This is a genomic window from Helicobacter cetorum MIT 99-5656 (assembly GCF_000259275.1).
GTDB classification, from domain to species: Bacteria; Campylobacterota; Campylobacteria; order Campylobacterales; family Helicobacteraceae; genus Helicobacter; species Helicobacter cetorum.
The window spans coordinates 979238-1036908 of sequence record NC_017735.1; the positions used below are offsets into that span (position 1 = coordinate 979238).

The 57671-nt window shown below is 35.5% G+C and carries 48 protein-coding genes and 1 pseudogene (2 of these 49 running past the window's edge); 23 read left to right on the forward strand and 26 right to left on the reverse strand.

What is annotated here, in order from left to right:
• The 3 genes in view from HCD_RS04725 to HCD_RS04735 are tightly spaced (at most 2 nt apart) and all read right to left on the reverse strand, a layout consistent with a single transcriptional unit that may run on beyond the window.
• A protein-coding gene (locus HCD_RS04725) for a type II methylase (RefSeq protein ID WP_014659449.1) crosses the window boundary here: on the reverse strand, positions 1-696 show its 5' portion. Its footprint begins 207 nt before the window's first position; 696 of the gene's 903 nt are visible here — the first part of the coding sequence; the start codon lies at positions 694-696; the stop codon falls past the left edge of the window.
• 2 nt (positions 697-698) lie between these two features.
• A complete protein-coding gene (locus HCD_RS04730; protein ID WP_014659450.1) occupies positions 699-902 on the reverse strand; it encodes a hypothetical protein in 204 nt (67 codons plus the stop codon).
• Positions 902-1774, reverse strand: coding sequence for a class 1 fructose-bisphosphatase (locus HCD_RS04735; protein ID WP_014659451.1), 873 nt, complete (start codon positions 1772-1774; stop codon positions 902-904). Before HCD_RS04735 ends, HCD_RS04730 begins: the two co-directional genes overlap by 1 nt.
• 70 nt (positions 1775-1844) lie before the next feature.
• Here HCD_RS04735 and rpe point away from each other — a divergent pair, with 70 nt between their 5' ends.
• Together rpe and HCD_RS04745 are read left to right on the forward strand one after the other, a co-directional pair.
• Positions 1845-2498: a ribulose-phosphate 3-epimerase gene (gene rpe, locus HCD_RS04740; protein WP_014659452.1), complete on the forward strand. Its 654-nt coding sequence runs from the start codon at positions 1845-1847 to the stop codon at positions 2496-2498.
• Entirely contained in the window at positions 2476-3363 is an 888-nt protein-coding gene (locus HCD_RS04745) for a 3'-5' exonuclease (RefSeq protein WP_014659453.1), read from the forward strand. The genes rpe and HCD_RS04745 overlap by 23 nt, the downstream gene beginning before the upstream one ends.
• Positions 3364-3381: 18 nt before the next feature.
• Here HCD_RS04745 and HCD_RS04750 read toward each other — a convergent pair whose 3' ends face one another.
• The 4 genes from HCD_RS04750 to HCD_RS04765 are packed head-to-tail and all read right to left on the reverse strand — an operon-like array spanning position 3382 to position 7456.
• Positions 3382-3678, reverse strand: coding sequence for a hypothetical protein (locus HCD_RS04750; RefSeq protein ID WP_014659454.1), 297 nt, complete (start codon positions 3676-3678; stop codon positions 3382-3384).
• A gap of 22 nt (positions 3679-3700) precedes the next feature.
• Complete coding sequence (locus HCD_RS04755) at positions 3701-5014, reverse strand: NFACT family protein (RefSeq protein ID WP_014659455.1); 1314 nt, start codon at positions 5012-5014, stop codon at positions 3701-3703.
• Entirely contained in the window at positions 5011-6585 is a 1575-nt protein-coding gene (locus HCD_RS04760) for a DNA repair protein RecN (RefSeq protein WP_014659456.1), read from the reverse strand. The genes HCD_RS04755 and HCD_RS04760 overlap by 4 nt, the downstream gene beginning before the upstream one ends.
• A gap of 25 nt (positions 6586-6610) precedes the next feature.
• Positions 6611-7456 carry an NAD(+)/NADH kinase gene (locus HCD_RS04765; protein WP_014659457.1) on the reverse strand — a complete coding sequence of 282 codons (846 nt, stop codon included), beginning with the start codon at positions 7454-7456 and terminating at the stop codon, positions 6611-6613.
• A 171-nt stretch (positions 7457-7627) separates the two neighbouring features.
• Between HCD_RS04765 and HCD_RS04770 the strand changes: the two genes are divergently transcribed.
• Complete coding sequence (locus HCD_RS04770; protein ID WP_014659458.1) at positions 7628-8503, forward strand: outer membrane protein; 876 nt, start codon at positions 7628-7630, stop codon at positions 8501-8503.
• 10 nt (positions 8504-8513) lie between these two features.
• Here HCD_RS04770 and HCD_RS04775 read toward each other — a convergent pair whose 3' ends face one another.
• The 4 genes from HCD_RS04775 to HCD_RS04790 all read right to left on the reverse strand — a co-directional run bounded on the left by HCD_RS04775 (position 8514) and on the right by HCD_RS04790 (position 14989).
• Complete coding sequence (locus HCD_RS04775) at positions 8514-10190, reverse strand: DUF262 domain-containing protein (protein WP_014659459.1); 1677 nt, start codon at positions 10188-10190, stop codon at positions 8514-8516.
• 167 nt (positions 10191-10357) lie between these two features.
• Positions 10358-12289, reverse strand: a complete 1932-nt coding sequence (locus HCD_RS04780; RefSeq protein ID WP_144005846.1) for a methyl-accepting chemotaxis protein — start codon at positions 12287-12289, stop codon at positions 10358-10360.
• A gap of 141 nt (positions 12290-12430) precedes the next feature.
• The gene (locus HCD_RS04785) at positions 12431-13528 is read right to left on the reverse strand and encodes an NAD(P)-dependent alcohol dehydrogenase (protein WP_014659461.1); all 1098 of its coding nucleotides are present in this window, start codon (positions 13526-13528) and stop codon (positions 12431-12433) included.
• 309 nt (positions 13529-13837) lie between these two features.
• Positions 13838-14989: an alanine dehydrogenase gene (locus HCD_RS04790; protein ID WP_014659462.1), complete on the reverse strand. Its 1152-nt coding sequence runs from the start codon at positions 14987-14989 to the stop codon at positions 13838-13840.
• 203 nt (positions 14990-15192) lie between these two features.
• On the opposite strand from HCD_RS04790, the gene HCD_RS04795 reads away from it, so the two are divergent.
• Both HCD_RS04795 and rocF read left to right on the forward strand, forming a co-directional pair.
• On the forward strand, positions 15193-16626 hold the full coding sequence (locus HCD_RS04795) for an amino acid permease (RefSeq protein WP_014659463.1): 1434 nt from the start codon (positions 15193-15195) through the stop codon (positions 16624-16626).
• Between the two features lie 16 nt (positions 16627-16642).
• Positions 16643-17569: an arginase gene (rocF, locus tag HCD_RS04800; protein ID WP_014659464.1), complete on the forward strand. Its 927-nt coding sequence runs from the start codon at positions 16643-16645 to the stop codon at positions 17567-17569.
• A 621-nt stretch (positions 17570-18190) separates the two neighbouring features.
• Here rocF and sabA read toward each other — a convergent pair.
• On the reverse strand, positions 18191-20059 hold the full coding sequence (sabA, locus tag HCD_RS09745) for a Hop family adhesin SabA/HopD (RefSeq protein WP_014659465.1): 1869 nt from the start codon (positions 20057-20059) through the stop codon (positions 18191-18193).
• Between the two features lie 185 nt (positions 20060-20244).
• Here sabA and HCD_RS04810 point away from each other — a divergent pair, with 185 nt between their 5' ends.
• Positions 20245-21513 carry a malic enzyme-like NAD(P)-binding protein gene (locus HCD_RS04810; protein WP_014659466.1) on the forward strand — a complete coding sequence of 423 codons (1269 nt, stop codon included), beginning with the start codon at positions 20245-20247 and terminating at the stop codon, positions 21511-21513.
• Between the two features lie 258 nt (positions 21514-21771).
• On the opposite strand, the gene HCD_RS04815 is transcribed toward HCD_RS04810, so the two are convergent.
• The 6 genes from HCD_RS04815 to HCD_RS04840 all read right to left on the reverse strand — a co-directional run bounded on the left by HCD_RS04815 (position 21772) and on the right by HCD_RS04840 (position 32182).
• Positions 21772-24480 carry a type I restriction endonuclease subunit R gene (locus HCD_RS04815; RefSeq protein ID WP_014659467.1) on the reverse strand — a complete coding sequence of 903 codons (2709 nt, stop codon included), beginning with the start codon at positions 24478-24480 and terminating at the stop codon, positions 21772-21774.
• 81 nt (positions 24481-24561) lie between these two features.
• Complete coding sequence (locus tag HCD_RS08765; RefSeq protein WP_014659468.1) at positions 24562-25905, reverse strand: restriction endonuclease subunit S; 1344 nt, start codon at positions 25903-25905, stop codon at positions 24562-24564.
• Positions 25905-28049: a class I SAM-dependent DNA methyltransferase gene (locus HCD_RS04825; RefSeq protein ID WP_014659469.1), complete on the reverse strand. Its 2145-nt coding sequence runs from the start codon at positions 28047-28049 to the stop codon at positions 25905-25907. Before HCD_RS04825 ends, HCD_RS08765 begins: the two co-directional genes overlap by 1 nt.
• Before the next feature lie 61 nt (positions 28050-28110).
• Entirely contained in the window at positions 28111-28938 is an 828-nt protein-coding gene (locus HCD_RS04830; protein ID WP_014659470.1) for a prephenate dehydrogenase, read from the reverse strand.
• 10 nt (positions 28939-28948) lie between these two features.
• Positions 28949-31486 carry an endopeptidase La gene (lon, locus tag HCD_RS04835; RefSeq protein ID WP_411269447.1) on the reverse strand — a complete coding sequence of 846 codons (2538 nt, stop codon included), beginning with the start codon at positions 31484-31486 and terminating at the stop codon, positions 28949-28951.
• Between the two features lie 39 nt (positions 31487-31525).
• A complete protein-coding gene (locus tag HCD_RS04840; protein ID WP_041594908.1) occupies positions 31526-32182 on the reverse strand; it encodes an outer membrane protein assembly factor BamD in 657 nt (218 codons plus the stop codon).
• 193 nt (positions 32183-32375) lie between these two features.
• On the opposite strand from HCD_RS04840, the gene fliW reads away from it, so the two are divergent.
• From fliW to HCD_RS04875, 7 genes and pseudogenes are all read left to right on the forward strand, one after another.
• Positions 32376-32786 carry a flagellar assembly protein FliW gene (gene fliW, locus HCD_RS04845; RefSeq protein ID WP_041594827.1) on the forward strand — a complete coding sequence of 137 codons (411 nt, stop codon included), beginning with the start codon at positions 32376-32378 and terminating at the stop codon, positions 32784-32786.
• A 171-nt stretch (positions 32787-32957) separates the two neighbouring features.
• Positions 32958-33437, forward strand: a complete 480-nt coding sequence (gene fabZ, locus HCD_RS04850; protein ID WP_014659474.1) for a 3-hydroxyacyl-ACP dehydratase FabZ — start codon at positions 32958-32960, stop codon at positions 33435-33437.
• Positions 33438-33440: 3 nt separating this feature from the next.
• Positions 33441-34259, forward strand: coding sequence for an acyl-ACP--UDP-N-acetylglucosamine O-acyltransferase (gene lpxA, locus HCD_RS04855; protein ID WP_014659475.1), 819 nt, complete (start codon positions 33441-33443; stop codon positions 34257-34259).
• A gap of 1 nt (position 34260) precedes the next feature.
• Positions 34261-35580 carry an ATP-dependent protease ATP-binding subunit ClpX gene (clpX, locus tag HCD_RS04860; RefSeq protein ID WP_014659476.1) on the forward strand — a complete coding sequence of 440 codons (1320 nt, stop codon included), beginning with the start codon at positions 34261-34263 and terminating at the stop codon, positions 35578-35580.
• Positions 35581-35621: 41 nt separating this feature from the next.
• Positions 35622-36665 carry a rod shape-determining protein gene (locus HCD_RS04865; RefSeq protein ID WP_014659477.1) on the forward strand — a complete coding sequence of 348 codons (1044 nt, stop codon included), beginning with the start codon at positions 35622-35624 and terminating at the stop codon, positions 36663-36665.
• Between the two features lie 5 nt (positions 36666-36670).
• Positions 36671-37423 (forward strand): rod shape-determining protein MreC, encoded by a 753-nt coding sequence (mreC, locus tag HCD_RS04870; protein WP_014659478.1) that lies wholly within the window; start codon positions 36671-36673, stop codon positions 37421-37423.
• A 1-nt stretch (position 37424) separates the two neighbouring features.
• Positions 37425-41187: pseudogene (locus tag HCD_RS04875) on the forward strand (DUF7149 domain-containing protein).
• A gap of 462 nt (positions 41188-41649) precedes the next feature.
• Here the strand turns inward: HCD_RS04875 and HCD_RS04880 are convergent.
• From HCD_RS04880 to dnaJ, 3 genes are read right to left on the reverse strand one after another with little or no spacing between them, the layout of a single operon-like run.
• The gene (locus HCD_RS04880; protein WP_014659479.1) at positions 41650-41997 is read right to left on the reverse strand and encodes a branched-chain amino acid transporter permease; all 348 of its coding nucleotides are present in this window, start codon (positions 41995-41997) and stop codon (positions 41650-41652) included.
• Positions 41991-42677, reverse strand: coding sequence for an azaleucine resistance protein AzlC (gene azlC, locus HCD_RS04885; RefSeq protein WP_014659480.1), 687 nt, complete (start codon positions 42675-42677; stop codon positions 41991-41993). Before azlC ends, HCD_RS04880 begins: the two co-directional genes overlap by 7 nt.
• Positions 42678-42686: 9 nt before the next feature.
• Positions 42687-43793 (reverse strand): molecular chaperone DnaJ, encoded by a 1107-nt coding sequence (dnaJ, locus tag HCD_RS04890; protein WP_014659481.1) that lies wholly within the window; start codon positions 43791-43793, stop codon positions 42687-42689.
• Between the two features lie 180 nt (positions 43794-43973).
• Here dnaJ and HCD_RS04895 point away from each other — a divergent pair, with 180 nt between their 5' ends.
• Positions 43974-45050, forward strand: a complete 1077-nt coding sequence (locus HCD_RS04895; RefSeq protein WP_041594909.1) for a hypothetical protein — start codon at positions 43974-43976, stop codon at positions 45048-45050.
• Positions 45051-45415: 365 nt separating this feature from the next.
• Here the strand turns inward: HCD_RS04895 and mnmA are convergent, their stop codons facing one another.
• Positions 45416-46444: a tRNA 2-thiouridine(34) synthase MnmA gene (gene mnmA, locus HCD_RS04900; protein ID WP_014659483.1), complete on the reverse strand. Its 1029-nt coding sequence runs from the start codon at positions 46442-46444 to the stop codon at positions 45416-45418.
• Between the two features lie 192 nt (positions 46445-46636).
• On the opposite strand from mnmA, the gene HCD_RS04905 reads away from it, so the two are divergent.
• A complete protein-coding gene (locus HCD_RS04905) occupies positions 46637-47398 on the forward strand; it encodes a J domain-containing protein (protein ID WP_014659484.1) in 762 nt (253 codons plus the stop codon).
• Here the strand turns inward: HCD_RS04905 and nadD are convergent.
• Entirely contained in the window at positions 47395-47901 is a 507-nt protein-coding gene (gene nadD / locus HCD_RS04910) for a nicotinate (nicotinamide) nucleotide adenylyltransferase (RefSeq protein WP_014659485.1), read from the reverse strand. The two genes, HCD_RS04905 and nadD, sit on opposite strands and share 4 nt — an antisense overlap.
• Before the next feature lie 9 nt (positions 47902-47910).
• The gene (nikR, locus tag HCD_RS04915) at positions 47911-48357 is read right to left on the reverse strand and encodes a nickel-responsive transcriptional regulator NikR (protein ID WP_014659486.1); all 447 of its coding nucleotides are present in this window, start codon (positions 48355-48357) and stop codon (positions 47911-47913) included.
• A gap of 194 nt (positions 48358-48551) precedes the next feature.
• Between nikR and HCD_RS09125 the strand changes: the two genes are divergently transcribed.
• The 4 genes from HCD_RS09125 to HCD_RS04930 are packed head-to-tail and all read left to right on the forward strand — an operon-like array spanning position 48552 to position 50299.
• The gene (locus HCD_RS09125; RefSeq protein ID WP_162097469.1) at positions 48552-48743 is read left to right on the forward strand and encodes a hypothetical protein; all 192 of its coding nucleotides are present in this window, start codon (positions 48552-48554) and stop codon (positions 48741-48743) included.
• Positions 48713-49153 (forward strand): TonB-system energizer ExbB, encoded by a 441-nt coding sequence (gene exbB, locus HCD_RS04920; protein ID WP_014659487.1) that lies wholly within the window; start codon positions 48713-48715, stop codon positions 49151-49153. The genes HCD_RS09125 and exbB overlap by 31 nt, the downstream gene beginning before the upstream one ends.
• Positions 49150-49539 (forward strand): TonB system transport protein ExbD, encoded by a 390-nt coding sequence (exbD, locus tag HCD_RS04925; RefSeq protein ID WP_014659488.1) that lies wholly within the window; start codon positions 49150-49152, stop codon positions 49537-49539. The genes exbB and exbD overlap by 4 nt, the downstream gene beginning before the upstream one ends.
• A complete protein-coding gene (locus tag HCD_RS04930; protein ID WP_014659489.1) occupies positions 49505-50299 on the forward strand; it encodes an energy transducer TonB family protein in 795 nt (264 codons plus the stop codon). Before exbD ends, HCD_RS04930 begins: the two co-directional genes overlap by 35 nt.
• A 2089-nt stretch (positions 50300-52388) precedes the next feature.
• Here HCD_RS04930 and HCD_RS04945 read toward each other — a convergent pair.
• On the reverse strand, positions 52389-52580 hold the full coding sequence (locus HCD_RS04945; protein ID WP_014659492.1) for a hypothetical protein: 192 nt from the start codon (positions 52578-52580) through the stop codon (positions 52389-52391).
• An 872-nt stretch (positions 52581-53452) separates the two neighbouring features.
• Here HCD_RS04945 and HCD_RS04950 point away from each other — a divergent pair.
• Positions 53453-54301: a biotin synthase gene (locus HCD_RS04950; RefSeq protein ID WP_014659493.1), complete on the forward strand. Its 849-nt coding sequence runs from the start codon at positions 53453-53455 to the stop codon at positions 54299-54301.
• Complete coding sequence (locus HCD_RS04955; RefSeq protein WP_014659494.1) at positions 54301-55194, forward strand: YihY family inner membrane protein; 894 nt, start codon at positions 54301-54303, stop codon at positions 55192-55194. The genes HCD_RS04950 and HCD_RS04955 overlap by 1 nt, the downstream gene beginning before the upstream one ends.
• Here HCD_RS04955 and HCD_RS04960 read toward each other — a convergent pair.
• Positions 55162-55860, reverse strand: coding sequence for an outer membrane beta-barrel protein (locus HCD_RS04960; protein ID WP_014659495.1), 699 nt, complete (start codon positions 55858-55860; stop codon positions 55162-55164). The genes HCD_RS04955 and HCD_RS04960 overlap by 33 nt on opposite strands.
• Before the next feature lie 130 nt (positions 55861-55990).
• Here HCD_RS04960 and HCD_RS04965 point away from each other — a divergent pair, with 130 nt between their 5' ends.
• Positions 55991-57124, forward strand: coding sequence for an ABC transporter permease (locus tag HCD_RS04965; protein ID WP_014659496.1), 1134 nt, complete (start codon positions 55991-55993; stop codon positions 57122-57124).
• Positions 57125-57140: 16 nt separating this feature from the next.
• Positions 57141-57671: the 5' portion of an ABC transporter ATP-binding protein gene (locus HCD_RS04970; RefSeq protein WP_014659497.1), read on the forward strand. It continues 243 nt past the right edge of the window; 531 of the gene's 774 nt are visible here — the first part of the coding sequence; its start codon is at positions 57141-57143; its stop codon lies off the right edge, out of view.

Here is a 57671-nt window from a genome sequence, read left to right on the forward strand (position 1 = left end):
AAAGCCCTGTCTCACAACCGCAAAATCCCATTGATACTCTTCTTTGTTGAAATACTTAAGGGTGTTTGGCGTGTTATTGTGGATATAGGTTATAAAGTCATTATGGCGGATTTTTGGAGGGTTATAAATGCGTTCATCTTTAAGATTTAAGGCAGTATTTTTATGCATATAGACTTGAAAAACGCATTTCACATCATAGGGACGCTCATTAAAAATAAAGGCGTTCTTTTCTAAATTGACACTCAAAACCAATTTTGCACGCTCATCAATATGTTTTTGAATGGAATAGCGTTTGAATAAGTTAGGCAAAATAAACGCAACAATGGGTGCTTCGTTTAAAGATTTGTTTAAAAAATCTAAGGCTAATTTTCCCCTATGACCAAAGGGAGGGTTACCGACAACAATACGCTTTTGATTGAATTTGATAAATTCTTTTAAGTAATCTTTTTTCTGAATACTTTGAGCGTTGGGGGCAATATCAAGGGCGAGCAAATTAGTAATTCCTAATTCTTTTAACGCATAAACAAAACTTCCATTTCCAGCACTTGGCTCTAAAAAATGAAAATTGATTAAGTCTAGCCCTAAATTTTGCGTGATGAGATTTCTTAATCGCTCTAAACAGAAGCGTGCGATTTTTGGATTTGTATAAAAAGCGTCTAGGTTTTTAAAATCTTTCAATACAGCGTTACTAGCCATTTTTAATTGAAATCAAACCCACCCACTTCGCCTAAACTCATGCTTTCATAAGTGGCGTTCACATAACCATTACGAGTTTCACAATTTAGGACTTGTTCGCATTTCAAGCAACTTGTTACTTGTTTATCATCTTGACAAGCTTGTAATTTCAAAAGAGCGTCATTAAAACGCTCTTCATATTCTAATTTTTTAGCACTATCTTGCATTATTCTCCCTTTAAATGTTCTTCTAAAATTTTAGCCTCGTAAGCACTTGTTAAATAGCATTCGCATTTCTCATGATAACTTGCTACGCCTTGTTCTAACAAACGCTCTTTAATGCCCTTATTGAAACAAAACGCTTCCCCCTTAGCTTTTTCAATCATAAAAGCTAGTGGAAAGACTTCAAAAAGCTTGCGTAATTTCTTTTGGGGGTAGGAAAACACCCCACCTTTTTTAATCAATAAGTGATGCACATCAGCTACCATGGCTCCTGAATAGCGTAAGCGGTAATTTTCTTCAAAAAGCGTGTTTAAAGCTTTTTTTAGTCCTAGAGAAAAGTCTTTTTGATTGCCCCCACTAGCGATGATTTTACCCTTATTTTCCAAAGTAATTATCTCTATGAAATGGAATTGATTTTGATAAAAAGCATAGCGATAGACTTTATCTAAGGCTATGACTAATTCAATTTTATGTCCAAAAACCACATAAAGGCTTGCGACTAAGTTTTGAGCTTTAAAATCGTTTTCATAAATTCCCATAATCGTGCCAACTAAGAAATTTGCTTCCATAACCGAACTCCCATCTAAGGGGTCATAAGCGATACAATAAGAGCCGTTTTCTTTAGTAATAGGCATTTCTTTTTCTTCACTAAAGACACTTTTTATTTTTTCTAAACCTAAAAAATTTTCTTCTAAGAATTTGTCTAGGGCTAAATCCGCCTTGATAGGGGTATCTCCGCTACTATTTTCTGATTTGGTATAACTCCCTGCATCAGGTTTTTCTAAAATTTCTTGAGCTTTTTTAGCCCCTTTTTCTAAAAGAGAGATGATTTCTATAACAATATTTGCATGCGTGCCTTTAAAATGTTTGTAATCCATAAAAACCCTTTTATGATTTGATTAAAAATGCTAACATTTTACTTTAAAACATTGAAATTAGGGAAGTATTTTGAAAGTAGCCCCAAGCCTTTTGAGTGCTGATTTTATGTGCTTGGCACAAGAGTTAGAGAGTGTGAATAACGCCGATTTTTTGCATGTTGATGTGATGGATGGGCATTATGTGCCTAATTTAACCATGGGTCCTGTTATTTTAGAAAATGTTGCACAAATGTGCAAAGTGCCTTTAGATGTGCATTTAATGGTAGAAAATGCGAGTTTTTTTGTAGAGCTATTTGCCCCTTTAAAACCACATTTTATTAGCATTCATGCAGAAAATGAAAAGCATCCCCACAGAGTGTTACAACGCATCAAAAATTTAGGCATAACACCCGGAGTGGTGCTAAACCCCCACACGCATGAAGAGAGCATTAAATATTTATTAGAAAGCGTAGGTTTAGTGCTTTTAATGAGTGTCAATCCGGGCTTTGGCGGGCAAAAGTTTTTAGACTTGGTGTTAGAAAAATGCTTGAAAATCAAGGCATTAATGAAGCAATATAACCCTAGCTGTCTTTTGGAAGTGGATGGGGGCGTGAATGACAAAAATATTCTTCAGCTTAAAGAAGTAGGCGTAGATATTGTGGTCTCTGGAAGCTATATTTTTAAATCAAAAAATCGTAAGCTTGCCATTGAAGGCTTACAGAATGTTAGAAAATCTCTTGCATAAAGATATTCAAGTATTAATCGCTCGCTTAAAGCATCAAGATATTTCCTTAAGCACGCTTGAAAGTTTGCTCTCTCGCCTTGTTTGTGATGAAATCAATTTGGAATACTTAAAGGCATGTGGGTTGAATTTCATGGAAACTAACGACAATTTAATCACGCTCAAAAACCTTAAAACCCCCCTTAAAGATGAAGTTTTTTCCTTTATTGATTTAGAGACAACAGGCTCTTGCCCCCTAAAACATGAGATTTTAGAAATTGGAGCTGTGCAGGTTCAGGGGGGGCAAATCATCAATCGTTTTGAAACTTTTATTAAGGTTAAAAGCGTGCCAGATTATATCACTGAGCTTACAGGTATTGCTTATGAAGACACCTTGAACGCTCCAAATATCAAAGAAGTTTTACAAGAATTACGGCTTTTTTTAGGCAATAGCGTGTTTGTGGCTCATAACGCTAATTTTGATTACGCTTTTTTGGAGCGGTATTTTGTAGAGAAATTGCATAGCCCGCTATTGAATTTGAAGCTTTGCACTTTGGATTTGGCTAGGCGTTCTATTTTGTCTATGCGTTATTCTTTGAGCTTTTTAAAAGAGCTTTTAGGATTTGATATTGAAATTAGCCATAGGGCTTATGCAGATGCATTAGCTAGTTATAGGCTCTTTGAAGTGTGCTTGTTGAACTTGCCTAGTTACATCAAAACAACAATAGATTTGATAGATTTTTCTTGCTGTGCGAAGACCTTAATCAAAAGACCTCCAAGGGCTTTCAAAAACTCTCAAAGCTCTAAAAGTTTCCCTTTATTTGAAAGAGTTCAAGATTTTTCAAGACCAAAGCCGACAACAAGCCCCCTTGAGTTGGCTTTGTTTTAAAAATAAAGCCTTTAAGCTTTAGCCCACAATATCTAGCAAATGCTCTTCATGCCATAACTCAATTTCTTCTTCTTCTAATTCAAACGCCTTAGACCTTTGCTGGCTTTGATAGTGTTTGGGAGAGCCTTCTTCAGAATTTTTATCGCTGATAGCTTGCGTATTTTCTAACGCCCTTGTTTCTTGGGCTAATTCAAGCTTGTTTTGAAAACTTTGTGCTAAGTCTAGCATATCGCTTCTTGCACCTTGCTGGATAGCGGAGTTCAAAGGGGCGTTTTGGTTGATATAAGTTACATTACCTAGAGCTGACACACCCATATTAAACCTCCTTGAGTATGTTTTAAGTGTCCTTTAAGGTAATAGTTCGGTATTTTGAGTAAATAACATTAGCTCCTTTAATCATTTTGACAAATTTTCGCTGTGTGTAGTCAATTTCGTAACTACTAAACACATCTTTTTGCATTTTGATTAACATTTTGGCTAATTCTAAGATAATTTCATCTTTGGGCGTGTTCTTTTGGCAAAAAACGATTAAATGCGAGCTAGGAATGTCTCTAATATGCATCCATAAATCATTCGCCCTTGCATCTTGTAATAGCTTCACATTCTCTTTTTGGTTTTTCCCTAAGCCGATTTTAAAATCCTTGTAATACAGCACTTCATACCCACTCATAGGGCGTTTAATCTTAGGGTTTTTAACCGGCATAAACATGTCTAAAACGCTTCCTTCTGAAGCTTCTTTAACATAATTGATTTGGTGTTCTTTAAAGGCGATTTTTTCCTTTAAATTCTCTTCTTCTAAATACAGAAATTGTGATTTTTGTTTCTTCTTCTTGCTAAGAGTGAATTTTTTGTTGATAAAGGCGTTTAAAGGCATGCTATTATCAATTTCAATCACGCATTCTTTATTTTCAAAATCTTTTAAAGTAACGCTATTTTGGTGTTTGTTGATTAAATGCTGGTAGGTTAGTAACAACGACGCTTGAGTTTGCAACTCTTTAGCTTCTAGCTGTAATTTTTTGGGCTTTTCTAGTTTTTCTAATTTTTCACTCAAGCGTTCTTTTTGGGTGTTCAATCGTTTGATGATTTGATTTTTTTTGCGTTCTAATTCTTTATGCTGGTAAAACAAAAAATCTTTTTCTAAAATTTCTAACAAGCCCTTAAAATCCAAACACTCTTCTTTGTGGGCGTATGTGTTAGGGGGCAATGTGCCTAAAATATCGTTTTTGGCTACCCTGTCATTAAAACGCAAGGCTTCTATGACGCATTTTTCTTTATCCAAAATAATGAGATTCGCTTTTTTGGGAATGAGTTCTAAACGCAAGATAAAATTTTCACTCTTATAAGCTAGGTTTTTAAAGCCCTTGATTTCTAAAATTCTGTCGTTGTCAATCATGTTAGCTTGTAAAATTTTGGCGTTTTTAGTGAATTTATTCAAGCAAGAATCTAAGGCTAGAGTGTTTTTCAAAACGCTTTCTAGTGGTTTTTGAGACAAGCCGATATAAGGCACATTGAAGTCTAAAACAAAGGCGTATTTTTTAGCATCTTGACAAAAAGTCTCTAAAAGAAACTGAGCTTGGTTTAATCGCTTGAGATTAAAGCTTGTTTGGGTGTTTAAAAATTCGCTGAATTTTTTTAGAAGAAAAAATTTCATTCTTGCACCTTTAATTTTTCCTTAGCAAAAGAGATGGCACTCTCTATATTTTCGCTCCCCCCTATCATGCGTGCGATTTCTAAAATCCTTTCTTCGTTATTAAGCGTTTTTGCAACGCTTTTTTGATTTTCTTTGAAGACTAGAATATGGTTTTTAGCCACCGCTGGAATATGGACTTGGTGCGAAATGGCAAAGATTTGTGAATGGCTACTCAAAGTTTCAAGAGCTTTAGAAACCGCTAAACTCTCTTCGCCACTTAGATTTGAATCCATTTCATCTAAAACTAACACGCCTTTAAAATCCTTTAAAAACTCCATTTCTAAAAGCATGAACGCTAATCTCAAACGGCTGTATTCTCCAGAACTTATTGTCTCTAACTTAGAATTTTGTAAATTTAAAACGAGTTTTTGAATGCCTTTTTGACTCATAGGGGCTTCTTCTAAGCTCAGACTAGGGCTTTTTAAAAGCAACTCTTTAGCCTTAGTGTGTAAAAGGGCGTTAAAAAGAGACAAATGCTCTTCTCTAAAACCGCTCACTTGCTCGCATAATTTCAAACATTCTGTTTTTAAAATTTCTATTTCTTTGTGGTAAGTTTCATAATTGTTATCAATTTCTTTTAAACTATGAAGTTCTTTTTTAACAGCATCTAAACGCTCTTTAGCATGCGTAATGCTCCCATAATCTTTGATTATCCCACCTACTATGCTTAATCTCTCTAGCACTTTTTCAATATCCAAATGCTCGCATTCTTCTAATTTAGCCTGCTCTTTTTCTAATAAAGCACTCGCTTCCATTAATGCACTTTCCAAAAATGCAGCGTTTTCGCCTATGCTCTCTAAAGCATGCGTAATTTTATGGGTGTTGTCTAAAACCTGTAAAGCAAGGGTGATTTTATCGCTCAACTTTTCCTTACTAGAGAGCAACTTTTTTTGCTCTAAAAGCCGTTCGTATTCATCTTCTTTTAAATCCAAGCGTTCTAATTTCATTTTTTCAAAACTCAAACGCTCTTCTAAATCTTTAGCAAAACGCTTTTTATCTTCTAAGAAACGCAGCTCTTTTTCTAGCTTTTCTAAGCTCATAAACTTCTTTTCAAGCTCGTTTAAAAGGGGGCTAAACGCCTGATTTTTATGCATAATATAGCCATCTAGTAAGGACAGCATTAAATTTTCATTAAGTTCATTTTGACTGAATCTGTCGTTTGATAGGCGTTTGATTAAGCCTTTTAATAATTCTTTAAGCGTGTTTTTAGACAGGCTTGTTTGGTTTAAAAAGTAGCGTGTTTTTTCTTTTTTAATCACGCTTAGGACTAAAGGTTCGTCATTGTCTTCTCTAAAAATGCCGTATTTTTCAGTGTCTAAAAAGGGAGCGACAAATTCCACTTCAATATTTAAAGCGTTGCTTTCTTTAAGCCCAAACGCCCCTAAAAGGCTTGTGATTAACACACTTTTGCCCACTCCACTAGCCCCACTAATTGCACTCAAGCCGTCTTTAAATTCTAAATCCAGTTTTTCAAACACAGCGTTTTGACACACTTTTAAGCGTGTGATTTGAGCGTTATTAAAATCTTGCATACCTTACTCTTTTATCTTTTTCTTTTTACCTTTTTTTGCTAGGGCTTTCCCCCCATAATAGCTTTTCTTTAAGCACTTTAAAATAATCTCTTGAGTTTTTTTGCAAGAGCTTGGTGGTCGTGGGGCTTTTTTGAATGTATAGTTTTTGGTGGGCTTTCAAATCATAAGTCGCTTGCCCATCAATGACTACAAGAGCGTCTTTATTCACGCAAAAACTCAAGCAAAACTCCGCCCCTAAAACTAGGGGGCGTTGCGTTAGAGAGAAATCGCATAAGGGTGTTACAATATAGCTTTGGCTTAAGGCATGCACGATAGGTCCATTAGCACTCAAATTATAGGCGGTTGAACCTAGTGGCGTGGCAATGATAAGCCCATCGCCTTTGTAGGTGTTAAAGGGCGTATGGCTTACACAAGCTTGTATGTCTAAAACCCCTAAAGCTTCTTTTTTGGCAATCACAATTTCATTGATGGCGTAAAAATAGGTTTTTTCAATACGCCCTTCCAAGGCTAAATGTTCTTCTAATTTAACTGCATTTTGCTTGAGTGCTTGTAAAAAACTTTTTAATTCGTTCAATTCAATAGCGGTCAAAAACCCTAAATTCCCCATTCTAACCCCAAAACAAGGCTTGTTGTCAAGGTGTATCATTCTCAAAGCCCCAAGCATGGTGCCATCACCCCCTAAGCATAAAAATGCATCGGTTTTTTCTATAGCGTTTTTATCTCTTAAATCATCAATGACAAAGCTTTCAAACCTTTCCTTTTCTAAAAGTTCTAAAACAAGCTCTTTAGCTTTGATAATCTCTTCAAAAAAAGGGTTTTGAGAATGAGTGGGACGCACAAATACGCCTATACTTTTTATTATCTCTTTCATGCGTATTATTGTAGCTTAAACCTTAAAACAAATTTTTAAATCCCTCTATTTTGAGCCTAAATTACAAAAAGAATGTTTATCTTTCATTGATGCGTAATTTTTTTAAGGTTTTTTAATTCTTTTTTGGGTATTCTTTTTAGAGTATAAATTATGTTTTAAGGGAGTATATGTATGAAAAACTTTTTTTCTAAACCGATGTGTTTGTTGGCTCTTGCAGGCTCTATGAATGTGGCATCAGGCATGGATAATAACGGCGTTTTTATAGGGGCAGGTTATTTGCAAGGGGTTGCACAAATGCATGCCAATATCCATTCTCAAAAACAAGCCACTAACACTACTATTAAGGGCTTTAATGTAAAAGCAGGGTATCAATTTTTCTTTGGAAAATACTTTGGCTTGCGTGCTTATGGATTTTTTGATTATGCCCATGCAAATGCTCTCAAGCTTAAAAACCCTAACTATAAGGGTGTTCCTAGTGATATTGAAAAAATATCAGACACACTCCATAGTATTCAAGATGGTGCAAATCAAGTAAGCAGTATAGCTCATCAAGCTAGTTCGATGGTTTCTAATGTGCAAGGCAATCAAATTTCTGAAGAAGCTTCTCAAATCGGTAGCTATCAGAGTCAAACGCAAAACACTTTGAATCAAATCACTGGAATCATGAATAAATTTAATCCCCAAACTTTTGAGCCAAACATGCTCACTTATGGGGGGGCTATGGATTTGATGGTCAATCTTGTCAATAATGGCATTATGAGTTTGGGGGCTTTTGGTGGGGTGCAATTAGCCGGAAATTCATGGATTATGGCAACGCCTGATTTTGTGGGTGTGTTATCTACTCAAATGCGCGTGAGCAAAAAAGCCACTTCTTTTCAATTTTTATTCAATGTGGGTGGACGCTTAAGGATTTTAAAGCATTCTAGCATTGAAATGGGTGTCAAGTTCCCTATGCTTAAGAAAAGCCCTTTTATCACTGCAAAGAATATGGATTTAGGGTTTAGGCGTGTGTATTCATGGTATGTGAATTATGTTTTCACTTTCTAGGGCATACCCCCTAGAGCTTTAGCACGCTTTCAATTAAATTGATGAGTTCTCTTTCTCTTTTCTGCAAGCTTTTAGGTGTCCATTCTGTGTATTTACATACATCATGGCTTGTAATGTAGTAGCAAGATTTAAGGCTAAAAATTTTCTTATTTTCTAAAACAACGCTTTCGCCCATATAAATCTTTTTCTTTTCGTTAAAATCCCTATTTAGTGCTTCTTTGTTTTTCTTGCCCCTTAAAAGCGTGAGATTAGCTAAAGAATGCGTATAAATCTCTCTTTCTAATTCGTTAAAGTCTCTTATCCACTGGCTTAAGGGCTTAGGATTTTGGGGCAGAACATGCTCAATGTGTAATTCGCTATCCATTTTAATGTAATTAGGGTTAGGGTTATCGCTGATAAAATATTCTACTAAGATTAAAACTGGTTTAAGCCATGAGCTTTTTTTATTGTAAAGCTTTTCGTATAATTTAGAGTCTTTTAAATTTTCCTTGAAATATTGGGTTACTTTATAATCATTAAGGTATTTAACCATAAGCTTTTCAATCTCTTTAAGGCTTTTCTTTTCCTTTAAAGTAGTGATGATGTTGCAGCAAGTTTGTGCGATTTGTGAAGTTTTACGCCCAGCAACCCAGTTTTGATAAAAAAATTTAGTGGTTAAAATTTTAAGCTCTTTAAAATCTTCGTATTCATAATGCAATAAACTTGATACAAGAATAATTTTACAATAATCAGAAGTTTCATAAGACAACAAATAAGCGTATTTATCTTGCATCTCTAAAATCTCTAAATAAGCGTTTAAAAATTCTTCTACGCTATTAAGGTATTTTAAAGGGGTTTTATTAAGCTTATTAAACCAAGTAACCAGCCTTTTATCCATTTTTTCTCTAGAAGTTACCGGATTTAAATACATCAAATACAAGCTGAATAATCTTTCTATCTTTAAATCATTATCCAAGCATTTTTGATACAAATCATTCCATCTAGACACAAAATATTCTTGCTCATATTCTTTAGTTTGTCTTAATAGCTCCGCCTTAAAAATATCTAACGCGCTCAAAGGCAAACCCCTAGCGTTTAAAACATTAAAAATCCTTAACGCCATATCCGTATTAGGGCAAGTCATTTTGATAAACACCACTTTATCATAAAGCCAAGAAATAAAATCATTGATTTCTTTAATTTCTTTCTTAAGGAGATAGTCTTTTAAAAACACAGCGTTTTTTAGGTAGTTATTCTTATTATCATTCATAGGGGCGTTATCAAAATGTTCTAAAGCGTAATGAAAATCTTTCTTAGAGTTAAACCCTAGAGCAAAGCTTAAGCGCTCCCTTTTTTCTCTGTGTCTATCGCTCAAACTCTCTTGCAAACATTCTTTATTTTCAGCGTCTAAATGCGTGTCATAAAGGGTGGCTAAAACTTTAGAGAGCAATATAAAAGTGCTTAAGCGTTGTTGACCATCCACTATATCATAGGTTTTAGCACTAGAATTAATTAAAACTAATGAGCCACAAAAATAATCGCTTTCTTTTTCTAATGCATAGCTTAAAAACAAATCTTCTAAAAGCTGTTCGCATTGCTCAACGCTCCATTGATAAGGGCGTTGGTAATTAGGGATTTGATAATAAAACTTATTTTGTGCAACTAAAATATCCCTCAAACTAGAATTTTCGCTTTCAATTTTTGCCATAAAATTTCCTTAAAAAACTTTAAAAATTTTAAGAAATTATAGCATTTTAAAAAACGCTTCGTTTTTAATCTTAGGGTTATTATTGAATGTTTAAATGAGGAGCAAAAAGTTAAAATCCCTTATTTAAAGGGGTCAAAACTTCGTTAAAAAGAAATTTAAAATAGGAATTAAACCTTAAATTTATTTAATTCTTTATCCAAGCTTTCTGCCATTTGTTTTAGCGATGTGCTGGCTTGAGCTAAGGAATTCACGCTTTCAATATTGGTTGCAGTGAGCTTGTCAATGTTTAGGACTTCCCCTACAATTTGTTGGGCATTCGTAGCCACTTCTTTAAAGTCGTTGGTGTTTTCTAAGGTGGAGCTTATCACTTCTTTAATGTTATTAACATTTTTATCCAAAGAGCTTTGCAATTCTGTAGACTTGGTAGAAATTTCTACAATATTTTGGGAATTGTGGTGTAAATCTTTAGAAATGCTTACCACACTTTGTACCACTTCATTAATAGTGCCATGGATTTCGCTTAAAGAAGTCTGGGTTTTTTCAGCGAGTTTTCGCACTTCATCTGCTACTACCGCAAAGCCCCTGCCATGTTCACCTGCTCTTGCGGCTTCAATAGCGGCATTTAGAGCGAGCAAATTAGTTTGAGCCGCAATTTCAGAAATAATGGTTAAAACATTTTTAATATTTTCGGTATTTTTAGAAGCTTCTTCTAAACGCACTGAAAACTCTACGCTTTGTTGAGCGTTTGTGCTTAAATTAGCGCTAAAGATTTCTATAGCATCACGCACAGAGATAAGATTGGTGCCGGTCTCATTTAGATTAGCGCTATTAGTTTGGGCGATTTCTAAATTATGGCTGATTTTATCACTCATTAAATGCCCACTATCTATGGTTGTTTTTACAAGATTAGCGCTTTGAGTAGAGTTTTGACTCACCACGCTAGAAGCCAAGTTGAGCGTGCTAGCAATTTCAGTGTTTTGAGCACTTAGTTGCTTGATGTTTTTAATGATATTTTGTGTTTTATCTAAAAAGAGATTGATATTGTATGAAATGTTTGCAATTTCATCTTTGCCTTTAACAGCGATACGCTTAGTCAAATCCCCATCTTTTGAGACCAAATCTATAATCAAATCACGCAAATTCAAAAGCGGAGCGCATAAAAATTGCGTCAAGACAAACACAACTCCTAGCACAAAGATAAGCCCAACAATGAATGCAATCACTAGCTTTTTTTGCAAGATTTTTAAGCTTTCAAAAACCTTATCTTCTTTGACAGAAGCAACAATCTTCCAGCCAAGCTCTGGCACAGTGGTATAGAAATTCAAATAATTAGTGCCTTGATAATTGATAGCGGTATTTCCTGAATTGGTGTTTAGCATATGATTGACAAAAGCGGTGTTATTAGGCAACACTTCTTTTAAATTTTTTCCTTGCTCAAACAGGCTTGAACCTAAAATATTTCCGAATCTATCCACATAATGAATGGGTCCATCTTTAAAAGCGGAGTGTTTGGCTGCATTATTAACCATATCTAGGGTTAAATCCATAGCCACAACGCCAATAATCTTATTGTCTCGCTTTACTGGATAGGCGTAAGTGAAAATGAATTTTTGACTGAAACTATCAATATAGGGGGCGGTAGTGATAAGCCCATTAGCCTCTTTTGCCATTTTGTACCAAATGCGTTTTGTAGGGTCGTAGTCGCTCTTACCTAAAGAATCGCTTAAAATGGTGCGTTTATCCTCAAAGCCTACATACGCTTCTAAGACAGCCATAGAGTCCTTGCTATAGCTTAGATAGCTTTGCACGGTAGCGATATTATTTACATCAATTTTACCTAAGCCTATAGCTAGAGTTTTGAGAGTGGTTACAATGTCTTTGTTCCACCGCTCTATAGGGTTAGATAAAATGCTAGTCATTCTCGTTAAATTCTTTTGTATGCCTCTAGTCATGTTATCTTTGACTTGCATTTTTACTACACCAAAAACGGATACAAAAACAATCAACAATAAAATTGTCAAACAAAGTAAGATTTTTGTCTTAATGCTCATGCTCTCAGCCTTTCTGTTATTTTTGAAAACCCACAAGAATTGTAACATTAAAAAGTGTTTTTTTTTTTTTTTGAAATTTTTATATTTGTAATAAATTTTTAGAGTGTTAAAAAATTGAAATCCTGTGATGGCTTAATAGGAGAGGATAGAGTATCGCCCCAAAAATTGGGGGCTAATAGGGGAGAGACCTTACTTCTTAAAGTTTTCCATAGATTTTTTCATATCAATGACATAGCGGAAATTACCTTGACCATTTAGGAGCTTGTCCCAAGTCGCATCAATTTCTTGACCGGTTACTAGCTCAATTTCAGGATAAATGCCATGTTTAACAGAGAAATCCATCATTTCTTGAGTCTCTGCCACACCACCAATCCAAGAGCCATAAACTTTGTGATTACCAGAGAATAACACTAAATCACCAAAGTCTAGGTTTCTTTGTGGGTCTTTTGGTGGAATCCCAACAATCGCCACTTCACCGCCATATTTTAAGAGCTTAGTATAAGCTAATAAATCGTATTGTGTGGGAATGCTAGAAATGATTAAATCAAATTTTTCTTTGCACTCTTGTGTGCTAGTATAGAAATGAGTTGCCCCCATATCCATTGCCATTTGTTTTTTCTTGTCATTTCTTGCAAATACGCTCACTTCTGCACCCATAGCTACTGCATATTTTAAAGCCATATGACCCAAACCACCAAAGCCTGCGATGCCTACTTTAGAACCTTTGGTAACTTTAGAGAATTTCAAAGGTGAATACACAGTGATTCCTGCACAAAGTAGTGGCGCTGCTTTATCTAATGGAGCCTCTTTAGGAATAGAAATTGCAAAGTTTTCGCTCACTACGATGTTATTAGAATACCCACCATAAGTAGGCTCATTATTATGGAAAGTATCTTCCCAGCTATAAGTATAAACGGTTTTGCCGTTTTCACACCATTGCTCTTGGTGGTCATGCTTACAAGTATGGCACTCGCCACATGAATTAACCATGCAGCCCACACCCGCATGGTCTCCTACTTTAAATTTAGTTACTTTAGAGCCAACCGCAGTTACTACACCAGCAATTTCATGTCCTGGAACCATAGGATAAATACCAGGTAGCCAATCACTATGAGCAAAGTGAATATCTGTATGACAAATGCCTGAGAAATGCGTATCAATGACAATATCATATTCACCCATGGCGTGGCGAGAATGCTCCCACTCGTGGAACTTTCCGTCTTTACTATCTACGGCGAAACCTTTAAAAGGCACTCTTTCGTTATTACAATTGCAAGTATTGCACATAAAAACTCCTTAAAACATAAAAATATCATTCAGTCTCTATTGTAGTTTTAACAACAATAAAATGGTAAAAATGGATTTTTGTGTGTTTCTGTAACCGTCAAACAGGTTCAAAAAGAAGAGTGTTTGTGTGTTTCTGTAACCGTCAAAAATTTAGCAAAAACTATTAAAGGCTAAATGTAAGCGAAATGTTAGGGCATTTATGCTTAAAACTACCTTAAGCAACCATCCCACCCACTCATTTAGGACTTTGAATGAAAACGCCTATTTTTAAGACTAGGAATTAAAGTCTAGCCCCCACCCTTTTTTAGACTAAAGCTCTTTTAAAATTTCTGAAGGCGATTTGAATGCCATATTGAAGGCTTTTGCAATGCCTTCTTGAGTGATATAGCCATTATATGCACTCAAGCCCCCAAGTGTGTTGGCCACCATTTTAGTATTGGCTTCTAAAAAGCCCTTTAAGCCATGTTCTAAATAATATAACAAATAAGGCACACTCGCATGGCTATAGGCCATAGAGCTAGTTTTTGCCACAATTCCTGGCATATTTGGCACACCATAATGCAACAAATCTTCTTCTACGAACACCGGATTAGAATGGCTTGTTTGGCGTATGGTTTCTATGCAACCCCCTAAATCGCAAGCTACATCTATCACTACCCCTTGTTTTTGCATGTGTTTTAAATGCTTTCTTAAAATCACTTTAGGGGTTTTGGTCGCAGTGAGTAACACCGCTCCCACTAACCCCACAGCCCCTTCTAAAGCAGAAATGATATTAGCATCATTTACGCTCAAAACTTCTAAATCATATAGGTGGTAGTAAGGGTGGTTTTGTAATTTCGCGTAGTCTAATTCTAGGATAGTTACTTTAGCCCCCATTTGACTCAACACTTTTGCACTCTCCATGCCAACCACTCCGCCCCCAACCACTACGACCTTAGCCCTTTGCGCTCCAGAAAGCCCCCCTAGCATGACCCCCTTACCCAAAAACCCCTTGACATGCTCTAGGGCTAATAAATAGTGTTGGACTAAATGAGCGGCTAATCTTCCAGCGACAACACTCATAGGCACCAAAATAGGGTAGTCATTTTTGGGTCCAGCAATGGTTTCAGTGCAAATGGAAGTGATTTTTTTATCAATAAACATTTCGCACAAGCTCTTTTGATACGCTAAGTCTAGGTAGCTAAATAAAGTGGCTTTTTCTTTCAACAAATCATATTCATGCTCTAAAGGCTCTTTGCATTTAACAACCAAGTCTTGCCCCCACGCAACCTTAGAATCTACGATTTTTGCCCCTACACTTTCATACATAGCGTTACTATAGCCGCTATTTAATCCGGCGTTATTCTCTACTAAAACACCCACACCCTTTTGAGTGAGTAACGCCACATCATCTGGCACCAAAGCCACTCGTGATTCTAAATCCATGCTTTCTTTCACTAAGCCGATGAAACCGATATTCATGATCGTATCCTTTGAATAGTAGTGTTGTCTGTGATTATACTCACTCAAAAAGACTATTTTAGTATTTTTCTGTAAAAAACCTAAATTATCTTACTCTTTTACACAATTAAATTATTTTTGTTTATTATTCATTTGCTTATTAGGGAGTAATTGTTAGTTTGGGTTTAAGATAGAAGCTACTTTGACTGATAAAGGACATCGTAATGAAAGACACTACAAACACGACCTTAAGTAGAGACATTGGCATGCGTCAATTGATGATGATTGCTCTAGGGGGAACTATTGGCACAGGACTTTTTGTAGGCACAGGCGGGAATATCGCCAGTGCAGGCCCCTTGGCTACGCTTTTAGCGTATTTGGTTGGGGGAATTATTGTTTATTCTATCGTTTTATCGTTAGGTGAATTAGCCAGCGTATACCCTACGACAGGAAGTTTTGGGGACTATGCGAGCCGTTTTATTAACCCTAGCACAGGGTATATGGTCTTTTGGATGTATTGGTTGAGTTGGGTTTTAACCGTGGCGGTAGAATACATTGCCATAGGCTTACTTATGCAAAGGTGGTTTCCTAGCGTTCCTGTGTATGTGTGGGTCATTGCATGCATTATGCTTTTGTTTTTATTGAATTTCTTTTCAGTAAAGATTTTTGCCACAGGCGAATTTCTACTTAGCGCAATAAAGGTCTTGGCGGTTTTTGTGTTTATTGTGCTTGGGGGCATTGGAATTATTTATTCGTTTTACTTGCATGGCTTTGAGGGCGTGTTTGCTAATTTTTATTTCAATGGTGAGATTCAAGGGCTAGAAAAAGGCTTTTTTCCTAAAGGCGTGGGGGCGTTTTTTGGGGCGATTTTAGCGGTGATTTTTGCTTACACAGGCACAGAGATTATAGGCGTTGCAGCTGGAGAAACTAAGGACGCTAATAAAGTCATGCCAAAGGCTATAAAAGCGACTTTATGGCGCATTGTTTTTTTCTTTTTGGGGGCGGTGTTTGTGGTATCGGTGTTTTTACCTATGACAGATAGCGGCTTATCGCAAAGCCCCTTTGTAAGCACTTTAGAAAAGATTCCTTTACCCTTTTTGGGCGTGGGCATTCCTTATGCAGCGGATATAATGAATTTTGTCATCGTAACAGCGATTTTATCCACCGCTAATTCTGGGCTATACGCTTCAGGAAGAATGATTTATGGCTTGAGTCAAAAAAAGATGTTTTTTCCCCTTTTTGCAAAGCTCAATGCTTCTGGCACGCCTACTTATGCCTTGTATTTATCCTTGGGGGTTACACTAATTGGTATGCTCACTGAAGCGTTTGCGCCAGAGAAAATCATGGCTAGTTTAATCAATGTGGTGAGCTTTATGGTGATTATTGTATGGATTAGCGTTAGCGTTGCACAATATCGCTTTAGAAAAGAGTATGTGGCTTCTGGCAAGTCTTTAAAAGATTTGCCCTATAAAGCCCCTTTTAACCCTTTAATCCAAATTATTGGCGTGAGTGGGTGCTTAGTAGGGCTTGTTGGGGCGTATATGGATGCGAACGAACGCATTGGGGGGTATCTCACGCTTTTATTTATGGGGCTTTGCTATGTGGCTTATTATGTGAGTAAGGACAAATGGGGCTACCAGCAAGAAAAAGGGCTTTAATAAAAAGGAGTAAAAAATGATTTTAGTTGGATTAGAAGCCGAGTTAGGGGCGTCAAAAAAAGGCACAAATGAGGGGGTTAGGCGTTTAAGAGAAGCTTTAAGCAACACGCATGGCGAGCTTGTTAAGAACATGCATATGATTATTCAAGAGCGTTGTGTTCTTAACAAAGAGTTTAGATACGCTAAGAATTTTGAAGATTACTATGCGTTTTGCAAAGAGATTTTGATTCCGCATATGCAAGAAGTGTTTGAGCGTAAAGAATTTTCTTTAATACTCAGCTCAGAGCATGCGAATATGTTTGGGATTTTTCAAGCTTTTAGGAGCGTTCATAAGGATAAAAAGATAGGGATTTTATATTTAGACGCTCATGCGGACATTCATACGGCTTATGATAGCGATTCAGGGCATATTCATGGCATGCCTTTAGGAATGGTCTTAAATCGTGTACATAGTGGGTTTAATAGCATGAATAAGAGCGAAGAAAAAGCGTGGCAAGAGCTTTGTGCTTTGGGCTTAGAAAAAGGGGGCTTAGAGATTAATCCTAAGAATATTGTGTATTTTGGAGTAAGAAGCACCGAGCAGAGCGAAAGAGATGTGATTGAAGAATTGCAAATTCCTTTGTTTAGCGTGAATGATATAAAAGAGAACATGCAAGAAGTGGTGCAAAAGGCTAAAGAGCTGCTAAAAGAAGTGGATATTATTTATTTGAGTTTAGATGTGGATATTATGGATGGCAAGCTTTTCACATCTACTGGCGTGCGTGAAAATGGTGGGTTAAGTTTTCAAGAATTAAGGCAATTTCTTAGCTTGCTTTTAGAAACTTTTAAGGATAAGTTAGGGGCGCTTGAGGTTACTGAATACAATCCCTTAGTGGGTGCTAAAGATGAAGAAGAACAGGTTTTAGAGATATTGCGACTCGTGATTGATAGTTGCAAGGGCTAAGGATATGTCCTTTAAAAATTCAAGCCAAAAAGTAAAAAAAGAAAAACGATTTTTCAAATCGTTTTCACACCCCTATGGGCCATTAGGTTTTGACATTGATTATAAGATTTAAACCCCCCCCCTTTTTTTCAAACACTCTTAATTTTCTATAGCAAGATTAATAACAATATCAACAATAATAACAAAAACATAAAATCAACTTGAATTTGAAGTGTTATAAAGAGTTCATAGCAAGAATAAAAAGTAGAGATAAAAAACTAAAAACAACGATAACAGAGTTAAAACTAAAAAACAAGAACAAAAAACAAAAACAAGATTAAAAATAATAGCAACAAAACCTAAAAAAATGATTTGTATTAAAAGCGGTTAAAAAAGATGAAAAAAATAAAAAACTAAAGCAAGGAGTTAAACAAGAACAAAGAACTAAAACCTAAACCTAAAAACAACAATAACAGAGCAACAACAAAAATCAACAATAAAGCTTTAATCCCCTATCCAACTCCAAACACTCTTTTAGTGTTAAATAAGTTAGTTCTAAATTGCAAAAATTTAAGAGTATCTAAGTGAAAGCTAAAAAGAACCTTAGAATAAATTGCCCCTTTTTAAAAGGGGTTAAGAGATTTAATATGCAAACACATAGTTCAAATAGACGCTATAGAGCCTTCTGTATTCTAGTTTAGCTCCTAAGAAAGAATAGTAGCTGGTATTGATAGTAGGAATCTTAATGCCTAGTTCAATACCATGTTGGATAGCATGTTCATTCTTTTTAGAATTATCTGCTAAATTCATTCTTAATCCAAAGTTAAATAAGAATTGGAAATTAGATGCACTCACACTTGCTTTATAAGGCGTGTTAGAAGCGTTAAACTCAGGCGTGTTTAAAAGAACAGCCTTATCGCTATTAAGCCATGAAGTTCCTGCTAAAGCAATTCCAGCAAAGCCCCCAAAAGAGAGTCTATTTTTCTTCATTTCTTTATCATTGATAAAGTTATACAAGAAGTCTGAACCCACCCCATAAGTTAAGACATTAGAAGCAGAGTTAAAGAAATCTGATTTAATATAGGTGTGGTTATAATCAAAGAAACCATAATACCTAGCTCCCATTCTCTTTGCTGCTCCAAAGAATTGTTTATAACCTAATTGGACACCTATACCATTCATCACACCGCTATTACCTTGAGATTTGATAACGCCTATATTTCTAAAGGGGTTATTACTCATTGCCGCTAGAGCGTTAGTCAGGTTGGATTGCTGTATGGGGTTAATATGATAATCCACTCTATCAATGGTTGGGGCATTGGGGTTATTTGTAGAATAGACAATGTTTTGTAAAGCGAGCTTGCTATTAGGATTTAAATCCAGTCTAGCCCCTAAAGATTGTGTGCTAGCGAAAGTGTTTTTTAGGGCTGTTTTGTTATTAGCCAGATTGATGACATCATTAGCGAGCTGTAAATTAGAGTTAGCCTGATTGCCATAGTAGTTGATACTTGCTTGTGTAGCCGTAGCAGATTCAGCAGGGTTGGCACAAGCTCTGCTACCTTCTATTTTTTGAGTGCCTTGTTGTCCATTAGCTTGAATACCAGAACATTCTTGAAAATGTTTTTGTGCAGTTTCATTCATTGAATAATAGATGGTAACAACTTGATGGGCTAAATCCATGATTTGTTTTTGATAAGCAGCAGATGCTTTAAAGTTTTGATTAAATGTAGTTGGGTTAGCTTTTTTTCCTGCGTGTTCAGATTGCAAGTTTTTTTGTATAGCGTCAAGGTGATTAGTAGCATTGATGAGTTCTTGGGCAACTTTCAAAGCTTCATTGACTTGCTTAAACGCAGGCAATTGCGTTACTTCGTTATCTTGCCCACCAAGAAACTGGTCGGTTTGTCCTCCAGCCCATGCTTTGGTTTTGGCAAAATCATCCATCATGGTTTGTGCTTTTGTTAAGATTGCTTGGGGGCTATTATCAGAGGTATTGATGCCTGAATTTGCGTTTCCTTTATCCGTGCTGATAGCCGTTAGTTTGGGTAGGGCAGTATTGATTGCTCGGGCTAGGTTGTTGATAGTTGTTTGGCTTGTTTGCCATTCTTGTTGGTTCTGAACATGAGGATTAATACCCATATTACCATTCCCTAGTAAGACTATCCATAGAGACAACGCCATTCTAACAGCTAAGTTTACGCCTTGATAGGCTGGGGAATAAGTCGTTCCTGTAAAATTATTGTTTGAAAAAGCTTGCAAAGAAGTGATGGCGCTTTGAATCTTATTTTGGTCGCTTCCATCAGCTACGGCACGATTAAGTTCTTGCAATTGGAACAAATTGTTTTGTAAATCCTTATAGCTATCATTGAGTTTTTGTAATTCGCCAGTGTTTTTAGCAATCTGAGTGGCTTGACCGATTTGATAGCCTACGCTCACAAAAAAGCCGTTATCCTCAGCGTTAGCTAATGATAAACATGAAATGAGAGAGAGAGAGAGTAAAAAGGTCTTTTTCATTATCTTATCCTTGCTTAATAAAAATCTAAATTTGGTAGTATTTTAGCTTAAAAAAGATGATTGCGGTTTGTTGTGGGGAATTTTGTTTTTTTTTTTTTTGTAGAATGGGGATTTTAGGGGGGTTAGAGGGGATTTTAGTTTTTTGAATATAATTCTTTTTAACATCTTAAATTAAGGAATACACGATGGACAATAAAAAATACACTAAAAAAGAGGCGCTTGAGTATCATATCGGCGGTAAGGTGGCAATGAGTATCACTAAGGCTTGTGAGAGCGCTAAAGACTTGTCTTTAGCCTATAGCCCTGGGGTGGCTGAGCCATGTTTAGAAATCGCTAAAGATGAGATGCTAGCCTACACTTACACGAATAAGGCTAATAGTGTTGCCGTAATTTCTAATGGCACAGCGGTTTTAGGCTTAGGCGATATTGGGGCGAGTGCAGCTAAGCCTGTTATGGAAGGCAAGGGGCTGTTGTTTAAGAAATTCAGTAATATTGATGTGGTGGATTTGGAGCTTGATACTAAAGATAGAGATGAAATTGTAGAGATTTGTAGGGCGTTAGCCCCTAGCTTTGGGGGGATTAATTTAGAAGATATTAAAGCGCCTGATTGCTTCTATATAGAGCAAAAACTCCAAGAAAAGGTTCAAATTCCTGTGATGCATGACGACCAGCATGGCACGGCGGTGATTTCTAGTGCAGCTCTATTGAATGCCTTAGAAATTAATGGTAAAAAAATTGATGAGATTAAGGTCGTGGTGAGTGGGGCAGGAGCAGCAGCAATTGCATGTTCAAGAATGTATAGAAAATTAGGGGTTAAGCATATTGTGTTGTGTGATTCTAAGGGGGTGGTGTATCAAGGGCGCAGTAACTTAAGCAAGGAAAAAAAGGAGTTTGAGGTAGAGACAAAAGATAGGACTTTAAGCGATGCCTTGAAAGGGGCTGATGTGTTTTTGGGACTTTCTTTAGCTGGGCTAGTGAGTAAAGAGATGGTTAAATCTATGGCAAAAGACCCCATTATTTTTGCTTTGGCTAACCCTACGCCAGAGATTTTACCTGAAGAAATCCATGCAGTGAGAGGTGATGCGATTATTGGCACAGGAAGGAGCGATTATCCTAATCAAATTAATAATGTTTTAGGGTTTCCTTATATCTTTAGGGGGGCTTTAGATGTATATGCCACTAAGATTACAGAGAATATGAAACTAGCCGCTGCACACGCTTTGGCTCATTTGGCTAAGCAAGAAGTAAGCCCAAAAGTATTAAAAGCCTATAATCTTAAGACGCTCAGTTTTTCAAAAGATTACATTATTCCTAAGCCTTTTGATGAAAGAGCGTTAGTAGAAGTCGCTAGTGCGGTGGCTAGTGCGGCGATTAAAGATGGCGTAGGGCGTAAAAAAGATTATGATGAGAAAAAATACAAAGAGCATTTAAAAAATTTGTTAAAAGAGCTGTAGAAATTTTTTAGCCTTGTATTAAATAGGCGATGAATTAAAAATAAGCCTTAAATTATCATCATAAAATGTAAAAAAGTGATTATAGGAGTATAGTCTCCTATAATGCTTACAAAAAGAACTTTTTGATAAAAATAAGTTTTTATAGCATTAGAAAATGAGCGACATTGAATGAAAATAAAGCCAATATTTTAGAATTTGCTAATAAAACTCAAAAACCTTAAAAGGGTTTTTGAGTTTTATTTGGCTTGATTTTAAAGATTAGTTAGTTGATGAAAAATGACGCATTACTAAAACTGGCAATTTAGAATGAATCCATTCTTTAAAAGAGCTGTTGTTATAGTATTGATTTTCTAAATCCATAGACCACTGCTTTTTTAGCTTTTCTAATACCATAGAGCTAATATCTATGTTATTTTTGTGGGTGTTTTTTATAGCATCGTTCTTTGCGATTTCTTGTGCGATTTTAAGAATTTCATCTTTTAAATCATCGCTAATAATGTCTTGATTACCATCTCTATGTTGCTCGTTAAAATCTTGGATTAAAGTATCTAAATATTCTTTAGGGTTTAAGGCTCTTTCTTTAATGTTTGCATTTTTGGCTTTCAATCCTTGAGGTTGAGAGCTTAATAAAATGCTTTCTTGTGCCTTTATTTCAGGGTTATAATAATCCACTTCTATACAACTTTTTAAATCTTCATAATCTATAGCTCTTTGGACTTTAAGCTTCTTATCTAGAATCTTTAAAAATTTATACATTTTGTGTTGCTTGATATTCTCAATTCTAATGAGACAATGAAAATAGCTAAAATACTTTATATAGCTTTTAATGCATTGCGTGATTTCATCTTGCTTGCTACTATCTAAGCTTTTATAGCGTTCTATGCAAGGATTTAAAAGCTCATCTACTTTTTTAATATTGCAATTAGGATTTTTAATATATTCTAGCGCTTCATTAACTAATTTTTCATCATATAGGCGGTGTTTTTCTAGCCTTTCTAAACGATTATTTAAAACACTAATATCGCTCTCTTTTTTTAAAAATAGCTCACTTGTATAATAAGGCTCAAACGCTTTTTTAATATCTTCTTTAGTATTAGCAAAATCCAAAATAAAAACTTCATGCTTATTTTTATAGCAACGATTTAAACGAGACAAAGTCTGCACACAATTAACCTTATCAAGCTTTTTATCCACATACATAGTTGTTAGTAATGGTTCATCAAAACCGGTTTGAAATTTATTAGCCACCACTAAAATTCTATAAGGCTCTTTTTTAAACTTCTTAGCAATCTCTTCACTTTTAAAGCCATTCAAACTATTTTCACTCTCATAATTATTTTCTTCATTTTCATAACTCCCACTAAAGGCTACAAGTGCTTTATAAGGGCTATTTTTGAGTAAATCTTTAATCCTTTTGTATAATTTAATCGCCCTATCTATACTCTCAGTTACTACCATAGCTCTTGCTTGAGAGTTTAGCCCCTTAGACCTTTTCTTAAGAAAATCTTCTACAATGATTTTAGACTTTCTTTCAATCGCTTCTTTACTTCCTTCTACAATGCGTCTCATTTGAGCTTTAGCTCTAGTGGGGTTAAACTTAGGGTTATCTTCTATTGTCTTAGACACTTCATAATAGGTTTTAATCTCTGTATAATTTTGCAACACATCTAAAATAAAGCCCTCTTCTATGGCTTGAGACATAGAATAACTATCAAAAGGGGCTAATTTATTTTCATCATTTCTTGTGCCAAACATTTCTATAGTCGTTTCTTTAGGGGTCGCACTAAAGGCTATATAAGAGACTTGTTTTAAATGGCTAAAATTATTGATAACATCTTGCAAGTTTTGGTTATGCTCCCCACTTTGTGAGCTATGCGCCTCATCAATCAAAACACAAAAGCTTTTAGAATATAATTTCTCCTCTAATCCTACAAAAGAGAATTTTTGCAAAGTGGTTGCAATAATTTGAGTGTTTTTTAAAAGACATTCTTTTAATTCTTTCGCATTATTAACATGCTCATAAAGATGCAAACTATTGCTATAGTGTCTCACATTCTCTTTAAGCTGTGCGTCTAAAATCTTTCTATCTGTAACAATAAGCACACAATCCACGATTTTTATCAGCTTAAAAGCTAGCCAAGTGATAGAATGCGATTTGCCACTGCCTGCACTATGTTGGATTAAATAGTTTTTCCCTAAGCCTTGCTTGATTTTTTCAACTAATTTTTCAACCACCCTTAATTGATGCAATCTAGGGAATACCAAACGCTTATTTTTATCATAATGCAAGTAATTTTCTAATAGATTGCTGATATTTTCACGCTTTAAAGTTTTTTCATAAAAAAAGGCACTCGTTTTTTCATTCTTATCATTAAAGGGTAAAAAGACAGAATTTTCTCTCTCTAAAAAAGTGCAAAAATAAATTTTGTCATTATCTAAGGCAAAATGCACACCACATTGTGCAAGTAAAGGGGTTTTAGGGTCTCTTTGTTGGTATTGTTTTTTAGCGTCAAATACATTTTGGCCTGTGTAGTGGTTTTTCACTTCTATACTAAAAAGGGGTATGCCATTAACACATAGCATTAAATCTATGCTTTCATCTCTGTCATTTAATACGACTTGATTACACACCCTAAAAATATTTTTAGGCATATTTTCAATGCCTAGTTTAAACAAAATGATTTTGCTAAAAGCCTTTGGGTGTTCTAGACCCTTTTTAAGACAATTAATGACACCATTTTTTTTGATTTCTTGCTGTAAAGTTTCTAAGAAGTTTTTAATTTTATTAGGGTTATCTAGTTCTAGCTCTTCATAGCTTTCTGTTTGCGTATTTTTAAGAAAGGTTAATAAATCTTCTTGTATTAAGCCTAAGTCTTTAAAAGGCTTGATTTTTGCATCATAACAATAGCCATTTTCTTTAAGGCTTTCTATCACACTTTTTTCTAAATCTTTCTCTTTAAGTCCCATATAAATGCCTTTAATAGAATGTCTTATTATAGAATAAAATAAAGCTTTTTACCATGTTGTTTTAAAATAAAATAGCTGATTTTATTTGATTTCCTTCTTCCCCAAAACACAATCGCTAATCAAAGCTTTTTTGAAAGCTTTAAGGGTGTTTTCTAGTTGGCTTAAGGTATTAGAAAGGGTGTCAATTTTTGAAACTTCTTTATCTAAATATTCTGCGATTTTTTCTTGCTCTTTTAAGGGGGGTAGGGGTAAAACAAAATTTTTTAAATTACTCATAATTAAATTGGTAATCGTATTACTAAATGAATTATTAAAGCATTGTTCTTTAATAACTTGAGATTGTAAAACATAATATAAGAAATAAGGGGCAATTAAAGATAAGTTAGGCTTTATAGCATAGATAGCCTCGTTGATACACCAATTTTTTGGTTCTTTGTCAATCACAGCTACTTCGCCTATTGTTCCTTTACCCGAAAATAAAATATCATTTACTTCTAGCTTGGCTCTCTTGTTGCAGAGCTTCAAGGCTTCATTATTGATTTTACAAGTTGTTTCATTTGGAGTGATTTTTCCATTTTTTAATTCATGGATAGTGATAAAAAAGTTTGTTGCATCGGGTGTATCAAAAGTAAAATAATTTCTTGGGTTTAAACCTGTCGTTAAAGATAAAATAACATGTTTTAATTTCTTTACCCCCCAATGTTTAGGGATTTCTTTTAGATAGTCTATGGGGGTGTTTTGATAGGTTGTGTGTTTGTCTAAGCCTTTAGTTACACATTCTGTAATGAGAGCGTTTTTAAGGCTTTTAAGCTTTTCTTTTAGGGTTTTGGTGGTTTGTAAGCTTTTGTCAATACCAGATACTTTTTTATCTAAATACTCTGCGATTTTTTCTTGCTCTTTTAAGGGGGGTAGGGGGATTTTAAGGGATTTTATGGTTTCCATGTTTAAATTGTTGATAGTTGTTGATGAAGTGCTTAAGTCTAAAAATTCTCTAAAATTTGAACTCTTTAAGTAATAGAAAATGTATTTAGAACTTATGTTTTTATTATGAATGCGTAATACACTCATAAAAGCCCCAAAATAATAATTTAAATCTTTTTCAATGTAGGCAACTTTTCCAAGATTTTCCATACTGCCACTTGCTACACACATGAAAATATCATCTTTTTTTAGCTTTTGGGTTTCCTTAACCTTTGATTGAAAGGAGATGGTTTTAATGTTGTCAAAATTCAAACCCCCATTAAGTGAAATATTATTAGCCCTTAAAATTCTATGTCCATTATCCCCATTTATTTCATCTAAGCTACTATATGTTACACCACGAACATACTCAATATTCAATAACCTACTAACCCCCCAATGTTTAGGCAATTCCCCTAGATAATCATTAAGCGTATTTTTTAAATTTTTTAAAGGTTTTGGCATTAACTAGCCCCCTCTAAAATTTCTTTTAATTGCAACGCAATTTCTTGTTCTAAATCTTTAAGTTGTAAGGCTAGAGTTTCTAGGCTTTCTGTGTTTTCTTGCGTGTAAAAGATTTTATTAAAATTGATTTCATAACCTAATTTAAGGCTGTCTTTTAGCGTGCTATCATAATAAGCATCGCTATTATAGGGCAGAATTTCTGCGTTAAGATAGCTTTTTATTAAAGTTTCTAAAATGCGAATATGCTCTTTATCTTTTAGGTTTAAGGGGGTAGGAATGTTTAAGCTTTTATCATAGTTTAGGGGGATTTTTTCGCTTTCTTTTAAATTAGGGTCGGCTATTTTGTTGTTTTTATCATCTAGCACAATTTGAGCGTTTTCATCAATTTTAAATAAAATGGCGCTTAAATCTTTGTGTTTTTCTAAGGTTTTTACATTTTGCTTTAATTTATGGGCTTTAGCGAGTTTGTTAAACTCTAATTTAAAGGCGTTAAAATCCTTATAGGGGGTATCTGTAAGAAAAGTTTCTAAGATTTTTGTTAAGGGGGTTAGCTCATTTAAAGCTTTTAAGGGCTTGTTATTTAAGGCGTCTTTAAATTGTGTAAATGTTTGGTTATTAAGATGCACGCTTAATCTTAAGGGGCGATTGATAGTTACTTTGAGATAGCCAAAATCTGTGTTATCAAAAATTTTAGAATTTTCTTGCTCTAAAAAATCATTGTAGAGTTTTAAAATCTCTTGTTGGTTAGCGTGGCTAAATTCGGCGTTTTTGGTGCCTAGATTTTTATTGCGTTTGGAATAAATTTCTCTAGCGTCAATGAGCTGGATTTTATGCTTTCTTTTGTCTTCTTTATGGTTAGTGAGTATCCATAGATAGGTGTTAATGCCGGTGTTATAAAACATGTTTTTAGGTAGAGCGATGATAGTTTCTAAAAAATCTTGTTCTATTAAATAGCGTCTTGTGTTGCTCTCGCCACTAAGAGCATCGCCACTAAAAAGCACCGAGCCATTATGCACTTCTACAATACGGCTGGTATTGTTGTTGTCAAACATTTTAGAGATATTATTGAGTAAGAATAAAAATTGCGAATCGCTTTTGCTAGGTAGAAGTGAGACTTCTTCTTCATCTAAAATTTTTTTAAAACGAAAATCAGTTTCAAAATTGTAATGCTTGGCATCTTCGGCAAAGCTTACGCCAAAGGGGGGATTAGAAAGCATAAAATCAAATGTAGAGTGGGGGAATTTATCATCAATGAGTGTGTTTGCATGCTCTATTTTACCCTTAAAATCGCTTAAGAGTAAGTCAGTTTGTGCGATAGCACAAGTAGAGCTTTCTACTTCTTGTCCATAAAGCTCTAAATACCCTGCTAAGTCTGTAATATTTTTAGCTTGAGCGATTTCTAAAAGCTTGTTAGCCCCAATGGTTGCCATTCCTAAAGTTCCACAAGCCCCATCATAAATGCTGTATTTACGATTTTCAAAGTTATCTAACAAAGGATTGATAGCAATTTGAGCCATAAGCTCTATAGCGTCTCTTAGGGTGTAGTGCTGACCGCTTTCTGCATTTTCTTCTTCGTTAAATCTTCTTAAAAGTTCTTCAAAAATCGTACCCATGCAATGGTTGTCTAAGTTTTGTATGCTCAAATCAATGTCATTGATAAAAAAACTTATCACGCCCCCTAAATTGTTGTTTTTATCTAAAGTTTCAATAGAGCCTTTCCATTTTCTTTTAGTGCCATCAAAATTATCTAAAATATTTTGCACATTGAGAGAAAAGCCCTCTAAATAGGTTTTAAATGTATCTTTAATGGTTTCGTTCTTCTCTTTAGCAATATCTTTTAAAACTAAGCCAGAGAGATTGTAGAAAGTAGTCTGTTTATCTAGTAGTCGCCTATGGATTTCATCATTATTTAATTGTTGGTCTTTGTAATTTGAGATAGTTTGTTCGGTTTTACAATTTTTGCAAGTTCCTTGATTAAAACAAGCGCATTTCAAGGCGCTATCTAACCTAGCAATTAAAGTCATAGGTAAAATCACATCTCTATAATCTGTTTTTTGAAACCCCCTAGAATATAAAAACTTATCGGCTACTTGCCAAATGAAATTGGTAACTTCTGAAATTTTTGCGTTGATACTAGCACTCATTTGATGTTTCCTTTTAAGGTATTGTTTAAAGTAGTGTGTATAGCCTATGTTACATTTATTTTCACATAAACTCTTGGAGCTTGTTAGCTTGTGCCATCCATTTTTCTAAGCTTTCATCATCGTTGTTTTTAATCCAAGTCTTAACTTGAGTTATCTCTGTTTCGCATTTTTCAATGGCTTCTAAGATATTGTCTCTGTTTTGCTTGAAAATATCTTTCCACATTAAGGGCGAACTTTTAGAGATTCTGCTCATATCTCTAAAGCCCCCACCTGCTAAAGAAAGAATGGTCTCTGGGTTTTTTTGTTTTAACACACTATTAGCTAAGGCATAGCTTAAGACATGGGGTAAATGGCTGATGTAAGCGGTGTGAGCGTCATGCTCGCTAGACTTCATTTTAACTAAGCGAGCTTTTATGCCTAAAAAAATTTCTTTAGCGAGTTTAACTTGATGAGCTCCTGAATCTTCTAAATCACATAAAATGACAAGGGCGTTTTCATACAGCCCTTTGACGCTTGCTTTAGGGCCATAAAATTCTGTCCCACACATGGGGTGTGCGGCGATGAAATTCTTACGAATAATCTGTGGAACGCTTTTAACGATGTTATGCTTAGCTCCGCCCAAATCAATAATAGTCGCTTCTTCTTTAATAGAAGTCATTTTTTGCAAGCAAAGAATAATGCCCTCAACCGGAATGGCTAAAAAAATCACATCGCATTCTAGGATTTTTTCAAATTCTACGCACTCATCTACAAGCCCTAAAGTCAAGGCTTGCTGGGCGTGCAAAGCATTAGAATCATAGCCTAAAATATTTCTAAAATAGCCTAATTCTTGTAAATCTAAGCCTAAGCTTCCACCCATAAGTCCTAAGCCAATAATTCCTGCTTGCATTCTCTTTTCTTTAAAGTAAGGTTTTTTCTAACACTTCTATGACATTTTTAACAGCGATAATTTCTAGGTTATTACGCACTTCAGTGGGGATTTCATCTAAATCTCTCTCGTAATTTTTGACAGGAATTAGAGCGGTTTTAATGCCGGCTTTAAAAGCGGCAATCAACTTTTCTTTCAGCCCCCCTATAGGTAAGACTTCCCCGCTTAGTGTCAATTCGCCTGTCATAGCGATATCACTTCTTGCTTTTCTATCGCATAAAATGCTCGCAATGACACTTGCCATAGCAATTCCAGCACTTGGGCCATCTTTAGGTGTAGCCCCTTCAGGCACATGCACATGCAAATCATAAGCGTTATAAACTTTAAGCGATTTTTTCTTTTTCTTGCCTTTCTCATCTTTAAAGGTCTCGCTAGCAATTTTAGGGGCTTTTAACTTCTCTTCATCAAGCAAGACCTTGATAACAGAAAAGGCAATAAGAGCGGATTCTTTCATCACATCGCCTAAACTTCCGGTAAGCTTTAATTCGCCCTTACCCCTAATTTTAATCGCTTCAATTTTAAGCACATCACCACCCACTGGAGTCCATGCTAAGCCATTGATAACGCCGATTTTATTTTCTTCATCTATGGGGTCAATTTCAAACACCATGCGTTCTAAATAGTCTTTAATGTTTTTAGGCGTGATAGAGACACAAAAAGGTGAAAGCTTTTTGTCAGAATTTGTTTTGTCTGTGTTTTTCTCATTTTTATCTAACGCATCTTTTTTGGGGCGCCCTTTAGATTTTTTAGAAATTTTAGGCTCATTTTCGCTATCTTCTAGGTATTTTAGAGCGACTTTACGCATAAGTGTAGCGATTTGTCTGCGTAAATCTCTAACGCCTGCTTCTCTAGTGTATTTTTCAATAATGAGCTTCAAACATTCATCGCTAATATTTACTTCGCTGGGCTTTAGGGCGTGCTTTTCTAATTCTTGGGGAATGAGATAGTTTTTAGCGATTTCTTCTTTTTCATTAGGGGTGTAGCTTGATACGCTGATAAATTCCATTCTATCTCTCAAAGGAGCTGGAATATTATAAATATCATTAGCTGTGGCGATAAAAATCACTTGCGATAAATCAATGCTAAAATTCGCATAATTATCCCTAAAAGCGACATTTTGTTCAGGGTCTAAAATCTCTAATAAAGCACTCGCTGGATCGCCCCTAACACTTCTATCCACTTTGTCAATTTCATCTAAAACGATAACCGGATTCATCTTTTTAGCCTCAATGAGTCCTTGCACAATGCGCCCAGGCATTGAGCCTAAGTAGGTGCGTCTATGTCCCCTTAATTCATTCACATCTTCTAAGCCCCCTAAGGCGATTCTTACTAGTGGGCGTTCTATGGCTTTAGCAATAGAATTAGCTAAGCTTGTTTTACCCACGCCCGGAGGCCCGTAAAAACATAGAATCGTGCCTTTGGCTTTGTCTTTTTTCTCTTCCTTGTTTTTATCTTGATTTTGACGCATTTCTAAAAGTTGCATGGTGGCAAAGTATTCTACAATACGCTCTTTGGGTCTTTTTAATGAATAGTGGTCGCTGTCTAATTGCTCTTTAACATGTTTGATATTGAGAGCCTTTTTTTCATATTGACCAAAAGGCACATCTAACATAGTCTCTATATAGTTTTGTAAGGTCGCGCTATCAGAGCTATCTACATGGGTTCTACTCAATCTATCAATTTGTTTTTTGATTTCTTTAAAAGCTTCTTCTTTTAAGAAAGGCTTAATGCTTTCTAGCTTTTGATAATATTGGTTTAAATCTTCATCTCGTTGTTTGTCTGTGCCAAGCTCTTTTTGGATTTGTTTGAGTTGCTCTTTGAGAAAATACTCCTTATTGACTTGCTCCATTTTCTTATGGACTTTGTTTTTAATCTCTTTTTGGAGCTTTTGGGTCTTGGTCTCTTCTATGATAATATCAATTAAATCTAATAAGCGTTGCTCGGTGTTATTGCTGGCAAAAAGATGGTAGGCTTGCTCTTTTTTGAGATGCAATGCCGCTGCCACTAAATCAGCGATACGATTGGGGTCGTCATTATCTTCTAAGGCTTTAATCAAATCAGGGGGAAAGAATGAGCTAACATTGGCTAGAGTGGTAACTTTTTCTTTCAAAACTTCTACGATAGCTTGGATATTTTCTGTGTTGTATTCTAAATACTCAATGGGGCTTATTTGAGCTTCTAAAAACCCTTCAGCATGCTCTCTGGCTATGCTTACAATACGACCTTTAGCGATACCATTAAGGAGCAATTTCACACGCCCATTAGGCATATTCGTTTTACGCATAATGCTTGCAATCACTCCCACATCATAATAAGGGGCTTCATTGGTAGATACTTTTTCTTTTTGGCATGCAACAAAGACTAATGAATTATTGTCCTTAGCATGCGTTGCTGCCCTGATGCTCGCATCATTTTGTAAAAAAATGGGGGCTATCATAAAGGGGTATAAAAAAGTGTCTTCTTCCACCACTAGGGGCAGAATTTTAGGAAAATCTTCAGTCATATTCATCTCTTTATCGTTGTTTTAAAATTCCAAAATGCTCTAATCCTACCAGTCAAAAATAAATACATACCAAGGCATGTGTGATGGCTTAGGTTTAGTTTCTTTTTCTAAAGTCTCATCTACCCTTTCTAAATAGCGTTTTACGCCTTCAGGTTTATGGCGTTTTTTATAGACATTTGCAATGGCACGATTGAGTTCATTCTGCCCCAAAATAAATTTGATTTGCATGTATTCTACATAGGGGCGGTAGCGGCTGTTAGGGTATTTTTCTATGAAATCGCCCAAACTTCCGATAGCATTAGAGATAAATTCTTGGTCTTTGGAGTGGTTTTTGAAAGCGTAATAATGCGACTGGAGTTTTAAGAAAGTCAAATAATCCACATTTTTTTCAGTTCCAAAGCGTTTGATGTATTCATCAAAATAAAAAGACGCCAAGACATATTCTTTCTTTTTCATGTGGGCTTGCCCTAAGGCTAACATCGCTTCTGGAACAAGGGGGGAGTTAATATGCTCACTCTGCAAGGACGAATAGTAATTATCAGCTGTCTCTAAATTAGCAAAAAGGATTTCTCGTAAAATTCCCTGATACCAAAATATGGCGGGTTTGTTGTATTCATTCTTTTTTTTCTTGCTGCCAGCACAGCCACTACCTATAATTATGGCTACTATGACGATAAAAAGAAGTTGTTTAAAGGTTTTCATGCCACCTATCTTGTAAGATTTTAATTTTTTAGGATTATATCTAAAACTAGCAAAAATTGATTTTACAAAAGGTTTTTGATATAATGGCGGTTTGATTTCAATAAAATAATTAGCACTTTTTCTTAAAGGGTGGCGTTCGAGCTGTTGAGTGTTTTTAAGAAAAATCGTGTCTTTAAGGGAAATGTAATCGCCTATGCTTTTTGATGTAAAAGTGCCTATTTTGGGGTTTGAGACCATTCATAAAATGGAATTACAAAAGATTGATGAAATCTTTTTGCGTTTGAGTAATGCAGAAGATAACGCCCCTGTATCTTTTACGCTTGTAAATCCTTTCGCCCTAAGAAAATATGAGTTTGAAGTGCCTACTCCTTTAAAAATCCTTTTGGAGCTAGAAGAGGCAAAGAATGTGCTAATTGCTAATATTATGGTGGTTCAAATGCCCATTGAGCTTTCTACGGTGAATTACCTAGCCCCTTTGGTGTTCAATTTTGACAAGCAGCTTATGGGGCAAGTGGTGCTAGATTCTAACAAATACCCCCATTATCACTTGAGAGAGAATATTTTAAGCCATCACAATGAAGTGGACGCTAGTGGCAACGCTTGAGCTAATTTAAGCCTTTTTTAAGATTTGACTTTGAAGTCCGTATGGCAGTGGCAGTTTTATATGATATAATGCCGGTTCATTTTAACAACCTAAATATATATAATGTATTGAATGTTCGTAATGAATGGAACGCACTCATAAAAATTTGAAGCTAAGGAGTTTACTTTGACTATGGAGCAAAACAATCACAATTTGGATTCTCATTTTTCTATTGAGCATATTTTACAGATTTTACCGCATCGCTACCCTATGCTATTAATAGATAGAGTAGTGGATTTACAGCCATATAAAAATATCGTTGCTTATAAGAATATTTCGTTTAATGAAGATGTGTTTAACGGACATTTTCCTAACAAGCCTATTTTTCCAGGCGTTTTAATCGTAGAAGGCATGGCACAAAGTGGGGGATTTTTAGCCTTCACAAGTTTGTGGGGGTTTGACCCTGAAATGGCAAAAACAAAGATTGTGTATTTTATGACTATTGATAAAGTCAAATTCCGCATTCCTGTAGTGCCAGGTGATAGATTAGAATACCATTTAGAAGTGTTGAAACACAAGGGCATGATTTGGCAAGTGGGTGGCACGGCTCAAGTAGATGGCAAGGTGGTGGCTGAAGCAGAGTTAAAAGCCATGATTGCTGAGAGAAATTAAACAATGAATAAGATTGCAAAAACAGCAATTGTTTCTTCTGGGGCTGAAATTGGCGAGGGCGTAGAAATTGGAGAGTTTTGTGTTATCGGTAGTCATGTCAAGTTGCATGATGGCGTAAAACTTCATAATAATGTAACTTTACAAGGGCATACTTTCATCGGTAAAAATACAGAGATTTTTCCTTTTGCAGTGCTTGGCACTCAGCCTCAAGACTTGAAATACCATGGTGAATACAGCGAGCTTATCATTGGCGAAGACAATTTAATCCGTGAATTTTGTATGATAAATCCCGGCACTGAAGGGGGTATTTCTAAAACCGTTATTGGCGATAAAAACTTGCTTATGGCCTATGTGCATGTAGCCCATGATTGTGTGATAAAAAGCCATTGTATTTTGGCTAATGGCGTAACTTTAGCAGGGCATGTTGAAGTGGGCGATTATGTCAATATCGGTGGGCTTACAGCTATCCATCAATTCACTCGTATTGCTAAAGGCTCTATGATAGCGGGCAAGAGTGCTTTAGGTAAAGATGTGCCACCTTATTGCATGGTAGAGGGTAATCGTGCTTTTATTAAGGGCTTGAACCGCCACAGAATGCGTCAATTGTTAGAGAGTAAGGACATTGATTTTATCAATGCACTTTACAAGAGGTTATTACGCCCTGTTCCTTCCATACGAGAAAGTGCTAAATTAGAGTTAGAAGAGCATCCAAATAACCCTATCGTAAAAGAAATTTGCTCTTTTATTTTAGAAAGCAAAAGGGGCGTGGCGTATAAGCCTAGCGAATACGCACCAAATAGCGAAGAAAAACAAGAGGATTGAAATGAACGAAACGCTTTATTGTAGCTTTTGTAAAAAACCTGAATCAAGCGATTCAAAAAGGCGTAGGATTATCTTTGCGAGCAATCTCAATAAAGATGTGTGCGTGTGTGAATATTGTATAGATGTGATGTATGAAGAGCTGCACAAATACGATACTTCATTAACGCTCAAAAAGGATAAGAAAAAAATAGAAGCGAGCGAAGAAGAGCCTTTTTTCTCTCATATTCCAGCTCCTAAAGAGCTTAAGGCGGTTTTGGATAACTATGTGATAGGACAAGAGCAAGCTAAAAAGGTCTTTTCTGTAGCGGTGTATAACCATTATAAACGCTTGTCTTTTAAAGAAAGGCTACAAAAACAGGCTAGCGATTTAGAGCTGGAGCATTTAGAAGAAGTGGAGTTGAGTAAGTCTAATATCTTATTGATTGGACCTACAGGCTCAGGCAAGACTTTAATGGCACAGACTTTGGCGAAGCATTTGGATATTCCTATAGCTATTAGTGATGCGACCAGTCTCACTGAAGCGGGTTATGTGGGCGAAGATGTGGAAAATATCCTTACAAGATTGCTGCAAGCGAGCGATTGGAACATTCAAAAAGCCCAAAAAGGCATTGTTTTTATTGATGAAATTGACAAGATTAGCCGTCTATCAGAAAACCGCTCCATTACAAGAGATGTTTCTGGCGAAGGCGTCCAGCAAGCGTTGTTAAAAATCATTGAAGGCTCTGTGGTGAATATCCCCCCCAAAGGCGGTAGGAAACACCCTGAAGGCAATTTCATTCAAATTGACACAAGCGATATTTTATTCATTTGTGCAGGGGCGTTTGATGGACTAGCTGAAATCATTAAAAAACGCACCACCCAAAATGTGTTAGGTTTCACTCAAGAAAAAATGAGTAAAAAAGAGCAAGAAGAAATCTTGCATTTAGCACAAACCCATGACTTGGTCAATTATGGGCTTATTCCTGAACTCATCGGTCGTTTGCATGTTTTAAGCACTTTAGATAGCATTAGTTTAGAAGCTATGGTTGAGATTTTACAAAAGCCTAAAAACGCTTTGATTAAGCAATACCAGCAACTTTTTAAAATGGATGAAGTGGATTTGGTTTTTGAAAGAGAGGCCATTCAAGAAATCGCTAAACTAGCTTTAGAGCGTAAAACCGGGGCTAGGGGTTTGAGAGCGATTATTGAAGATTTTTGTTTGGATATTATGTTTGATTTACCCAAGCTTAAGGGAACTGAAGTGCGTATCACTAAAGATTGTGTTTCAAAACAGGCTGAGCCTGTTATTATCACTAAAACACATTCTAAGATTCTTCCATAAAGAATGCGTGAGAGAAAATTTATAGTTAAGGGATAAAGGGCATGATTTTTAGCAAGTTAATCGGTCTGTTTTCGCATGACATAGCCATAGATTTAGGCACGGCTAATACGATTGTGTTAGTCAAAGGGCAGGGCATTATTATTAATGAGCCTTCTATTGTAGCGGTGCGTATGGGGATATTTGACTCTAAAGCTTATGATGTTCTAGCGGTAGGAAGCGATGCTAAAGAGATGTTGGGTAAAACCCCTAATGGCATCAGAGCGATTCGCCCTATGAAAGATGGCGTGATTGCAGATTATGATATTACTGCAAAAATGATTCGTTACTTTATTGAAAAGGCACACAAACGCAAATCTTGGATTCGCCCACGCATTATGGTATGCGTGCCTTATGGCTTGACAAGCGTAGAAAGGAATGCGGTTAAAGAGAGTGCTTTAAGTGCTGGGGCAAGAGAAGTCTTTTTGATTGAAGAGCCTATGGCTGCTGCTATTGGAGCGGGTTTGCCGGTTAAAGAACCACAAGGAAGTCTCATTGTAGATATAGGTGGAGGCACAACTGAAATTGGCGTGATTAGTTTGGGTGGGTTAGTGCTATCTAAAAGTATTAGAGTCGCTGGGGATAAGCTAGACCAAAGCATTGTGGATTATATCCGCAAAAAATTCAATTTGCTTATAGGTGAACGCACCGGCGAAGAGATTAAGATTGAAATCGGTTGTGCGGTTAAGCTAGAGCCAGTGCTCACTATGGAAGTTTCTGGAAGAGACCAAGTGAGCGGGCTATTACACACCATTGAATTGACTTCTGATGATGTTTTTGAGGCCATTAAAGACCAAATCAGAGAAATCTCTAGCGCCTTAAGAAGTGTGCTTGAAGAGGTTAAACCGGATTTAGCCAGAGATATTGTGCAAAACGGAGTGGTGCTAACAGGCGGTGGGGCTTTGATTAAGGGCTTAGACAAGTATTTAAGCGATATGGTCAAGCTTCCTGTATATGTGGGCGAAGAACCCTTATTGGCGGTGGCTAAAGGCACAGGAAAAGCCATAGAAGATTTGGATTTACTCAGTCGTGTAGGTTTTAGCGAATAGCTTCAATGCGGTTTTATTCTAAGTTCCTTTGGCTTTTAGGAATTTTTATCGCACTTTATTTTTTAGACATTAAGGGTAGCTCTCTTTATATGAGCGACACCATTAAAAGGGTCGTAGTAGGGGCTAAAAACAGCCTGTTTGACACTATCCAAGCTTATTTTTTCCAAGCTCAAAACATTAGGGATTTTCAAAAAGAACGCCTGGTTTTAGAAGCTTTGAAGCTAGAAAACGCTGATTTAAAAGAGCGTTTGAGGGCGGTGTATACTTTGGATAACAAAGAGCCAACCATCATCTATACCCTCTCGTTTATGACATCATTTGCTTCATTAGAAAACACGCATAGCATTTATCTCAATCCTATTATGAACTTAGAAGAAAATAAGATTTATGGTCTTGTATCTAATAACAAAGCCATAGGGATTGCTATGCTAGAAAAAGGGCGTTTGAAAGGGTATTTGAACGCCCATAAACAATGTGCATATAGCGTGATGATAGGCGAACATAAAGTGCTAGGTTTTACAAGGGCTAATTTCAAGCAAGAATTAGTCGTGGAGTTTATCGCCCCAAGTGCGGAGATTAAAATAGGCGATAAAGTGATGACAAGCGGATTAGATGGGATTTTTGGAGCAGGAGTGTTTGTGGGCGAAGTCGCTAGGATTGAAGAACATTATAGCTATAAGAGTGCTATCTTAAAAAACGCTTTTATTAGCAGTGCTGAACTTTTAAGGCATGTGTTTTTAAGCGATGTAAAGAACTAGCATGACCTATACCTTACTAGAATTTTCACATTCAAACCCCAAAAGCAAGGAAGAGCTAAAAACCTTTGAGGGGCATTTAAATACTTTTCTAGAAACAGATAAAGAAGAGAGCGAGGAACACCAAAAGAACGATTTCAATGATTTTCTAAAAAACGCCTTTAATTACAAAGTAAACACCAAAAATAATACAGATAGTGCTATCTATAATGATGATAAAAAAGTAGAAGTCATTATTGAGTTTAAAAAGCCTAGCAATAAAAATGAGTTTGTTAAGAATGGTGATTTGAATTGCAAGGCGTTACATCAAAGTATTTTATACTATCTCAAAGAAAGAAAAGAGTGTAATAACAACATTAAGCATATCATTCTAGCTACTATCAATGAGCTTTATATCATTGATGCGAACGAATTTGAGATTTTTAACAAAGACAAAGAAGTTCAAAAAGCCTTTAAAAATTGTGATGATAAAAAGGGTAATGACACTAGCACCAAAGAATTTTATCAACTTTGTAAAAAGCGTTTAGAAGAGCTAGACTTTGCTTTAAAGTATTACTATATCAACTTAGCCAAAGACAAACTTACCACCATTTATCAAGCCCTAGCTCCTAGTTTCTTACTCAAAGAAAGAAAGCAAATAGATAGCAATATTCTAAACAAGAGCTTTTATGCTGAATTGCTCTATATTTTAGGGTTAAAAGAAGTGATTGAACAAGGAAAAATCTTAATCAAAATAAGTAATACCCCTAACTCTCTAAGCCATGCTTTAAAAGAGCAATACAATCATTTAGATGACGAAAAAGTCATGCAATTACTCATTTGCTGGAATAACCGCATTTTGTTTTTACGCCTTTTAGAAAGCCTTTTAATCTCTTTTAAACATTTTGAAAAACCTTTTTTAAGCATAGAGAATTTTAAAGATTTTAACGCCCTAAACACACTCTTTTTTGAAGTGTTAGCCAAGAAAGAAAATGAAAGAAACCTAGCATTTGAATACAAAAGAAGTGTTTTAGAAAAAATCCCTTATTTAAACTCCAGCTTGTTTGATAAGATAAAGCTTGAAGAAGAGGGAAAACTCATTAGGCTTTTAGCTAACAAGCCCTTAGAACTTCATTCTAAATCCATTCTTAAAAAAGAATTAAAAGATACTACCACATTAAACTTATTAGAATATTTATTCAACTTCCTTAATGCCTATGATTTTACCACCACCCCTAAAGACATAAGAGACAACACTAAAATCAATTATGATTTGCTGATTAACCCTAGCGTCTTAGGGCTAGTCTTTGAAAAGCTTAATGGTTATAAAGAGGGGAGTTTTTATACTCCAAGCTTGATTACAAATTTTATGTGCGAAGAGAGTATCACACAAATTGTCTTGGATAAATTCAATAACAAGTATCAAATAGAATGCCAAAAACTAAGTGATTTAAGAACTTTTATAGATAAAAATTATAATGAGACTAAACACCAAGAATACCTAAACACGCTTTTAGAACTTAAGATTTGCGACCCTTCTGTAGGGAGTGGGCATTTTCTCGTCTCAGCACTCAATGAACTCATCAAAATGGCGTTTGAATTAGGGCTTATTAAATCGCTATACAGACACAAACTAGAATTAATTAATGATGAAATTGTGATTTTAGTTGATGATAAGGTTTTTTCTTACAGCACACCAAGCCATAAAGACGACCCTTACCATGAAATTCAAAAAGAACTTTTTGAGCTTAAAAAATCTTTGATAGAAAATTGCCTTTTTGGAGTAGACATTAACCCTAATTCTTGTGAAATCACTAAATTACGCCTATGGATTGAACTCTTAAAAACCAGCTACTACATTTTTGAAAATGGCACTAATACCAAACGCCTACAAACCTTGCCTAATATTGATATTAACATTAAAGGTGGTAATTCGCTTATTTCTAGGTTTAGATTTGATAGAGAAATTACCAATCAAAATATTAAGTATAAAATCAATGAGTATAAAAAGCTAGTAAATGACTATAAAACCGCTCAATTTTTAAACAAGACCAAGAGAGATTTGGATAATGAAATAAAAGAAATCAAGAACTTTTTTAAAAACGACCTAATGAAATCCTTAGAGAGCTATAAAGTTTTTATAAAGGTTTTAAGAGAGCATTTAAAGCTTTATGGTAGGCGTATCTTAGAAGAGAGTAACCATAACACTATAGAACTAGAAGCCATAGTGTTAGAAAAGAAAATGGCGAGTGAAAATCTTTTTAACGACTATGTGCCTTACCCCAAGCTAGATAGTTGCGATAAAATTATGGCAACCGAGCATTTTAATAACTATGTCCTAAAAGCCTATAACAACTTGCAAAATGAAAACACACAATACACTAACGCTTTTGAATGGCGGTTTGAATTTAGCGAAGTTTTGGATAATCTAGGCAACTTTAAGGGCTTTGATTTGATTATAGGAAATCCGCCTTATATTAGGCAAGAGCAAATCAAAGACTTAAAACCCCTTTTAAAAAAGCAATACGAAAAAATAGAAATTAAAAAAAGAGATAAATCCTTAGATAGAATCAATTTTTACAACGCCATCGCTGATATTTACACCTACTTTTTTGCCCTTGCTTTTAACATTCTAAAACCTAATGGGCTTTGTTCTTTCATTACTTCTAACAAATATACAAGAGCTAAATACGGCACGCAATTAAGAGAGTTTTTGCTCAAATACACCACACTGACTAGCTACACCGAATTGAACGCTTTAAAAGTCTTTGAAAATGCCATTGTAGATACAAGTATTATGAACTTCAGCAAGTTACCCCCCCCCCCCCCAGAGAGAAAATAGCGCTTTAAAATATGTTGAACCCAAAAATAATGATTTAAAAAACGCCCCTTATCAATGGATACAACAAAATTCATTGAGTGCTGAAAGCTTTATTTTTGCTAACCATTCGCTTTTAAACTTAAAGGCTAAGATTGAAAAATTAGGAACACCTTTAAAAGAATGGGACATACAAATCAACTACGGCATAAAGACAGGATTTAACCAAGCTTTTATTATTGATGAAAAAACACGAGCAAGGATTTTAAACGCAGTAAAGAGTGAAGATGAAAAGGCTAATACCGATAAATTGATTAAAAAAGTCTTAAGGGGGAGAGATATTAAAAGGTATGCGTATGAGTGGGATAATCTTTATGTGATACACACGCATAATGGTTACACGCATAATGGCGTGAAAGTGCCACCCATAGAGATTGAAAATTACCCTAGCTTGAAAGCCTATTTAGACCAACACTATGACGCATTAGTTAAACGCACCGATAAGGGCAACACCCCCTATAATCTAAGGAATTGTGCGTATGTAAGGGAGTTTGAGAGAGAAAAAATTGTGTATCCTGATATTGCTACAGAACTTAGTTTTACATTAGATGATAGTTATACTTTAACAAATACAGCATATTTTCTCAATACAAATAATAGATACTTGCTAGGCATTTTAAATTCTAAGACAATCGGCTATTACTATTCTTTTATTTCAGCACAATTAGGGAATAAGGCTTTGCGTGGTTTTAGTATTTATATAGAACGCTTACCTATTCCTAAAATCACCAAAGAAAACCAAGAATATGCTCAAAGAATTACTGATTGTGTGGAACAGATTTTAAAAGATAAACAAAAAAATAAAGACACTTCAAATTTAGAACAAGAAATTGATAAGCTAGTTTATCAACTTTATGGATTAAATCATGAAGAAATCGCTCTCATTGAAAACGAACTCAACAAAAAATAAAAAATAAGCAGATTTCCAACTTTAAGGATAAACCCCCTAATTTAGGGGGCAACTCTTTGAAAAATTAGCGTTTAATCCTTAAACTAAACTTTAAACCTAAAAAACTAATTTTTAGGTATACTTCTTTCCAAGAGTGTTTACTATGATTTTTCACAGTAAGCTCCTAAAAGTGGAATTTCACCCCCTAAAGCTCTCTTAAAACTTAGGGGGTAGGCGTTATTTTACCCAAAAACTCTTTCTTAAAGACACTATTTTAAACCAAACAAAATTGAGAAATAAGAACACCACAATGCGAAATTTAAAAAATAAACGATAATCCTAAAAACCAAACCTTGAATTAAAGAAATCACTTTGATTGAAAAAGAATTCAACAAAAAACAAGATGAATATTTTAAGGCTCTGTAGTTTAAAACAATCAGTCCAATGGTCAAAAAAGTGAAGCAAGAACAACAAAAACATTACTTAGAGATTAAAAAAAGCCTTTTCTAACACTTGACTTTGGGTTAAAAACATATAGAGAATGGTGGGTATTGTGATGCTTAAAACAAACACCTTAAAAACTTGGTGTAAGAATACCACTGACACAAGAGCGATGATTTCATTGATTCCATAAGGGGGTTGTAAAATTTGAGTGTCTTTAAAGCAATAAATAACTAGCATGCCTATAACTGAGCTTGACAATGCCCTACCCAAATAACGCACAAAATCATTCGGTGGATTTTTGGAATTAAACACCATAAACGGCCAAATGCGAGTGAAATAAGTCGTAAGCATAACCACAAGAATGATGAGTGCAGAGTAATCTAACATTCTAATTTCTTTCTAAAAAGAATGAGAACAAGCACCATTAAAACCAAAGCGAATAATAAAAAGTATTTAGCCCCAAAGAGAGCTAAACAAATAATAGCGATGATAATTCCTAGCCATGCGTTTTTATGGTTAGTGGTGCGTTTGTATTGCTCCATAAACAGCACGATAAAAATCGCTGTCATCACAAAACCCATGCCTTGAGTGTCAAAGGAAAAATGCGACCCCATTAACGACCCCATTAACGAACCAAAAATCCAGTAAGAATGGTTGAGTAAGGAAATACTAAAAATAAAGTCTTTTTCATTAACCCCCTTCTTAGGCTCATACAAATTTAATAAGGCAAAGGTTTCATCAGTGAGTGCATGGGCTAAATAAGGCAAACGCCATTTGGTGTTTTTAAATTTATCTAGCATAGAAAGGGCATAACAAGTTTGTCTCGCATTCACTAACAAGGTAACAATAACAACATTCATCAAGCTTGATTGTGTGCTTAAAAGCGTGATAGCCACAAACTGACCCGCCCCAGCATAGATGAATAACGCCATAAATAATGCGATTTTATAATCATAGCCATGCTGGACTAAAAGCACCCCAAAAGTCATTCCCATAAGCAAATACCCTAACATGATAGAAATGGTATAAGGAAAAGCGTTTTTAAGGGCTTTTAGAAAATCATGCATAATAAACCTTTATTTAAACCAGTCCTTAAATTTAGAAATACAAGTTTCTAAAACGCTTCTATGCGGTTCGCTTTCATAGCCAAAACTTGCATGCAATTTTTCTAGTAATTCTTGTTGCTCATTACTCAAATCTTTAGGATAAATCACTTTTAATACTACGATTAAGCTCCCCCTATAAGAGCTTTGGGGGTCTTTCACGCCTTCATTTTTAAACGCAAAAGTTTGCTTGTCTGTAGCGTTTCTAGGAATGTTTAATTCTAATTCGCCCTTTAAAGACGGCACTTTAATCGTATGCCCTAAAGCAATAGTGGTGAAAAAGACCGGAGCTTCAATGATTAAATCACAGCCTTGTCGTTTAAAATGCTCATCTTCTTTCACTCTGGCTTCTAAATACAAATCCCCCCTTCTACCCTTTATATATTCATTACCTTTATTCTGAATAACCATGCGGTTTTGATTGTCAATGCCCTCAGGAATTGGCACTTCAATTTCTTCATTCTTAAGAGTATAGGTCTTGCCCTTACACGCTTGACATGGGGTTTTGATAGTCTTACCCGCCCCCTTACAAGCCCCACAAGTTCTAGCAATGCTCATAAAACCTTGACGCATAAACACTTGCCCTTGTCCATTACATTGCTTACAAGTCTCTAAAGCTTTATCTTTAGCTCCTGTGCCATCACAAACTTCACAAACGCTTTGGTATTGAACCTTAATTTTTTTCTTACAGCCCCCTATGGCTTCTTTAAAGCTTAATTCAATTTCTTGTAAGAAATCAGGCTCAATGCGGCTCTTTTGTTTTTTAGCTCCCCCAGTGCTAAACCCAAAAGCACTTTCAAAAATAGAGCCTAAATCTTCAAAAATATCCGAAAAACCGCCTTGAGAAAAGCCCCCTTGTCCCAAGCCTTCTTTACCATACCTATCGTATAAGGCTCGTTTGTTTTCATCGCTCAATACCCCATACGCTTCGTTAATGAGCTTGAATTTTTCTTCGGCTTCTTTATCGCCGGCATTTCTATCGGGGTGGTATTTTAAAGCGAGCTTCCTATAGGATTTTTTAATGGTCTCTTGATTGCTGTGTCGCTCTACTTCTAATATCTCGTAATAACTTAATTCCACATGCACTCCAAAAATGAAATAAAATTTCTTATTCTATCTTAAAGCAACGAGTTTGTGTGCTTTTAGCAAGTAAAAATCAGTAAAATAATGCTATCAAAACCCCAATATAAAGATAATTGAGTGAAACTTTTTTGGATTTTAATAGCAATCATTTTTCTTGCTTTTTCAAACGCACAAATCATGATGACTTTTGATTCCCAAGCAAATACCAAGCTCGCACGCTCTAACGAACAGCTTGCTAACATGCTCTATAAACTCACTGAAAGTTTGAATGTCTATCAAAATATGCTTTTAAACAATCAAAACCAGCTTGCAGAAATCAAAAAGGCTAACAGCACTCTAGGAAGTCAAAGGCGGTTTTTGAATGCGAGTCAAATCCGCCTTATGGATATTAATCCTTTGTTAAAACAAAGCGATTTAGAATTAGAAAAATTACAAGCCTTAGAAAAACGCTTGAAAGAGAGTGTGGAGCAAGAACGCTCAAGAGAAGCGTTTAAAATGCATTTTCTACAAGAGCATTGCCCCTATTTAAGCGGTGTTAAAACCCTAAAAGAAGCTACAAATTCCCTAGAAGTCCAAGAGCAAAAGAACGCTCTTTTCTTACTCAAAGAGCCTAAAACAGCTAATTTGCTCTCGCAATTAGATTTAATGAGTGCTTTAAAAGTCTTGTGCGAACAGATTTTAGAAAATCAAATCCAAAATGAAAAATCTCATAACAAGACTTTGGAATACAATGCTTTAGTCAACAATCATTTTCAAGCTTACCAAGCCTTGCGTTTGAAAAAATTCCACAATGAGCTTAAAAATCAAATTCAAGCCAAAGAAGACGCCCTAAAAACTTTTTTGCCCCTAGAAAAACGCCTAGAGACTTTAAAATCGCAATTTTTATGCGACAAGAAACATTTAAAATCATGCGTTAATCAATTGCAACTCCGCTATCAAAACGCCCTAATAGAGCGAGACAAAGAGTTAAAAAACACTAAGGGCAATAAAGAAAAGCAAGCCCTAATCCTAGCGAATTATGAGCATACTCTAAAGACCTTGAGTATAGAATTTTTAAGCGAATTAACTAGACAAATGGCATTTTTAAATGAGACTATGGCATTAAACACAAAAGTTCTAGCTATTCTAGCCAAAGGGCGTTCTAAAATTTCCTATCCAAAGCCCTTAATCTCTAGCGATGAAAGGGTTTTAATCAAAAATATCTACTTAGATTCGCATGGATTTCCTAGCTTGGAAAATTTTAAGCAAGAGTAAATTAAGCTAAAAAATAGAAATGCCAAGCGTTTTTAAATCAAATCATATAAGAGCCAACATTGTGTAGCAGGCAATAACTTTGTAAGTGTTTGAGCTTGTGATTAGGGCTTTTTTGTTGTCTTATTTGAAGCAAAGGGGGTCAGAATGTGAGTTTATGTGAAGCGTTTTTAAAAGCGATAAACTCGTTTTAATAAACAGTGTTCCAAGCACAAGAGACTTTAAAAGCTCCCTTAAAAAATGGTTTTTAACAAAACAGAAGAAAAATCTTAAAGTCAAGTTTTGCTTATTTTGAATGAATTTTTACGCTTTAAAAACGAAACAGCCTATCAATTCAATCTCAACAGAGCCTAAAAAATCAAAGGGGCTTAAATAATCACGCCCCCACCAAGCACCACATCATCTTGATAGATTACCAAAGCTTGTCCGCTTGCCACGCCATACAAAGGCTCTTTAAATTCCACTTCAATGATTTCGTCCTTTAAACTTACGAACGCTCTAGTAGGCACACTTCTATAACGAGCTTTCACTAAATATTCGCCACTTTTAAAATCTTTCATCAAGGATTTGTTAGTGGCTTTGAGAAAATGCGTGGCTAAATCTTCTTTTTTGCCCACAACTAGCTCGTTATTCTTAGCGTCAATCTTAAGGACAAAATGCGGTTCTAATGCCCCCTTGATGTTAAAACCTTTGCGTTTGCCGATAGTGTATTGCATATAGCCTTTATGCGAGCCGATGACTTCGCCTTGTAAATTCTTGACTACACCCTCTTTATCCACCTCAACATGTTGTTTTAAAGTATCAATGTAACTTTTTTCTACAAAACAAATTTCTTGAGATTCCTTATAGGTCTCTAAAGTGCCTAAAAAAGGCATCGCATTCAAAGCTAAAGGCTTAATATCATTTTTTAACAAACCCCCTAAAGGAAACACTAATTTAGCAATCACTTCATGACTTAAAGCGTATAAAAAATAGCTTTGGTCTTTAGACTTGTCAAAGGCTTCTTGAATGTAACTGACTTTATCTATTTCTTTAACTCTCGCATAATGTCCGGTAGCGATTTTTTCACACCCTAATTTTAGAGCGTAATCTAGGGCTAGTCCAAACTTCATTAAAGGGTTGCATAAAGCACATGGATTAGGGGTTTGTCCTTTTTCATAAGCTGAGATAAACGCATCATAAACCGCACTTTTAAAATCCTTTTGAAAGTCTAAAACTTCTAAAGGAATGCCTAAAAACTCGCATGCTTTTTGAGCGTTTTTAATGTATAAGTCATGTTTTTTTTCACTCGCATGGAGTTTTAAATAAATCCCCACTAACTCATGCCCTTCTTCTTTTAAGCTATAAGCGGTATAAGAACTATCCACGCCCCCACTTAGTAATACGGCTATTTTCATTTTCTATTCTTTCATTAATTGATTGTGGCTTGTAGTCTAGCACAAAAACCATTTATAACTACCATTTTTTAGCTATTCGCATGCTAGAATATAAAATTTGATTAGTTAAAATCACATTTAAAATACTGATTGTGAGCGTGCTTATGCGGTATAATACAGCTCAGTTTTTTGTAAGGAGAAGTTTAAAGGGTAATGGCAAAAATTGAATTGTTAGCAAAATACACACAAATTGCACTTCCTAACAACCACCCTTTGCTTAAAAAAGTTTTGAATTATGCTAAAAAACATTTTAATCAATGCCATATGCTCTCTTCATCGTTATTGATTTTGAATGACACCGAGTGTTTTAAGAAAAATTACTTGCTTAACTGGGTTTATCATGCCCTTGAATGTGCTCATGAAAAAGACATTAGCAAGCACTCTTTAGAAGAAATCTTACAAAAGAGTCACTTACCCATACGCATTAAAATCATGGCTCAAAACACGCTTTTAGAAAGCGTAGAAGTTAAGGTCTTAGCCTTTGGCATGGAGTATGTGCTTTTTATCACTAAGCATCCTATCGCAAAGCGTTTCTTGTGTCAAAAATTTAGTGCGTTCGTGTTTTTAGAAACCCAAGATGAATTGCACACAAGGGGTAGCACACAGCGTTTTTGGGAGCTGGTGCTAACGCTTAATGAAAGCAAAATCGTGCATAATGTATGCTTGAACTTTGTTTATCCTAATGGCTTTGATAATGAGAGCTACACCACTATGGCGGAGCGTAAATTAAGAGAGTGCTACAAAACGCTAGGTTTTACCAAGCATGAAAATTTTAGCAAGGTTAAAAAGCGTTACCTAGAGTTAGCCAAAACCTACCACCCTGATTTGCATGCCCATAAGGAAAAAAAGGCTCTTTATGCCAAACGCTTTGCTATCATTCAAGAAGCGTATCGCCACATTAAAAAATACGCTTAAAGCCCCCTTAAATTCGCTCTAATCGCACTAGAAGAAATAGGCACTTCAATACCTTTTAAGGGAAAATAACGCCCCTTAAACTCCGCCTTTTCATAGCCAATTCTTTCAAAAACCACTAATTCCACACTTTCTAAAAGCTCTGTAGCTTGAGTCCAAGAAGACAAATGGCTTAAACAATCCGCCCCTATGACTAAATAAAGTGTTTTGGGGTTATAAAGTTTTTGGAAATAACGCACGCTTTCTATGGTAGGCACAGCTCTTTTTTGTTTGATTTCAAAATCGCTTAGTAGCACCCTATCAGTTCTTTTTAGGGCTAGTTCTAGCTCGTTAAAACGAGTTTGTGCGTCCAAAAAACATGGTTTTTTAAAAGGGTTTTGATAAGCGGGCAAGACAATGAGTTGTGCTAGGGGCAATAATTCTAAAGTTTGCTCAATAATGGCTAAATGAGCCTTGTGTAAGGGGTCAAAGCTTCCCCCATAAAGGGCTAATTCTTTTAATTCCATTTCAATAAGCTATTCATCACGCTCAAAACTAGATGCCTTAGTCAATTTAGAAAATTTTACCCCCCTAAGACCACCAATTTCTAATTGTAAGCGTTGGATTTCAGCCGAACTACCTTGTAAGATAATGGTTTCTAAACAATTATGCGTATCCATATGAATGTGTGTGGTGCATAAAACATGGGTGTTGCTATCATGCTGAATATCTATCATGCGTTGGTTCAACTCCCGCTGATGGTGGTCATAAATCACCACAAGCACGGCGATTTTGGTTTCATCGCTAGGGTTGTCTTCTTTCCAATTGTCTTCTACTAATTTTTCTCTTATCATATCACGCACTAGTTCTGAGCGAGAAGAATAGCCATTTTTAATAATGCGGTTGTCTAATTCATCTAGTAAATTTTGTTGCAAAGAAACAGAAAAACGAATGGTTGAGTCTTCTTTTTGATGTGTATCCATAGAGAAAAATCCTTCATAAGCCTAATTGAAAAAAATTACTTCATGCTACTCATTTTGAGTTAAATTAAGCTTAACTTGGCTGTGCTTAGAAGCCCCAAGCACAAAGCGCTAGCATAGAATAATTTTTATTATCTTTTTAAATGTTTTTAATATACTAAATTTTGATTACAATTATTAAGGTAATTATTATTGACTTGTTATTATTAAAACAATATAATACACAATCTAGCATTCCTTTATCATTTTTAGGGCATTTATGCGAAAATTTTAGGCGTGCTTCTTATCGTCATACCCCTAGAATATGGCTGTGTTTTATGCTTAAGGGAGTTGTTTTATTATCTAACAAGGAGTTTTTATGGGAGCAGGTTTTTCAGTTGAGCTATTAAAAGATTATGTGGATATTTTTGTTTTTGCAGTACTTGGTATTGCTAGTTTTTTAGCCCTATGGTTTGTGATTGAAAGAATTATTTTTTATTCTAAAATCAATTTGAACGCCTATGAAGATGTGGATGCTTTAAACATTGATTTAACCAAGAACTTAACCATTCTTTATGTGATTTATTCTAACGCACCTTATGTAGGCTTATTAGGAACGGTTTTAGGCATTATGGTAACTTTCTATGATATGGGTATGAGTGGCGGAATGGACGCTAAAACGATTATGGTGGGTTTATCTCTAGCTTTAAAAGCGACGGCGTTAGGGCTTGCTGTGGCGATCCCTACTTTGATTGCTTATAATGGTCTGTTGAGAAAATCTGATGTTTTGAGCGAAAAATTTAGGATTATGACAAAATGAAAAGCATCAAACGAGGCGATGGGCTAAATATTGTCCCCTTCATTGATATTATGTTGGTGTTACTAGCGATTGTATTAAGCATTTCTACTTTTATCGCACAGGGCAAGATTAAGGTAAGTCTCCCTAATGCAAAAAATGCCGAGAAATCACAGCCAAGCGACCAAAAAGTCGTGGTAATTTCTGTAGATGAGCATGACCAAATTTTCGTAGATGATAAGCCCACAAGCTTAGAAGCCCTAAATGAAATTGTCAAGCAAACGGATACAAAAACGCTCATAGATTTAAAAAGCGATAAAAATTCTCGCTTTGAGACTTTCATTAGCATTATGGATATTTTGAAAGAGCATAATCATGAAAACTTTGCCATCTCCACAGAAGCTCAGTAGGTTTTCAACCGGCATTAGCTTTTTAATCGCTTTTGTTTTATACGCTGGGGGGTTAACTTATTTTTTACTGCGTGAAGAAACGCCCATGCCTTTAGCACAAGCTGGCACCACTAAGGTTACGATGAGTTTGGCAAGCATTAATACTAATGCGAATAAGAAAGTGCATGCCGAGTCAGCCAAGCCCAAAGAAGAACCTAAGAAGCCAGAGCCTAAGAAAAAAGACAAGCCCAAACCTAAGCCTAAACCAAAACCTAAGCCCAAGCCCACACCTATACCAAAGAAGCCTGAACCAAAACCAGAGCCTAAACCTGAGCCAAAGCCTGAAGAACCTAAAAAGGAAGAGACTAAAGACGAGGAAGAAGAAAGCACCCCTAAGGAAGTAACCACCAAGGACATTGTCAAGGATAAAGACAAACAAGAAGAGTCTAACAAAACCTCTGAAGGAGCAACTTCTGAGGCTCAGGCGTATAACCCTGGTGTGAGCAATGAATTTTTGATGAAAATTCAAACCGCCATTTCTTCTAAGAACCGCTATCCAAAAATGGCACAGGTTAGAGGGATTGAGGGTGAAGTATTAGTGAGCTTTACCATTAATGCTGATGGAAGCGTTACGGATATTAAAGTGGTTAAGAGCAACACCGCTGAGATTTTAAATCACGCTGCTTTAGAGGCCATTAAAAACGCTGCACACCTATTTCCTAAGCCTGAAGAAACCGTGCATTTAAAAATACCTATCGCTTATAGCTTGAAAGAAGAATAAATTTAAGAGTAAGATTTTCTCTCTTAGGCTTTGTTTTTTAAAACAAAAGCTTTTTATTTGTCAAATCGGATTTTAAAGAAAAATTGTTTCTAATGAAATTTTGATAATTAAAAGAGTGAAAAATGTTAAAACGATTAAGTTAATTCTAGCCAAGAGAGCTAAAACTCTCTTGTTTTTAGTCTTTAGTAAAGTTTAGTTACTAAAATGACTAAAATTAATGCTACAATTAACATTGTTTTAGACATTTACATCACCCCCTTTCGCACTAAGCGAAACTCCATTAAGAAGTAACGGGTAATTACTCTCAATGGGTAGGGGGATTTTATCCTAACTAACCTTAAAAATTTCTACCATAAAAAATGTCAAAGACAAGAAATGCAAAATCTTTCGGCTACAAAAAATAAAACACCATAAAAACATCAAATATTGCTAGCACATTCAATAAATAGCATATTAAATAGTAAAAACACATGAATGCAAGAGATTAAAAATCCAAACCATGCAAACAGAGCGGATACAATTTCTCAAAATACCAAGCTATAAAAACCCAAACCACCAAAGAGTAAAAAAACCATAAAGCACACACATAAAAAATGCCAAAAACCCAAACCATAAAGCACACAAACATGAAAGTATAAATACTTAAAAATACATAAATACAAATCAAAAAATATATAATAATTTTCCAAAAACACATAAAAAAACAAAAATATTCAAAAATACTAAAATATGTAAATATAAAATAAACAAAAAATCTCTGAATTTTCTCTCTATAACGCACGATTTTAGGCTATTTTGACGCCTTTTAAAGCAATTTTTTAAAATACTGAACCTAATAAAACTATATTTTATTTTTTTAAAATTATAAAATAGCGGTCTATTCGGTAAGCTTTTAAAATAAACACAATTAGGCACCAAAAACCATTCTTTTAATAAATCTATTAAAAAGTGGCTAGGTTCAAAGAAAGCTTACTTTAAAAAACTTAAAATAAAGCGTTTCACCGCTTTTGGTAAAAAGGGTGAGTAGCTTAAAAGTTCCACTCTAGGTTAAACTCACCCATAGTGTATTTCAAGTTTTGTCCAATGCTTGCTCCTAAGAAAAAATGCTGTGTAACTAAGTATCTTGCATTTAAGCTTGCAAACCATTGCAATTTCGCTTTAGCCCCACTAGAGAACCACTGCCTTTGAGCGTCTTTAACATAAAATCCTGTGTATAAAAAACACTATTATTGTGTTGTTGACAGCTCAAGATTACTTGTCCTATCAAAGATAGGCTATTTAATACCAAGCAATACTCCCTCAGCAACCCTACTATCTATAATGCGTGTTTGCCGTTGTGAGTTTTGATTATTCAAGGCTAGAGCGTTAAATTTCCCCCAAGCACCACTCACTTCTTTTCTTTTTTATCATAGGTCACGAGAGGTGAGCTGCTATTACCTAGGGGGATTACACAAAGGGCTTTCTTTAAGGTTTGTGCCATAAAAAGAGCAAAAACTGAAATGTAAGAGCATCCACCATTAAATTTTTGTCTGTCTTTTTCTTTTGTTCTAAAGGAACTTCTTGTGTTCCAATTCACAATTTTTGCCCACAAATAATCTTTCCTCAAAGAACCAAGATCCCCCTATTTCTATTTGCAAAATTAAGAAAAACATGGCATAGAACTTCTTTGTTTTGCAGATTGCCATAGATTTTACTATCTCTAATGAAATTGCAAAGTTACTAGGCTAGACTCAAAGGCTTGAATATGTTCATTGTTGGGGGCTTTTTCAATATTTTCTAGCAAGTAATCGCTAAGTTGTTTGCCTAACTTATCTCTAGTGTCAAAATAGCCTTGTGGGAGCTTGTCGTCTATATTGGTTTCATTTGCTTCCTTGCTAGGGTCTTAGCCCTACGCTTAAAGGATATGTATACCTTTCAACAATGTATTTTTTGGTGCGGACATACACGGTGCCTCACCTATAGGTTTGTTGGTTTTGTAGTGGTGTGCCATTTTTTGCATTTTTACAAATAGAGTCGCTTGCGTATTGAAAATTATAAGAAGTATTACTCCATGTCTTTACTCTAGCTCACCTAGATGAATAATTAATACTCAAAAATTCTCGCACCTAATATGGTGTGCTGTCGTCGTGATATTACGCCCTAAAGAAATCACATTTCCAGCCACATTGCGTGAAGAAAAATCTGACATGCCTGAAAAATCGGTGGTAGTGTCATGCTTGCCTTTGTAGGTGAAATCCTTGCTAGTTAGGTCAAACTTGCCTAAGTTTTGCCCAAAGTCCATGTAATCTCTCTAGTAGAAATTGTCTAAATTCAAAGTTTGGGCTTTGAGTGGGGTGTCAAAAAATAACGCTAAAGTGAGATAGTGTAAGCGGAATTTCATTTTTTAGTCCTTGTTTTGATTAAGGTATTCGTTTTATTTTGGTTATTTTTTAGTGGGATTGTTTTACCAAAAATTATCAAAAGGAGTGAATTTTCTTAAAAGGTTCATTTATGAGAGAATAAAGACGCTTTGCTTTAAGATTTAAGAAAAATTTTGTAGAATTACACTTACCCCCTAAGTTTTAGGCTTAGGGGGTAAAATTTCTTACCACAAAGGAATTGCCATGAAAAAGAAAAGTGGCAAAAAACCTTTGGTTCTATTATACTTAAAATTTCCTTTTTTTAAGTATGGGGTTAAATTAGTGGTTAAAAAATCTGCTAAGCCAAAGGTTTCCCCTTAGGGGGTTTCTTTATAGGGTAAGTCAAAATATTTTAGTGAAAGTCATAGAAAAAGACAATCTGCAAAACTACAAACGATTAAATAAAACACTTTGTTTTTAAAATTATATATGAGTATTCATGCAAGGAAGCACCCCCTAAAAATAGGGGGTTAAACTCTATCGCTTAATTTTTAACACTAACTTAAACCCTAAGAAGGACAACTTAATGTATAATAAGCGGTAAGAGCTTGTTCTATGTTGCTTAAACATAGTAGCTCCTTGCAATAAATTTTCACCCCCTAATCTCAGCAAAAAACTAGGGGGTGAGCGTTATTCTATCCTAAACCCACTTAAAAAATAAAAGAATCTAAAAAACATAAACCAGCATAATTAAGAATGAAAAAGCTCTTATTTTTCTTTGCTATAATGTTAATTTTAATCAAAAAGGTAAGATATGCAAGAGATTTTTTTATGCTCCATTTCAAATGTGCGTAGTGGGGATTGCAAAGAAGATTGTGCCTATTGCACGCAAAGTTCGCACCATCAAGGGCAAATCAAACGCTATAAATTTAAAGATGAAAAAGTGGTGCTACAAGAAGCAAGAGCCTTGAGAGAATTAGGGGCTTTGGGGTTTTGCTTGGTAACTTCAGGGCGTGAATTAGATGATGAAAAATGCGAATATATCGCCAAATTAGCTAGAGTGATTAACAAAGAAGAATTAGGCTTGCATTTAATTGCATGTTGTGGGCGAGCGGATTTAGACAAATTAGAGTTTTTAAAAGAAGCGGGCATTCATAGCTATAACCACAATTTAGAGACTTCACAAAATTTCTTTCCTAAGATTTGCTCTACGCACACATACGAAGAGAGATTTACTACTTGTGAGAATGTGCTAAGGGCGGGTTTAGGGTTGTGTAGTGGGGGGATATTTGGGCTTGGGGAGAGTTGGGAAGATAGAATTAGTATGCTTAGGGCTTTAGCCTCACTTTCGCCTCACACCACACCGATTAATTTTTTCATTAAAAATCCGGTGCTACCCATTGATGCAGAGACTTTGAGTGCTGATGAAGCCTTAGAATGCGTGATTTTAGCAAGAGAGTTTTTACCTAATGCTAGGCTTATGGTGGCTGGGGGGCGTGAAGTGGTGTTTAAGGGCAATGACAAGCAAGAAGCTAAATTATTTGAATACGGCATTAATGCGGTGGTGTTAGGGGATTATCTAACGACTAAAGGTAAAGCCCCTAAAAGAGATATAGAAAAGCTGCTTTCTTATGGTTTGAGCTTGGCTACAAGCTGTCATTAATGGTTTTCTTAAAAGAGTTTTTAAGAAATTTAAGGGGGTTTTTTCGTTTCATTAAAATGTGCTTTCCTTTGCGTTTGAAAAACGCCCTTTTGAATGTGAGCGAGCTGTTTTACTACGCATCAAGCTTGAGTTTTTATACGATTTTATCTCTATCGCCTATTTTATTGTTTGTTTTTAGTCTCTTTGTTTCAACTTATATGCAAGCTCATACAGGGGAAGTGGAAGCTTTAATTTTTCCTAACGCTCCAAAACTTATGGGGGCAATTAAGGATTTTTTGGAAACCTTTAAAAAAACGGATATGGCATTAGGCATGCTTGAAGCGGTATCTATTCTTGTGGCGTTAGTGCTGTTTTGTGAGAATTACCGCTCTATTGCGTCAAAAATTTTTCAAGCAAAGCCTAGAGATTATATTTATTGTAGGGGTAAAGAAATCTTTTTATTTTGGGGGTTTGGCACGACTTTAGTGTTTGTAGTGGCTTTACCCTTAGTGGTGTTTTTTGACATTAAAATTCAAGTGTTTTTTGATGACAGAAATTCAAGTTTGTTGCATGTTTTAAGGTGGCTTGGCACTTATGCGTTTTTCTTAATCCTTTTTACTATCCCTACAAATAAGGTGTTTAACCATCGCTTTTGGGTGTTTTTATGGGTGTTTTTTACTAGCATTTTTTGGCATGTTTTGAAATGGGCTTTTACTTATTATGTGCTGTATAACCGCACCTACCATGAGCTGTATGGAAGCGTTTCAATTTTATGGTTCTTGATGAGTTGGGTGTATGTGAGCTGGCTTGTGATTTTAATGGGCATGTATGGGTGCAAAATGTGTGATAAATATGAGCCTAAGAGAGTGTTTAGGGGGCTTTTAGAATTTATAGCTGTATGCCATATAAAATAAGGGTAAAGTTTCAAAGCGTTTGGAATTAGAGAACATTCTGGCGGTGGGTAGAATTTTAAACCCCCACTCAAGGCGGTGTTTTAAAAAAAGTGTGAGAGTGAGTCCCCCATCAATCATTAAGCCGCCTGAATACATGGCGTGTTTAAAAAACTTGAAATCCTGTCTGTCCATATAGACCACCATAGCAACCCCAGCTCCTCCAAACGCCCCTAAATAATGCTTGTAACTTCCTAAAGGAAACTCCATTAAAATATCCATGCCTACTGAAAGCATGGTAAAAAAAGAGCCTGTAGGGTCTTTATGGCTTTGATAATTCACTCTTCCGCCCCCCAAATCCCATGCAAAAAATCCTCTAACACCGACATATTTTTTAAAAAAACTTTGCACGCCGGTTTTTAAATTTAGCGTTGCAAGGTAGTTTCTCACTTCTTTATTTTGATAGTCCTTAATCGTATCTAAAACCCCAAACCCCCCTAAAAAATACCACCCACTTTTTTGGCGGGTGAGTTTTTGACGATTAATAATGTCTCTATAGAGTGCGTCATGCTCTGCTTGATATTTGTCTTTGGTGGCGTTGTCATGCAAGGTAGGTTTTGCATAAATGGGTGGGGTAATAAATCCCCATATAAGCAAGAAAGCATAAAAAAAAATGAGTTTTTTAAACATTTTGAAAATGGTTAGTCCTTTGTTAAACGGAATATTATTTAATGGTTTCAATTATTATTGTGTTAAAATAGCTTTAACAAACAAAATTTTGTTAACAGATTTTATCTAATCTAAGAGAGAATGTATTTTAATGAAGACAGAGAAACACAAATTTTTAGAAATGCTTAAAGATGGGACGAACTCTGTGCTGATTTTAAGGGGGGATTGGGATTTTAGAACGAGTGTGTTTCATTTAGATGAGCTTAAAAAAACTTTATTGAATCATAGGGGACATCTAAAAATTGATTTTTCAGGATGTCAAAAAGTGGATTTCGTTTTTGGAATGTTCTTGCTTGACTTAATCAAAGAACATTCCCTAAAAATTGAATTATGCAATGTGTGTGAAACTAACGCTTGTGCATTGAAAGTGGTTAGAGACTGGATTGAGCAAGATGAAAACTCAGCATCTAAAAAAGTGGGTGCGAGATATGAGTTGATGGTTACTAAAGTGGGCAAGGGCGTTGTGGAGTTTTATAACACCCTTTTAAACGCACTCAATTTTTGTGGCATGATTTTGTTCTATTTTATCAAAGGCGTTTTTAACCCCAAACGCTTTTGTTTCACTCCCTTAGTCCATCACATCAATGAATCCGGCTTTAAGGTTTTGCCAGTCAGTATTCTAACCGTGTTTATTGTAGGGTTTGCCATTGCTTTACAAGGGGCGTTGGAGTTACAGCAAATGGGCGTGCCTTTAACGGCGGTTGAAATGACTGCAAAACTTGCTTTAAGAGAAATTGGTCCTTTTATTCTAACTCTTGTTGTTGCTGGAAGAAGTGCAAGTAGTTTTACCGCTCAAATTGGCGTGATGAAAATCACAGAAGAATTAGACGCCATGAAGACTATGGGCTTTAACCCTTTTGAATTTCTAGTCTTGCCTAGAGTGTTAGCTTTAGTGATTGTCCTGCCCTTAATGGTATTTATCGCTGATGCATTCGCGCTTCTTGGGGGCATGTTTGCTATTAAATATCAATTAGGTTTAACCTTTTCAAGTTATGTAGATAGGTTGCATGACACAGTAACTTGGAATCATTTTTGGGTAGGCATTGTTAAAGCCCCTTTTTGGGGGTTTGCGATTGCAATGGTAGGATGCATGCGTGGTTTTGAAGTCAAGGGCGATACCGAGAGTATTGGGCGTTTGACTACCATTAGTGTAGTGAACGCCTTATTTTGGATAATTTTCTTAAACGCCGTGTTTTCTATTATCTTTTCTAAATTAGATGTTTAAAAGGTTGGATATTTGAATGAGTGAAATTTTAATTGAAGTGAAAAATATCCATAATGCTTTTGGAAGCACTATTATTCATAGGGGCGTAAGTTTTAATGTGTATAAGGGCGAAGTGGTAGCCATTTTAGGGGGTTCAGGGAGTGGTAAAAGCACTCTTTTAAGGAGCATGATTTTACTTAATCGCCCCATAAAGGGGGAAGTGCTACTTTTTGGGGAAGACATATGGAAACTCAAAGATGAAGAGCAACGCAAGATTTTTAATCGTTGCGGCATTTGCTTTCAGTTTGGAGCATTATATAGCTCTCTAACCGTTTTAGAAAATGTAGGCATCATGCTAGAAAAATACAGCCCTTACTCTAAGAATATTATTGAAGAAATTTCTAAAATGTGGATTGAAAAAGTAGGCTTACCCACTAGAGCCTACCATCTTTACCCCTATGAATTGAGTGGGGGTATGAAAAAGCGTGTGGGTTTAGCTAGGGCTATGGCGACTAATCCTGAAATTTTATTTTTAGATGAGCCAACAAGTGGACTAGACCCTTATAGT

Bases quoted from the DNA above. Each gene is read 5' to 3' on its own strand.
- HCD_RS04730 (WP_014659450.1), bottom strand. From the start codon at position 902: ATGCAAGATAGTGCTAAAAAATTAGAATATGAAGAGCGTTTTAATGAC.
- HCD_RS04735 (WP_014659451.1), bottom strand. From the start codon at position 1,774: ATGGATTACAAACATTTTAAAGGCACGCATGCAAATATTGTTATAGAA.
- HCD_RS04745 (WP_014659453.1), top strand. From the start codon at position 2,476: ATGTTAGAAAATCTCTTGCATAAAGATATTCAAGTATTAATCGCTCGC.
- HCD_RS04750 (WP_014659454.1), bottom strand. From the start codon at position 3,678: ATGGGTGTGTCAGCTCTAGGTAATGTAACTTATATCAACCAAAACGCC.
- HCD_RS04755 (WP_014659455.1), bottom strand. From the start codon at position 5,014: ATGAAATTTTTTCTTCTAAAAAAATTCAGCGAATTTTTAAACACCCAA.
- HCD_RS04760 (WP_014659456.1), bottom strand. From the start codon at position 6,585: ATGCAAGATTTTAATAACGCTCAAATCACACGCTTAAAAGTGTGTCAA.
- HCD_RS04765 (WP_014659457.1), bottom strand. From the start codon at position 7,456: ATGAAAGAGATAATAAAAAGTATAGGCGTATTTGTGCGTCCCACTCAT.
- HCD_RS04770 (WP_014659458.1), top strand. From the start codon at position 7,628: ATGAAAAACTTTTTTTCTAAACCGATGTGTTTGTTGGCTCTTGCAGGC.
- HCD_RS04775 (WP_014659459.1), bottom strand. From the start codon at position 10,190: ATGGCAAAAATTGAAAGCGAAAATTCTAGTTTGAGGGATATTTTAGTT.
- HCD_RS04780 (WP_144005846.1), bottom strand. From the start codon at position 12,289: ATGTTACAATTCTTGTGGGTTTTCAAAAATAACAGAAAGGCTGAGAGC.
- HCD_RS04785 (WP_014659461.1), bottom strand. From the start codon at position 13,528: ATGTGCAATACTTGCAATTGTAATAACGAAAGAGTGCCTTTTAAAGGT.
- HCD_RS04790 (WP_014659462.1), bottom strand. From the start codon at position 14,989: ATGAATATCGGTTTCATCGGCTTAGTGAAAGAAAGCATGGATTTAGAA.
- HCD_RS04795 (WP_014659463.1), top strand. From the start codon at position 15,193: ATGAAAGACACTACAAACACGACCTTAAGTAGAGACATTGGCATGCGT.
- rocF (WP_014659464.1), top strand. From the start codon at position 16,643: ATGATTTTAGTTGGATTAGAAGCCGAGTTAGGGGCGTCAAAAAAAGGC.
- sabA (WP_014659465.1), bottom strand. From the start codon at position 20,059: ATGAAAAAGACCTTTTTACTCTCTCTCTCTCTCATTTCATGTTTATCA.
- HCD_RS04810 (WP_014659466.1), top strand. From the start codon at position 20,245: ATGGACAATAAAAAATACACTAAAAAAGAGGCGCTTGAGTATCATATC.
- HCD_RS04815 (WP_014659467.1), bottom strand. From the start codon at position 24,480: ATGGGACTTAAAGAGAAAGATTTAGAAAAAAGTGTGATAGAAAGCCTT.
- HCD_RS08765 (WP_014659468.1), bottom strand. From the start codon at position 25,905: ATGCCAAAACCTTTAAAAAATTTAAAAAATACGCTTAATGATTATCTA.
- HCD_RS04825 (WP_014659469.1), bottom strand. From the start codon at position 28,049: ATGAGTGCTAGTATCAACGCAAAAATTTCAGAAGTTACCAATTTCATT.
- HCD_RS04830 (WP_014659470.1), bottom strand. From the start codon at position 28,938: ATGCAAGCAGGAATTATTGGCTTAGGACTTATGGGTGGAAGCTTAGGC.
- lon (WP_411269447.1), bottom strand. From the start codon at position 31,486: ATGAATATGACTGAAGATTTTCCTAAAATTCTGCCCCTAGTGGTGGAA.
- HCD_RS04840 (WP_041594908.1), bottom strand. From the start codon at position 32,182: ATGAAAACCTTTAAACAACTTCTTTTTATCGTCATAGTAGCCATAATT.
- fliW (WP_041594827.1), top strand. From the start codon at position 32,376: ATGCTTTTTGATGTAAAAGTGCCTATTTTGGGGTTTGAGACCATTCAT.
- fabZ (WP_014659474.1), top strand. From the start codon at position 32,958: ATGGAGCAAAACAATCACAATTTGGATTCTCATTTTTCTATTGAGCAT.
- lpxA (WP_014659475.1), top strand. From the start codon at position 33,441: ATGAATAAGATTGCAAAAACAGCAATTGTTTCTTCTGGGGCTGAAATT.
- clpX (WP_014659476.1), top strand. From the start codon at position 34,261: ATGAACGAAACGCTTTATTGTAGCTTTTGTAAAAAACCTGAATCAAGC.
- HCD_RS04865 (WP_014659477.1), top strand. From the start codon at position 35,622: ATGATTTTTAGCAAGTTAATCGGTCTGTTTTCGCATGACATAGCCATA.
- mreC (WP_014659478.1), top strand. From the start codon at position 36,671: ATGCGGTTTTATTCTAAGTTCCTTTGGCTTTTAGGAATTTTTATCGCA.
- HCD_RS04880 (WP_014659479.1), bottom strand. From the start codon at position 41,997: ATGTTAGATTACTCTGCACTCATCATTCTTGTGGTTATGCTTACGACT.
- azlC (WP_014659480.1), bottom strand. From the start codon at position 42,677: ATGCATGATTTTCTAAAAGCCCTTAAAAACGCTTTTCCTTATACCATT.
- HCD_RS04895 (WP_041594909.1), top strand. From the start codon at position 43,974: ATGATGACTTTTGATTCCCAAGCAAATACCAAGCTCGCACGCTCTAAC.
- mnmA (WP_014659483.1), bottom strand. From the start codon at position 46,444: ATGAAAATAGCCGTATTACTAAGTGGGGGCGTGGATAGTTCTTATACC.
- HCD_RS04905 (WP_014659484.1), top strand. From the start codon at position 46,637: ATGGCAAAAATTGAATTGTTAGCAAAATACACACAAATTGCACTTCCT.
- nadD (WP_014659485.1), bottom strand. From the start codon at position 47,901: ATGGAATTAAAAGAATTAGCCCTTTATGGGGGAAGCTTTGACCCCTTA.
- nikR (WP_014659486.1), bottom strand. From the start codon at position 48,357: ATGGATACACATCAAAAAGAAGACTCAACCATTCGTTTTTCTGTTTCT.
- exbB (WP_014659487.1), top strand. From the start codon at position 48,713: ATGGGAGCAGGTTTTTCAGTTGAGCTATTAAAAGATTATGTGGATATT.
- exbD (WP_014659488.1), top strand. From the start codon at position 49,150: ATGAAAAGCATCAAACGAGGCGATGGGCTAAATATTGTCCCCTTCATT.
- HCD_RS04930 (WP_014659489.1), top strand. From the start codon at position 49,505: ATGAAAACTTTGCCATCTCCACAGAAGCTCAGTAGGTTTTCAACCGGC.
- HCD_RS04945 (WP_014659492.1), bottom strand. From the start codon at position 52,580: ATGGACTTTGGGCAAAACTTAGGCAAGTTTGACCTAACTAGCAAGGAT.
- HCD_RS04950 (WP_014659493.1), top strand. From the start codon at position 53,453: ATGCAAGAGATTTTTTTATGCTCCATTTCAAATGTGCGTAGTGGGGAT.
- HCD_RS04955 (WP_014659494.1), top strand. From the start codon at position 54,301: ATGGTTTTCTTAAAAGAGTTTTTAAGAAATTTAAGGGGGTTTTTTCGT.
- HCD_RS04960 (WP_014659495.1), bottom strand. From the start codon at position 55,860: ATGTTTAAAAAACTCATTTTTTTTTATGCTTTCTTGCTTATATGGGGA.
- HCD_RS04965 (WP_014659496.1), top strand. From the start codon at position 55,991: ATGAAGACAGAGAAACACAAATTTTTAGAAATGCTTAAAGATGGGACG.